The organism is Arthrobacter silvisoli (genome assembly GCF_003369445.1).
Taxonomy (GTDB): Bacteria; Actinomycetota; Actinomycetes; order Actinomycetales; family Micrococcaceae; genus Arthrobacter; species Arthrobacter silvisoli.
On sequence record NZ_QRCU01000023.1, the window covers coordinates 1 to 49,057 of the forward strand.

The following is a 49,057-nucleotide window of genomic DNA, read 5'->3' on the forward strand; positions in this document are numbered from 1 at the left end:
ATCCACGTCGTGGACCTCGCCGAGGGGCACGTCGCGGCCCTGGACCACATCACCGCCCGCCCCGGGGTGCACCGCTGGAACCTGGGCTCCGGCAAAGGTACCTCCGTGCTGGAAATGCTGCGCTCCTTCGAAAAAGCCGTCGGCCACCCCCTGCCGTACGAGATCACCACCCGCCGCGCCGGGGACCTGCCCGCCTTCTGGGCCGACGCCTCCTCCGCCCTGGCAGACCTGGGCTGGTCCACCACCAAAACCATCGACCAAATGACCGAAGACCACTGGCGCTGGCAAAAAAACAACCCCCACGGCTACAACGCCCCCTGATACCGGGAAAACCAGGCGCAACGAAAAGCGCACAACGAAAACGGCCGCCCACCAGGGCCCACAGCAGGCGCAACGAAAAGCGCACAACGAAAACGGCCGCCCACCAGGGCCCACAGCAGCGCGGGACCCGAAGCACGCGAAGCGTGTTTTGGGAGCTGCAGGGGGACAAAGGTGGGCGGCCGCCGTCGTACGGTGTAGGAGCTAGCCTTCGGCGATCCGCAGTTTCCCGACGCCTTCGGCCAGCACCCGGCGCGCTTCCTCGCCCAGCCCAGGGTCGGTGATCAGCTCGTCGGCGTCTTCCAGGCCCGCGATCGAGGCGATGCCCACGGTTCCCCACTTGCTGTTGTCGGCCAGGACCACCACGTTGCGGGCCGAAGCCATGAAGGCCTTGTTGGTCTCCGCTTCCTGCAGGTTCGGGGTGGTGAAGCCGGCCTGGGCGTCCATGCCGTGCACACCGAGGAACAGGGTGTCCAGGTGCAGCTGCTTGAGCGCCGACGTCGCGATCGGACCCACAAGCGCGTCCGACGGCGTGCGCTCTCCGCCCGTGACGATTACCGAGGTGCCGCGCCGGCCGGTGCCGGGATCGTGGTGGAACAACTCGGCGATCCTGATCGAATTGGTGACCACTGTGATCCGCGGGCCGTCCAGCAGGAGCTTGGCGAGCTCATAGGTGGTGGTTCCGGCGCTCAGGCCGATCGCGGAACCCTCCTTGACCAGCTTGGCTGCCTCGTGTGCGATGGCCTGCTTTTCCGTGATGGCCTGGGTGGACTTCTGTTCGAAGCCGGGCTCGTGGGTGCGGGCATCGCCCGGCAGCTTGGCGCCGCCGTGGATGCGCTCCACGAGCCCGGCCTCTTCAAGGCTTTCGATGTCCCGCCGGACGGTCATGGCGGAGACGCCAAGGGCCTGGGCCAGGTCCGTGACGCGCACGACCCGTTCGCGCTGGACGGCGTCGACAATGGCAGTGTGGCGTGCGGCCTGGAGCATCGGAGCCTTTCTGGACGGTTCGTGGCGGGCTAGCTGGAAGCTTCGACGACGGCGACGCCTCCGGCAGCAAGGTTCAGCGTACCCCCGGTGGGTGCCCCGGCCAGCAGATCGACGCCGTCGAGCGGCAGCGTGACGTCCTGCACGCCGTGGTTGATAACGAATGTCCAGTCCTTGGCGCCGTTGCTCCGGCGGACGATTTCCACATCTTCCGGGGGGCGGATGCCGAGCACCGGCTCCACGCCGGCGTCGGCGCAGAGCAGTTCGACCAGTTCGGACAATCCGTCACGGCCGAGGCTCGTGGCCACATAGTAGGCTGCGCCGCGGCCGGCAGATCCGGCGCGGCGCGTCACCGCGGGGGAGCCCCCGACGCCGGTGGGCGCGCCGCCGTCGAACGTTGCGAGGACTTCGGCGCCGGCCGCGGTGCCCAGCTCGCTCCACAGCGTCCCGGAACCGAAGCGGCTCAGCCCCACGGCAGCGCCGGAACGCAGGGGGAAGAATTCCTCGATGCTTACGCCCAGGAGCTCGGAGAACGCCCCGGGGTAGCCGCCGCCGTTCACCGGGTCCATCCGGATGTGGTCGCTTTCGTCCACGATGCCCGAGAAGTACGTGAGCACCAGGGTGCCGCCGCCCTCCACGAAGCGGTGGAGATTGGCCGCGCCCTCATCAGTGACGAGGTACAGCATCGGCGCGACCACCAGTTTGTAGCCTGAGAGCTCGTCCGTGCTTTGCCGGATGTCCGTGGTGATGCCGGCCCGGTAGAGGGCGTCGTGCCAGCGCCGCGTTTCGGGGAGGTTCCGTGCGTCCTCGCTGGGGTGCGAGTCCAGTTCGGTGCCCCAGCGCGCATCGGTGTCATGGATGATGCAGGCCTCGGCCTGGACCGTGGAGCCGGCCACTGCCGAGATGCTCTCCAGGACGCGCCCGAGCTCCACCACCTCGCGCCACACCTTGGTGTCGCGGCCCGCGTGCGGGACCAGCCCGGAGTGGTACTTTTCGGCCCCGGCCCGGGAGGCCCGCCACTGGAAGAACAGCACGCCATCGGTCCCGCGGGCCACGTGCTGCAGGGAGTTGCGCAGCATTTCCCCCGGCGCCTTGGCCACGTTGCGGGGTTGCCAGTTCACCGCCGAGGTGGAGTGTTCCATGAGCAACCACGGCTTCCCCTGCGCCCAACCGCGGGTGAGGTCCGCCGTCATGGCCAGGTCCTGGAAATTCCGTTCGTCGTCCGCGATCAGGTAGTGGTCATTGGACACCACGTCCATGTGCCCGGACCAGCGCCAGTAGTCCACGGGAGCGGCCAGGCCCATGCTGAAGCCCATGAAGTTCGTGGTGACGGGGTGCTTGGAGCGGGCCCGGATGATGTCGGCCTCGGCGCTGAAGCATTCGAGGAGCGCATCGGAGGAGAACCTCGCGAAGTCCAGTTGCTGGGTGGGGTTCACCCAGGTTCCGGAGCGGCGCGGCGGCAGGATCTCGGCCCAGTCGTAGTAGTGCTGCGACCAGAAGGCCGTGCCCCAGGCATCGTTGAGGGCGTCCAGGCTGCCGTACTTGCGCTGCAGCCACTCCTGGAAGCCGCGCTCGGCGTGCGGGCCGAAATCCGGCTGGTTGTGGCAGCCGTATTCGTTGTGGACGTGCCACATCACGACGGCGGGGTGCCCGGCGTAGCGTTCGACGATCGCCGTCGTCAGGGCTGCTGCCGCCCGGCGGTAGTCCGGCGAGCACGCGGCAAAGGCCTGCCGGGAACCATAGCTCTGCCGCACGCCGTCGGCGTTGACCGGGAGCGAATCGGGGTACCTGCGGCTGAACCACGGCGGGGGAGAGGCGCTCGCATTGGCGAGGTCCACGCTGATCCCGTTGGCGTGGAGCAGGTCCAGGACCTCATCCAGCCAGCCGAACTCGTAGCGGCCCTCCTCGGGCTCCAGCAGGGCCCAGCTGAAGATGCCGACGCTCACCAGGTTGACGCCGGCTTCCTTCATCAGGGCGACGTCGTGCTTCCAGACCTCCTTGGGCCACTGCTCGGGGTTGTAGTCCCCGCCGAAGGCGATCCGTCCGCCCAGTTGGTCGACGATGTAATCCATGGTCATGCGTTCTTATCCTTTGCTGGAACCGAGTGTGAGACCGGCCACGAATTGGCGCTGCAGCACGAGGTAGATGATCAGGGTGGGTATGACGGTAATGGTGGCGCCGGCCGCCAGCAGGTTGTAGTTGCTGAGGAACTGGCCCTGGAGGTTGTTGATGGCGGTGGTGACGGGCAGCCGGTCGCCGCTTTGGATGAAGAGCAGGGGCCAGAAGAAGTCGTTGTAGATGAAGATGACTTCCAGCGTGCCCAGGGCGGCGAGGGCAGGCCGGCACAGGGGAAGGATGATGTTCCAGTACTGCCGCCAGATCCCTGCACCGTCCACGAGTGCAGCCTCGGTCAGGTCCGAAGAGAGGGCCTTCATGTAGTTGGACAATACGAAGGTGCAGAAGCCGATCTGGAAGGCGGTGTCCACGGCGATGACCGAGATGTAGGTGTTGAGCAGGTTGCCCGAATCGCTGAACGAATACGGCAGCGTGAGGTGCTTGAACATTTCGAACAGCGGTGCGGCAAGGACCTGCGGTGGCAGCAGATTGCCGGCAGTGAACATGATCAACAGGGTGATGTTGAACTTCCAGCTCACCCGGGAGACCGCGAAGGCCATCATGGAGGCGAAGAACAGGGTCAGCACCACGGAGGGGACGGTGATGAGCAAGGAGTTCATGAAGTACTTCGAGAACCCGCCCTGCGTCCACGCCTGGATGAAGTTGTCGAAGTTGAAGGTGCCTCCGACGCTGAAGTAGCCGTATTTGTCAGTGTCCGCCTTGGGCCGCAGCGCCGTGAACAGGGCCCAGAGGAGGGGAACCAGCCACATGACAGCCATGACCGCCAGGAAAATGTGGGTGCCGTAGTGGCGCTTGCCGGCCTTGCGCGGGATCGCGCCGGGCGCGGTGGTGCGCGGTGCGGGGCTGGCGAGGGTGCTCATGCCTTGCTCTCCTTGCCGAAGGTGCGGATGAGGTAGAAGACGATCGGGATCAGCGAGATCACCAGGAGGATCACCGCGAGGGACGAACCGACGCCGATCACCTGGCCTTCGCCCACGAGGTTCTGGATGACCAAGGCGCTGATCAGTTCGAGTCCGTTGGTGCCGCGGTTGATGATGTAGACGATGTCAAAGGCCCGCAGCGACTCGATGATGGTGATCACCACGATCACGATGTTCACGGGCCGCATGGCGGGGAAGACCACGCGGAAGAAGGTCTGCACGGCGTTGGCCCCATCGATCGACGCGGCTTCGCGCAGCGACGGGTCCACGCCCTTGAGCCCGGCCAGGTAGAGGATCATGACGTAGCCGGCGTGGCGCCACGTGGCCGCGACCATCGCGGCCCAGATGTTGACGTTCGAGTCGCCGAACCAGTCCACGGCCGCGGGGGTGCCCGCGGTGCCCAGGAGGTAGTTCAGCAGTCCGCTGTCGCGGTTGTAGAACAGCTGCCAGATGATGCCGATGAGGGCCAGGGACAGCATGACCGGGGTGAAGAAGATGCTCTGGTAGATCTTGGTGCCGCGGATCTTCTGGTCGAGCACCACGGCCAGGAGCAGGCCGAGCGGGGTGGCGATGAGGGCCAGGAAGGCCAGCCACAGGATGTTGTGCTGCATGGCGGGCCAGAAGGGCGGGTAGTCCTCGACCACGAAGCGGTAGTTGTCGGTCCCGGCGGCTTTGATGTCCTTCAGGTCCAGTCCGTTCCAGCGGGTGAAGCTCAGCGCGATCGAGAAGAGGGTGGGCAGCCAGACCAGCAGCAGCTGGATCAGGGTGGGCACCCCGACCATGACCGCGAGGACCAGCTTGTCACGTCGCGTGAGCCGGCGGACCCGGCCTGCCCTGATGGTCCGCCGTCCGACGCCGCGGCGTCCCAATGCGGCCAGGGACGGGCCGGCAGTGCCGGGTTCCCTGTCCGGGACAGCCGGCTTTTCGGCGGTAGTGCTCATGGGGATTCCTTCGGTTTTCGGGAGGGGCCCGACGACGGCGGGCGGGATCCGCCGTCGTCGTACCTGTCCTGGGGATGCCGGTGCGCGGGGTGACCCGCGCGGTGGTGTGGCAGTTACTGGGCGGCGTAGAGGGCCTTGGCCTGCGCTTCGAGGTTCTTGACGTCCACGGTGCCGCCCTTGATGAAGGATTGGAGCGCGGGGATCATCACGTTGTTGGCCATGGCGGGGAGGGCGTCGCGGTCGAGGAACTGGCTGATGTACTTGGCGTTGGCGATGGTGTCCGCGCACTTCTTGTTCAGCGGGGTGAACTTGGAGGTATCGGCGCCCTTGGCGGTGGCGATGTTGGAAGTATCCACAGCGGCGTAGGCGTTCTGGCCCTCCGCGGTGCCCATGAATTCCAGGAAGTCGTGGGCTGCCTTGTTGTCGCCGCCCTTCTTGGACAGGAGCAGGCCGTCGATGGGGGCTTCGACGGCGTCGGTGCCTTCCACGGCGATCTCCGGGAACGGGAAGAAGTCGATGTCCGCGAGCACGGCGGGATCGGTGAACTGCTGCGTGACGAAGGAGCCCAGGAGGTACATGCCGGTCTTCTTGGCTTCGAGGGCCTTGGCGGCGTCCTGCCAGGTCTGGCCGAGGGCGGCGGGGTCCTGGAACGGCAGGAGCGCTTTCCAGGTGTCGAAGACGTCGCTGACCTTCTTCTGGTCCCAGCTTTCCTTGTGGGCGGTGAGGTCGACGTGGAACTGGTAGCCGTTCAGGCGCATGTTGATGTAGTCGAAGGTGCCCATGGCCGGCCAGCCGTCCTTGTCCGCGAAGCCGATCGGGATGATGCCGTCGGCCTTCATCTTGGCGGCCAGGGTCTTCAGCTCGTCGAAGGTCTTGGGAACCTCATAGCCCTTGGCGGTCCAGAGGCTCTTCCGGTAGAAGAAGCCCCAGGGGTAGTTGTAGTTGGGGACCAGGTACATCTTGCCGTCGGGGCCGGTGGAGGCCTTCTTCATGGCGTCCGAGAAGTTGCCGCCGATTTTCTCCCACACGTCGTCGACAGGGGCCAGCAGTCCCTTGCCCGCGTAGTACTGCATGCGGTACCCGGCGAACCAGGTGAACGCATCGTCCGGGCTGCCCTGGAGGTAGGAGTTGATCTTGTTCTGGAAGTCGTTGTGCGGGACGACGTTGGTGGCTACTGTGATGCCGGTCTTCTTGGTGAACGCATCGGTGACTGCCTTATAGGCATTCTTGGGTACCTCGTCCGAGGAGCCCGAGCCGAAGGTGAGGCTGTTCGAGGTGGCTCCGGGAGCCGGTCCGGAACCGCCGGTGCAGGCGGCAAGCAACGGAATTCCGGCCAGCCCGGCAGCACCGATACCGAGCGTTTTAAGGATGGTCCGCCGTCCGGGACCCGCATTGTGGGCCGCCTGGAACGGGTCAATGTTCGCTGCCATGTTCTCTCCCTTGAAAGCGTGGTGCTTGTGAGGTATCTCACTAGGCTTCGACTATATACGCTCAAAAGAGAACAGGAAAGAACTAAATATAACATTCTGGTTTGGGGCCCTTAATCGCGAAAGCGGCGGCTTCCTCCGTGGGGAAGCCGCCGCTTGGTGGCGCTGTTCAGGGTGCCGTTCTGCGCCGCTACTTCCGCAGGGATTCGGCGATCTGGGACATGATCGTCGGATCGGAGAGGGTGGTGGCGTCGCCGACCTCGCGGCCCTCGGCGACGTCCTTGAGAAGGCGGCGCATGATCTTGCCCGAGCGGGTCTTGGGCAGCTCGGGAACCACCAGGACGTGCTTCGGCTTGGCGATGGGGCCGATTTCCTTGCCCACGTGGTTTCGCAGTTCCTGTACCGTGGCGTCGCCGTTGTTGACCGCGTCGCCGCGGAGGATGACGAACGCCACGACGGCCTGGCCGGTGGTTTCGTCCGCGGCCCCGACGACGGCGGCCTCGGCCACGGCGGGATGGCTCACCAGCGCCGACTCGATTTCCGTCGTCGAGAGCCGGTGTCCGGAGACGTTCATGACGTCGTCCACGCGGCCGAGCAGCCAGATGTCGCCGTCCTCGTCCTTCTTGGCACCGTCGCCGGCAAAATAGGTGTTCTCGAAGCGGGACCAGTAGGTGTCCTTGAAGCGTTCCGGGTCGCCCCAGATGCCGCGCAGCATGGAGGGCCACGGTTCGCGGATCACGAGGTAGCCGCCGTGCCCGTCGGGTACGGATTCGCCGGTTTCGTCCACGACGTCGATCGCGATGCCGGGCAGCGGGACCTGCGCGGAGCCTGGCTTGGTGGCCGTGACCCCGGGCAGGGGCGCGATCATCTGGGCACCGGTCTCGGTCTGCCACCACGTGTCCACGATCGGGGCCGGGTTCTCTTTCTTCTCGCCGTTCTTGCCGGCGTTGGCGCCGATGACGTCCCGGTACCACATCCACGCTTCGGGGTTGATGGGTTCGCCCACGGAGCCGAGCACACGGATGGAGGACAAGTCGTACTTGGCCGGGATGTCCCGGCCCCACTTCATGAAGGTGCGGATGGCTGTGGGGGCGGTGTAGAGGATGGAGACCTTGTACTTCTCCACGATCTCCCACCAACGTCCCTGGTGCGGGGAATCCGGGGTGCCTTCGTACATGACCTGGGTGGCGGCGTTGATCAGCGGCGCGTAGGCGACGTAGGAGTGCCCGGTGATCCAGCCGACGTCGGCGGTGCACCAGAAGACGTCCGTCTCAGGGTGCAGGTCGAACACGGCCTTGTGGGTGTAGGCGGTCTGGGTGAGGTAGCCGCCGGTGGTGTGCAGGATGCCCTTGGGCTTTCCGGTGGTGCCGGAGGTGTAGAGGATGAACAACGGGTGTTCGGAATCGTGCCCGACGGCGGTGTGCTCCGCCGGGGCGGCATCGACCGTGTCAGCCCACCACCGGTCGCGGCCCTCCACCCAGTCCACGGGCTCGCCGTTGCGCTTGACCACCACGACGTTCTGGACGGTATGGCCCTCTTTGGCCAGGGCTTCGTCAACGGCCGGCTTGAGCGGGCTGGGCTTGCCGCGCCGGTAGGTGCCGTCCGCGGTGACCACGAGCTTGGCCTCGGCGTCATCGATCCTCGAGCGCAGGGCGTCGGCGGAGAAGCCGCCGAACACCACCGAGTGCACCGCGCCGATCCGGGCGCAGGCCAGCAGGGTGATCACGGCCTCCGGGATCATCGGCAGGTACACGGCCACGCGGTCGCCCTTGGCCACGCCCAGGGCTTCGAAAGCGTTCGCGGCTTTCTTGACCTCCTCGGTCAGTTCCGCGTACGTGATGGTGCGCGTGTCCCCGGGCTCGCCCTCGAAATGGATCGCCACCCGGTCCCCGAGCCCGTTCTCCACGTGGCGGTCCAGGGCGTTGTACGCTGCGTTGACTTCGCCGCCGACAAACCACTTCGCGAACGGCGGCTCTGACCAGTCCAGGGCCTGGCTGAAATCCTTGTGCCACGTCAGCAGCTCACGGGCCTGCTTCGCCCAGAAAGCCGGCCGGTCCGCGGCGGCTTCGGCGTACTCCCCGGCCCCGGCTACCGCGTTCGCGGCGAATTCCGCCGACGGCGCAAACTTCCGGTTCTCGTGCAACAGGTTTTCCAGGGCGTCACCGTTCCCGGCAACGGTGGCAGTGGCAGTGCCGCTCGCAGCGGGGGCAGCGGTGGCCGTTGATTCCTTGGCGTCCTGGGACATGTGGACCTCATCTTCGTCGATCTTTTCGCTGCGGGGAGGCTGCCGCCGGGACGCACGGCGGCAGATCACGTCGCTGTGTGTTCCCGCGGAAATTCCGCAGAATGCTTTCCGCCATACACATTATCGCTTCGGCTGCGCCGGGAGTGTGCCCGGTCACACTGTGGCCGTGAGCGGTGGGGATTTAGCGCTGAGCGGCTAGGGGCTGTCAGGGCCGTGGCATAGGCTGAAAGGGTTCCGGGGCGTGGACCGCCGGCTTCAGCCGCGCGTCCGGCCTGTGCCGCCGCAAGCGGACGGAACACTGCCGTACCCGCACAGCAGTGCAAAGGAGAACTTGTCATGACCCAGATGAACCCCGCCCCCGAAAACGGTGCGGCGAAGCAAGGGGCACCGACGCCAGGTGCCGGGCAGGCCTCCCCGGCCGGAGGCGCTCCCGCCTCCACGCAGACGGCCGGTCCCGTGCAGAGCGGCACCCCGGCGCAGGACGGTTCTTCGGGGGAGAACGGGACTCCCGCGCAGGGCGGTCCTTCGGTTCAGGGCGGATCGTCCGTGCAGGCCGCTCCCGCGCAGGATGCTCCTGTTCAGGCCGGCCGGCCGGCGGCCACGGCGGTGGCAGGTCCGTTCACGGCCCGCGACCTCCTGGTTTTCGGCTCCGCGCTGTTCCTGTTCGTGGCTTCCCTGCTTCCGATGTTCGGCCGCTACAACCTCTGGAACCTCGGCAACCTCTTCTTCCTGGGCCTTGGCATCATCCTGCCCGTGACCGTCACCGGGCTGTTCGTGGCCCGGCGCCTGCAGCCGCAGAATCCGCTGCGGATCGGTTCGCTGTCCGTCGATCAGTTCGCTTCCGTGGTGGCGTCCTTTTCCGTTGCCCTCTACTTCCTGAGCATGGCCGCCGACTTCAGCGGCTACCTGCTGCTGGGCTTCATCGGGTCGCTCGGCCTGTTGGCGGGCACCGTCCTCGCACCGCACATCCCGGTGCTGCGCGACGACTTCAAGGACCGCGCCGAGTCAACCGCCCACGTGGTGGCGCGTGACGCCGTCGTACCCTTCCGGAAGCCCGCCGCCCCCAAACCGGCTGCGCCGAAGCCCGCCAGGAAGACCGCCTTTCCGGTCCCGGCCGGCCCCGTTGCCGGTGCGCCCGCCTCGGGCGGCCCGTTCGCGGTGGTCCCGACGCCGGCCGGCTCAGCTGCGCTGCCGGCTCCCGTTACTGGCGGGGAAAACAGGACGGAAGCGCCCGAGGGCGGCACCCCTGCTGCCCCTGCACCTGCTGCCCCGGCACCTGCGGGTCCTGCACCTGCGGGCCCGGGCCAGGACATCCCGGCGACGATGGCCCACCCTGTGGTCGACCGTTCCCAGGACACTGCTGCCTTCCCCCAGGCGGCCCGCAAGGTTGAACCCATCGGCGCCACCGTTGATCCGGCCAGCCGTCCGGAGGAATCCCCGGAACAGGCCTACGAGGCGTTCTGGTTTGCCGTGCCCCAGTCGCGCGTTGCGGTGGACGAGCACAGCGGGGCCCCGGCCTTCACCATCGAACCCGGTGGCTGGGTGCTCGCGCTCCAAGACAGGGGCGGGGAGTTCCTCGTCCAGAACACCGACGGAAGGCTCGGAGTCCTGCGCGACCTCAGCCACATCGAACGCGGCTGAACAGGACCGCCGTGCCCGCCGCCGTCGAAACTCCGCTGGCCCTCAAGCGCCGCGCCCGCAGGATCAACAAGGAACTCGCGGAGAAGTATCCGTATGCCCATGCGGAACTGGATTTCCGCAACCCGTTCGAGCTGGTCATAGCCACGGTGCTTTCCGCGCAGACCACGGATGTCCTGGTCAACCAGGTCACCAAGATCCTGTTCGCCCGGTATCCGGATGCGCGGGCGATGTCTGAAGCGGACCCCGCCGAGCTGGAGGCGATCCTGCAGCCGACGGGCTTCTACCGGGCCAAGGCGAAGAACGTGCTGGCCTTGAGCACCCGCCTGGTGGACGAGTTCGACGGCGAAGTGCCGGGCAGGCTCGAGGACCTGGTGACACTTCCCGGCGTCGGGCGCAAGACGGCGAACGTGGTGCTGGGGAACGCCTTCGGCGTCCCCGGCATCACGGTGGACACCCATTTCGCCCGGCTCGCCCGCAGGTTCGGCTGGACGGACTCCGAGGACCCCGTGAAGATCGAGTCCGATGTCGCGGAACTGTTCGAACCCAAGGACTGGACTATGCTGTCGCACCGGGTCGTCTTCCACGGGCGCAGGATCTGCCATGCCCGGCGGCCCGCCTGCGGTGCCTGCCCGGTGGCGAACTGGTGTCCCAGTTATGGCACCGGCGAGACCGATCCGGCCAAGGCCGCCAAGTTGCTCAAGTACGAGCTCGCACCGGGCCAGGAAGCCCTGCTGGGAAAGTTGCGTGCCGAAACCTCCCGCGCCGCCGAGATCCGCATGGAGTCCCAGTTGGAGCTGAGGAAGGTGCGCAAGTGACGGCGCTTGGGGATCTGCTGTACCTCGTTTCCAGGATTGAGTCCGGGGACCACCCGACGCCGGATCCGCGCATAGCGGTCGGCGAGGTCGACGCGGATCTGGCCCGGAAGGCCGCGATCCTCATGCTGTTCGGGGTGCTCGACGACGTCCCGGCGAAGTCCACCCAGGACGTGGTGCCCGCTGACCTCGATGTCCTGCTCCTGGAACGCGCCCACACTCTCGGCGACCATCCCGGACAGGTGGCCTTCCCCGGCGGGGGCATCGATTCCGGGGACGAATCGGCGGTTGCCGCTGCCCTCCGGGAAGCTGTCGAGGAAACCGGCCTCGACGTCGGCGGGGTGCAGGTGCTCGGCGCCATGCCGGACGTCGGGCTGAGCCGCAGCAATTTTGTGGTGACGCCCGTGCTGGCGTGGTGGGCGTCGCCGTCGCCGGTCCGGGTGGTGGACTACGCGGAATCTGCGCAGGTCTTCCGGGTTCCGGTGCGGGATCTGTTGGACCCGGCCAACCGCTACATGGGCACCCTCAGCCGCGGCGGACGGACCTTCACCAGTCCGGTGTTCCTGGTTAACGGCGTGGTGGTGTGGGGTTTCACGGCGATGGTGCTCAACGGACTCTTCGAGGCACTGGGCTGGACTATCCCGTGGGACGAAGAGCGGCTGCACCGGATCCAGCTGTGAGTGGTTACTTCGTGCAGTCCACGATGAGCCCTGTCGCGGCGTTTTCGCGGACTGCGTTGATCCCTGCTACGACCGCGCTGAGCTGCTTGAATTGCGGAGACTCGGCCACCAGCGTGCCGTCAGCCGCAGTAAGCCTGAAACGGTACGAACCGTCGTTGCCCCTGAGAATTTCGAATCGTCCAGCCACGTTGCTGTCCCCCTTGCGTGGTTGATGAATGCCCCGCGGCCGGTTCCTGCGGTCCGCGTCCTTCGAGGCTAGCGAGTAAGAGGGGGCTCCGAAAGTTACTGTGACGTAGCCTACTCTCGGGGTCACGGGCCTGGTCTTAACCGGTCATTGACTGGCGTCCGCGGGCGGATGGGAGTTACGTTACGGGCTCTGCTTCCGGGGCCGCAGCGTGGAAGTTCAAGGCCCGCCGGGGCGCCGGAATGGGATATTCGACGGCCGCGCGGCGGAATTCCTCTTCCGCGCGCGCCTGCCGGCGCACCTCCACGTCCACCAGAAGGTGCAGGTCCCGCGCGTCGACCCCCGGCCCACCCTCCAATGAGGCGAGCCATTCGCCGGCGACGACGGCGTCGTGCTGTTCGCCGAGGAGCCGCTGCAAGGTAATTGCCGGTTGGATGATCGCCGACGCGTCGGGACCGAACACCTCGGTGACGGCTTCCGCGGCATATCTCAGCCGTTTGATGTCCTTGCGGGCCTCATGCAGGCCGGCATTGCGGACGGCCGGATCCGTGCCGGCGGCACCGCCGTCCAGCTGCTCGCGCATGCGGTCCCATTGACCCTGCAGGCGGGAGGCCAGCACCGGTTTCCGGACCCTGGGTGCCTGCCCGGCAGCCAGTGAAGCCCGGACCGCGTGCACCACACGGCGGGCCCGCTTCTTCCGGCCGAGCCTGGCGGCGGCCCGCCCGGCCGCGGTGTCCAGCCGCTCCACCGAGCCGTAGAGCGCGTCCGGGGCTTCCCAGGATTCCTGCGCACCGATGGACAGCCGCATCCTTTGCGCCAGTACGTGCGCATCACGGGCTTCGCCCAGCGAGGTTGCCAGCCACCGGACGTCCTTGCGGACGGGCTTGGGCAGCTTCGTGACCAGCCCGTGGTAGCAGGCGAGGACGGAACGGAGACGGCGGATTGCCAGCCGGCAGCGGTGGACCGCCTCATGGTCCGTCGAGGCAAGCAAGGGCAAGGCGTTGTCCAGCTCATTGAGCTGCGCCGCCGTGTAGGCCGCCAACGCCTTTCGGGCTTTCTTTCCCACGCGCCCATCGTCCTCCGGCCGCCCGGCCGGTACAAGGGGCCCGCCTACTTGGCCTGGTCGTAGGAATCGACGACGGCGACGCTCACCGGAAACTCCAAGGGAACCGTCCCGAAGAGCAGCTCCGTCGCGGCGGCTGCCGCTTCTTCCACCGCCCGGACGCACGCCGGAACGGCCGGCACAGGGGCGTGGACCATGACCTCGTCGTGCAGGAAGAAGACCAGCTCGCCCGTCGGCGATCCTTCCGCCTCCAAGGCCCGGAGCCGCCGTCGCAGTTCCGCAAGCCAGCAGGACGCCCAATCCGCGGCCGAACCTTGCACGACGAAGTTCCGCGTGAAACGGCCGCGGGAACGGGCGATCGTGTCGGCACGGCGCTGCTCTTCAGCCGTTGTCGAACGCTGGCTGCGCACCCAGCGCTCCGAGGGCGGCGGGCTGCTGCGCCCGAGGCGGGAAGTCACCGTCCGGCCGGCTTCGCCGTCGCGCGCTGCCTGCTCCACATAACCGACCGCCCGCGGGTAGGTGCGGGCGAGCTGGGGCATGAGCCGGCCGGATTCGCCAGTGGTGGCGCCGTACATTGCCCCGAGCATCGCGATCTTGGCCTTGGATCGGTCGCCGCCGAAACCCTGGGCAGCGATGCCGGCGTACAGGTCCTTGCCGCGCGCTGCTTCTGCCAGGCGCGGATCCTGTGCGAGGGCGGCGAGGACACGGGGTTCGAGCTGCGCGGCGTCGGCCACGATCAGCTTGTGCCCCGGGTCCGCATGCACCGCCCCACGGATCTGCTTCGGAATCTGCAGGGCTCCGCCGCCCCGGGAAGCCCAGCGCCCGGAAACCACCCCGCCCACCACGTACTCGGGCCGGAAACGGCCGCCGCTGACCCACGCGTCCAGCCAGGCCCAGCCGTTCGCCGTGAAGAGACGCGAAAGCTTCTTGTACTCCAGCAGTGGCCCGATCGCAGGATGCGTGGATTCCTTGAGTTCCCACTGCCTGGTCGAGCTGACTTCGATGCCGTTGCGGTGCAGGGCGCGGATCAGTTCCTGCGGGGAATCCGGGTTCAATCTAGGGGAGTTGAGGAGCCCGCGCAGCTCGGTGCACAGCGCTTCGAGGGCGGCCGGGCGGTGGCCGGGTGCGGGCCGCGGGCCGAGGTAGTGGCGCAGGATGTCCTCGTGCAGCGGTTCGCGCCAGGGCACGCCGCTATGCTGCATTTCCGCGGCGATCATCGCCCCGGCCGACTCGGCCGCGAGGAGCAGTTGGAGCCGCTGCCGCTGGCCGTCCGCTGCCTCCTTCACGGCCTGTTGCTGAGCGGCGAACTCGGTCCGGAGCTCGTCGAGTCCGGGTGCCCGGCTGCTGCTCTCCGCGGTGTCGAAAAGGGCTTCCTGGTTCGTCGGCGGCGGAGGTGGAGCAAAGGCCTTCACCACGCCGCTGTCCTCGTCGACGGCGGGCTGGGCGGCGGTCCGCGCGTAGTCGGTGTGGCCCGTGAACTCAGAGAAGGCGAGGATCGTGCGGCACAGTGTGAGGTCGTGGCAACGCTCCAGGCGTACCCCGGCGGTAAGCAGCGCCGGGTACCAGTCCTGTGTGCGGTTCCAGATCCAGCGCGGCCTGCCGGCTTCCATGCCGCGCACGACGGCGGGGAGTTCCGTTGTGGTGACAAGCCGCGCCGCGGAAAGCGCGGTTCCCGCGGCGCTGGTTTCCTGGATGGCTGCCCCCTGCGGGTCGGCGGCGAGCAGCAGATACATGATGACAATTTTGCCCTGCGTTCCGGGGCCTTCATGCGCATTCAGGACACATACCGTCCTGATCCGTCACTGTTCCTCCACAAGGCTGCGTCCGGGAGGTTGTCCACATAGGCGGATGCGGTCCTTCCGGGGTGGATTCATCCCGCGGACAGTGGGTCCATGAGCAGGCAGCACATTGAGGACGGGAACGGTTCCGGCGGGTATCCGGCTGACATTTTGCGGGCGGAATCCGGGCGGGCGGAATCCGGACTGCTTGCGGCCGGCCGGCCGGCCACGGAAGCCTCCGGCAGGCGCAGGGGCACGCGGTGGGATTCCCACGCCGACCGGGTTGAGCCGCCTTGGCTGCCAAGCGAGGGGACCGACGTCCTGCTGGTCACGGGAAACCCCAGGCTCCAAGCCGAAGCGGAAAGGATCGTTGCCGCCCTCGGGGTGGAGCTGCGGACGGCTGCCAGCGCCGAGGAGGCTTTGCCGCACTGGGACTCGGCCGGGACCGTCTTGCTCGGCAGCGACATCCGCGAACTCCCGCCCCGGCGTCGGGCTCCCGCCGTTCTGCTCGGGCTGGCCGCAGAAGGGGACCGCTTGTGGCAGTTGGCCGCAGGGCTTGGAGCGGAACGCGTCGCCGTCCTGCCTGAGGGGGCCGCTTGGCTCGCCGAGCACCTCAGCAGGTCGCAGGCCCCGGACCCCGGTGGACTTGTCCTCGGGCTCACGGGGGCGTGCGGCGGGGCCGGTGCCTCCACGGCGGCAATCTGGCTGGCCCAGGAAGCTGGCGCGCACGGCATCCGGACCCTCCTCATCGACGGCGACCCCCGGGGCGGCGGGCTGGAACTGAGCCTGGCCGCCGAGGACACCCCGGGCCTCCGCTGGCCGGACCTTGCTGACGCAAAGGGCAGCATCGACCCCGAGCAACTTGCCGGCTCCCTGCCCACTGCCGGCGGCTTTGCCTTCCTGTCCTGGCCGGGCACGCGGGACAGGGCAGCCCAGCCCGACGCGCTTGCCGTGGCCGCCGTCATGGATGCCGGGCGACGCGCTTTCGAACTGGTCGTCGTCGACATCGGCCGGGGAACCGAACCGCTGCGGGGCTTCGCGTGGGATTGCGACCGGATCCTCGTCGTTTCCCCGGCACAGCTGCGTGCGGCCGTCGCCGCGGCACGGCTCCTCCAGGACCTACCGCCGGTAGACGCGGCGCTGGTGGTGCGTGGCGGAAAGGGAAGCGCCTTGGACGCGGGCGTCATCGCGGAATCCCTGGGCCTCCGCCTGCATGCGCTGCTGCCCGAACTGCGGGGAACCGCGGCCGCCGCCGAGACGGGCCGGCTGCTGGACTTCGGCAAGCGCCGCGCGGTGCGCCGTTTCGCCGCCCCGGTTCTCGACCTCCTCGAGGACGGTGCGGAATGACCCCCGAACGCCGTGGCGAGCGACTCCGCCGGGACAGGCGGCTTGATGCCGCACTTCTTGAAAGCGTCCGGGAAACAGTGATGTCCGACGCCGGCCCGGTCACCCCGTCGCGGGTGGCAGCGGCGGTCCACGCCACCGGCAGGCTGCTCGGCACGGCCGGTGCCTTGGCCGCCGTCGACACGATCAGCGCCGAGCTCAACGGACTGGGCCCACTCCAGCAATTGGTCCGCGATCCCGCGGTCACTGACATCTTCGTGAACGGTCCTGACTCAGTGTGGTTCGATCGCGGGCACGGGCTGGAACCGTCCGTTGTCCGGTTCGACGGCGAGGAACAAGTCCGTGCCCTTGCCTCGCGCTTAGTCTCGGCGGGCGGGCGGCGGCTCGACGACGGTTCTCCCTGCGTGGATGTCCGGCTCAAGGGCGGGTACCGGGTGCATGCGGTGCTCCCGCCGATTTCCACGGCGGGAACCTTGCTCTCGGTGCGCATCAGGCGGGAAGAGGTCTTCACCATGGAGGAGCTGCGGGTCGGTGGCATGTTCGACGCCGGGACGCAGCGGATCCTCGAAGCAATCGTGCAGCGGCGGTTGAGTTTCCTGATCAGCGGTGCCACCGGATCCGGCAAAACGACGCTCCTTTCCACCTTGCTGGGTCTGTGTGCCGCCGGGGAGAGGCTTGTCCTCATCGAAGATGCCGCAGAGCTGAATCCTGTGCACCCGCACGTGGTTTCCTTGGAATCCCGGCACGGAAACCTCGAGGGCGGAGGCGTCCTGGACCTCGGCGAACTGGTCCGGCAGGCCCTGCGCATGCGGCCCGACCGCCTCATCGTCGGCGAATGTCGCGGCGCGGAGGTCAGGGAACTGCTGACCGCGCTCAATACAGGCCACACCGGAGGTGGCGGCACCATCCACGCCAATACTGCTTCCGCCGTTCCCGCCCGCATCGTTGCCCTCGGCGCCTTGGCCGGCCTGAGCCAGGAAGCCGTCAGGCTCCAGGTGGCCAGCGCGCTGGATGTCGTCGTCCACGTGGAGCGCACGCTGGCCGGCCGGAGCGTCAGCTGCATCGGGGTGCTGATGGAAACGGCCGGACGCCAGTCGGTGGTCCCTGCGCTGGAGATGAACAACGGCACAATGACGGCAGGGCCGGCCTGGCCGCACCTTTCCGGCCGGCTGGGGCTGTCGATCATGGAAACCGTGACCGGGAGCGGGGCGGGCGGGTTGGAGTCCGCGGCGACGGGGACGGGGCCGGTGCCGGGCTTGGAACCCGCTGCGGCCGTGGCGGAACCCGCAGCATGACAATCCTGCTGCTCATGGTGCTCGCCGCCGCGGTTTGGCTTGCCGTCGGCCATCTGCCAGGGCCGGGGCACCGGATGGACCGGGTGATGGGCAGGGAGAAGACGGGGAGAGCGAGGCGTTGGCACCGGCGCAGCAAGGAGGCGGAGCTCCCGTTGGCCGTGCTGGTTCAGCAATTGGCCGCCCTGCTGCGTGGAGGGCGTTCCGCGTCCCGGCTCTGGGAAGAGGCGTGGACCGTGCACGGTCGCGGCGTCGTGCCGGATGGCGTCAGTCCCGGCGGCGGGCAGGCTCTGTCGGACGGCTCCGTCGCTGTTCTCTCTGCGGCGCGTACCGCGACGATGCTCGGCGTTTCGGCTGCCGCGGCCATCCGGTCGGCCTCTGCGGCGTCCCGGCTCGGTGCGAAGGAGCAACGGATCTGGGGTGAGCTTGCGGACTGCCTGGACATCGCCGAAGCGAGCGGCTGCCCCCTTGCGGAAATATTCGCTCGTTATGCGGCGCACCTTGAAGCCGAGGACGACGCCGAGGCTGCCAGGCAGACTGCACTTGCCGGGCCGAAAGCCACCGTGCGCCTGCTGAGCTGGCTCCCCGTGTTCGGGCTCGTCCTCGGCACCGTGCTGGGCGTCGACCCGCTCGGCATACTCCTTGGAAATCCATTCGGCATGGCTGCGCTCGGGGCAGGACTCATACTGACGGTTGCCGGTCGGATGTGGTCGGTGCGGCTGGTCCGGGCGGCAACGGGGGAACACGACGCACTGCGTGGGAGAAGCTGATGGGCGAGCTGCTGCCCGCTGCCATAGTCGCCGCCGTCCTGTTCATGGCGGCAGTCCTGGCCTTTCCCGGTTCGGGAAGGACCCGGCGTCGGGCCGTCATCCGCCGGCTGCGAAGCCCGGTGGCGGGAGCAAGTCCGAGCAGCTTCACAGGCTCCGGCCCGGATTACGGACCGGGCCCGGATTTCAGCCCTGGGTCCCGCGCGCTGGATGCCGGACATTTGGGCCGCGGCGTGCCGGGCCAGCACCTTTTCGCCCGGTTCGCCCGGTTCGCCTGGTTCAGGCCGGGCGGAACCGGCAGCGGAGTCCGCAGATACGCGGGGTTGGAAAGCACCGCGATCATGCTCGAACTCGCAGCAGCAGCCCTCGACTCCGGTGCCGGGCTCGGCCGGGCGCTGGACCTGATTGCTTCATGTTCCGCTCCCGCGGTCCGGGATTCCCTGCGGCCGGTGGTGGCCGCATTGGCCATCGGGGCCGATTGGGAGACGGCCTGGCGAAGCTCCGCCGTCCAGAACCAGGGGGCCCTTCGGCTGCGGGATTCGCTTGCCTTCGCTGCCCGTACCGGGGCGCCTTCGTCCGCGGTCCTCTACGCACAGGCTGCCCGTCTGCGGCGGGAGGACTTCCGGTCGGCCGAACGCCGGGCCGCGGCCCTGGGCGTGAAGCTTGTGGTGCCCCTGGGCCTGTGCTCGCTCCCAGCCTTCATCTGCCTAGGCGTGGTTCCGGTGCTCCTCGCCATGCTCCCATCGGGCAGCTGAAACCTCCGCCAGTTTCCCTCCACAAGGGAAAGTCGAAGGAGTTTTCCACTTACGGAAGCCCCCTTCTTACCGCAGAAAGTCATACAGGGAAGAGTCGGAATCAGCCGGCAACACCGCCTGGCACAGAGAAAGGAAGCACCATGAAAGCCCAAACTGTCACCCGCACTGCTCCACTCCCGGACGGTCGCCCGGGCAGCGAAAGAGGCGGCCGCGATGGCGATTGGATGGCCCCGGCCGGCGCCGTACGGGCGGAGATCCGGACCGGCCAGTCCGCGGCCGAAAAACGCGGCCGCGCCGGCGTCGTCGAGCTGTTCCCCGGCTCGTCGCGTCCTACCGGCGATTCCCCCACGTCCAAGCGCCGGGTCGGCGCCATGGCATCGGAACTGGGGATGGCCACTGCAGAGTACGCGATCGCAACGCTGGCCGCCGTCGGTTTTGCCGGCGTCCTGGTCGTCCTCCTCCGGAGCGAGGAAGTCAGGAGTTTCCTGCTGAACCTTATCCGCACGGCACTCGCCCTGCCATGAGCCCGCGCCCCGGCCACGTACAGGCGGGCCAGCAGTTTCCCTGGGTGGCGGCCAATGCCCGTCGGCCAAGGAAACAGCGGCGCTCCGGCCCGGTGAAGGACCGAGGGGCTGTCACGGCCGAGTTCGCGGTTGCCCTTCCCGCAGTACTCCTCCTTCTCGCCTTGCTGCTGGCCGGGGCCGCGGCGGGGATCACCCAACTCCGGATCGAGGAAGCCGCCAGGGCGGGTGCGCGGGCCTTGGCCCGCGGCGAAGGAACCGCAACCGTGGAAGGCATTGCCAAGCGCCTGGCCGGGGACACGGCCACTGCGGCCGTTTCGACGCAAGGGGAGTGGCTGGACGTGACAGTGTCAGCCCGGGTCGGCGGGCCGTTTGGGGCCGTGATTCCGTGGACACTCACGGCGAGGGCCTCGGCCCGGACCGAGTTGCCCGACCGGGCGGCAGCTTCGCGCCCGCGCATCCCCGGTCCGGAGGGAAGCGTGGATTTCCTCGTCCTCGGTGGGGACCTGCGAGGCAAGGACTTGCGGGGCGGCGGGCTGCGGGGCGACGACGGGCGGCAGTGGGACGGCGATCCCACGCAGCTGCGTTTCGGCGGGGCCGTGGCATGACGGGCGGGGCACCTGGCACGGGGTGCGGGTACCTTGGCCAGAACACAAGCCGGAACACAAGCCGGCACACAGACCGGCACGCCGACGCCTGCTTCCCGGAGCGCGGTTCGGGGACCATCCTCGCCGCTGGCTTGGGTCTCCTTGTCATCAGCCTCATGATCGCTGCAGTCCTTCTGGCCCAGGCCGGGGTGCATGCTCAAAGGGCCGCGGCGGCTGCGGACATGGCTGCGCTCGCAGCGGCGGATGCAGCGCGCGGGCTCAAGCCAGGCGACCCCTGCACAGTGGCCGCGGAGACGGCCCGGCAAAACAATGCCTCGCTGACCTCCTGCCTGCTTGCCGGAGGAGGCATCGTAGAGGTCCGCACACGGCTGATGCAGGGGTCGTTCCTCGGGAGCGCCACCGGCCATTCGCGGGCGGGCCCTCCACCATGAGCCGGCGGCCTGGTGCCACCCAAGGCCCCTATTTCAGGGAACCGCAGCTCTTGGTACGCCTAAACCGCGTCCTTGAGCAGTACGTCGAGGAGGGTCACAGCGGCGTCCTTGTCCAGAGGGTTGTTCTTGTTCCCGCATTTGGGCGACTGGACACAGGAGGGGCAGCCGCTCTCGCATTCGCAGGCCTTGATCGCATCGCGCGTAGCGGTCAGCCAGACGCGGGCTTTCTCGTAGCCGCGTTCGGCGAAACCGGCCCCGCCAGGATGGCCGTCGTACACAAAGATGGTCGGCACTCCGGTGTCGGCATGGAGCGCGGTGGAGACGCCGCCGATATCCCAGCGGTCGCTGGACGCTACAAGGGGAAGGAGCCCGATTGCGGCGTGTTCTGCGGCATGGAGCGCTCCGGGGAACTGGGCCTCGATCAGGCCTGCGTTCCGGAGCGTGCGGCCGTGCACCACAAACCAGACCGCCTTGGTGAAAAGGTCCCGGGCGCCCAGATCCAGCGGTTCCTCGCCCAGCACCTCATTGGAAACCAAGGCTTTTCGTTGGAAGGAGACTACTTGGGTCGTCACTTTCACTTCACCGAAGTAGACCGAGATGTCGCCCCAGTCCACTGTTCGCAACGTTTGCAGCACTTCAATCTGGGTTACGTCCCGGGCAGTGGTGTAGTAATCGGGATTCGTCCGCCGCACCACCACACAGTGGTCCTGCTCGTTCAGTTCCTCCACCAGGTAGCTGTCGCCTTGGTGGACATAGATCGCCCCGGTGTGCGCCTGGTAGTGGGTCTGGGGCGAATCCATGGTTCCCAGGAGGGTTCCCGCTTCCGCGTCCACAATGCTTACCGGTCCGCCGCCGTCGCTGCGCAGGTTCACCATCCCGGCGGCGCTTTCGGGATGTGTCCAGAACCAGCCGGCAGCTCGCCTCCGGAGGTAGCCCTGGGCGACGAGCTGGCCAAGCAGACCCTCGGCCGTTGGGCCGAACAGGCCGTGTTCCGAGCTTCCGATGGGCAACTCCGCCGCGGCGGCGCAGAGATGGGGTCCCAGCACATAGGGATTGCCGGGGTCGAACACCGTAGCCTCAACCGGGACGTCGAAGATCGCCTCGGGGTGGTTGACCAGATACGTATCCAGGGGATCGTCGCTGGCCACGAAGGCTGCGATGGCGTCCTGGCCGGCACGCCCGGCCCGGCCGATCTGTTGGAACAGTGAGGCACGGGTTCCTGGCCAGCCGGCGACGAGCACGGCGTCCAGCCCGGAAATGTCGATCCCAAGCTCAAGGGCTGAGGTGCTGGACACTCCCAGGAGTTCTCCGCTGCGCAGCGCCTTCTCGAGGGCACGGCGTTCCTCGGGGAGGTAGCCGGAGCGGTACGCGGCCACGCGGCGGGGAAGGCTCGGGTCCACCTCGTCAAGCAGCCTCTTGGTGATGGACGAGATGCTTTCGGCTCCGCGGCGGGACTTGATGAAGGCGATGGTCCGGACCCTCGAGGACACCAGGTTTGCCATGATGTCAGCGGTTTCCGCCACAGCCGTCCGCCGGGTCCGGGCCCCGTTTTCGCCCTTTAGTTCGGTCAGGGCAGGTTCCCACAGAGCCACGGTAGTGGCGCCGTGCGGGGAACTGTCGTGGGACACCTCGCGGACAGGAGCCCCTATGAGGCGGGAGAAGGAGGTGCCCGGGTCCGACGCGGTGGCCGATGCAGCGATGAAGACGGGTTCAGGGAAGGAGGTGCCCGCCCCGTAGTAGGCGCAGATGCGTCGGAGCCGGCGCATCAGGTTGGCTACATGGGAACCGAACACGCCGCGGTAGCTGTGGGCCTCGTCCACGATCACGTAGCGCAGGCGGCGGAAGAAGCGTGCCCACCATTGATGGTTCGGAAGGATGCCGAAGTGCAGCATGTCGGGGTTGGCCAGGATGAAATTCGCGTGGTCCCGGATCCAGCGCCGGGCTGAAACGTCGGTGTCACCGTCGTAGCTTTCGGCCCGGACCGTGGCCAGGCCGAGGGCACGCAGGGCCGAGAGCTGGTCGGCGGCCAGAGCCTTGGTGGGGGCGAGGTAGAGAGCCACCGCGCCGTCGTCGTGGATCCGGCCGGGCTCCGACAGGACCCGGAGTTCCGACCGGTGGATCGCATCCAATGCGGGCAGTTGGTAGGCGAGGGACTTGCCGGACGCCGTGCCCGTGGCGATCACTACGTGTTCGCCGGCGTGGGCGAGATCAGCGGCTTCGATCTGGTGCCGGTACGGTTCTTGGATTCCCAGCGAACCGTAGGCTTCGACGATGTCGGGGTGCACCCACCCCGGCCAGGGTTCGTGGACGGCTTTGCGGGCCGGAATAGTGTGGACATGGCGGAGCTGCTCCGGGTCCGGGCTGCGGCCCAGCAGGGAGATCAGCGATTCGGCGTTATCCACCAGAACATTCTGTCACCGGCGCCAAGGGGGTGGATCACGGAACGCGCAGTCCAAGGAACGGGAAGGAGTCAGTCCACCGAGAGGTCGCCGTCCTGGTCGGACGACGTGGACAGCATCAGGACCCCACTGATGCTCCGCCAGCCGAGGTGCGAGTAGAGCTTTTGGCCGTCCAGGGATGCCAGGAGGAGCCCGTTCTCGACGTCGTGCTCGAACGCCTGGGCCGCGAGGGCCTTCATGATGAAGCTGCCGAGGCCGCGGCGCTGGAATGCCGGCTCGGTGACAATCTTGTCGAAGACGGCAGTGGTGCCCACTACGCACACGCGTCCGCTGGCGGCCAGGTCCTCACCGGAACGGACTTCGGCGTAGTGGACGCCCCCGCTCTTGGAGGTCGAGAGCTTCAGGGATTCATCGGAGAGCCAGGGGTCCTCGGCGTCCTGGGTCTCCATGTCCACGATCATCATGGTCTGGGATGCGGAGGTGATGTGCAGGCGGTGCTCGTTGGCGAGGAAGGTGTAACGGGCGAGGTCGTTGCTGAGGATGGTCAGGATGCGGGTCGGAGCCTCTGAAGTCTTTGCTGCCAGTTCGGCGAATTCCGCATCCGAGGGGTTGTGGGCGAAGTATTCCCAGTCCCCGGTTTTGTCGGCACGCAGCACCGCGGGGAACCGGCCTTCCTTGCGCGTTTCGTAGCCCCGGCAGCCGGCCCAACCGGCCACCCAGACCTCCAGCAGATGCGTGATGTCTTCAACCAAGGCGTCTGGACTCATGTAGAGAGACTATTCCCAGGGGGCAGGGGAGCAACAGGGGGAGGCAGTAACAGCTGGGTTAACACTCCGGGCCGCAGGTCAAGGGGCGGAAACCCCCGGAGGGCGGGGACCCCCGGAGCGCCTGGTTTGCCGCGGCCCGGTACCCTTAAATCCGTGGCTTTAAACAAGATTGTGCTCTTCTATGGCTTTACCCCGATCACGGATCCGGAGGCCGTGCGCCTGTGGCAGCGTGCCCTCTGCGAGAAGCTCGGGCTGACCGGGCGCATCCTGATCTCGAAAGACGGAATCAACGCCACGGTCGGCGGCGAGATCGGCAACGTCAAGCAGTACGTGAAGACCACCCGGGAGTACAAAGGCTTTCGTGACATCGACTTCAAGTGGTCCGAGGGCGGCGCGGACGACTTTCCGCGCCTCAGCGTCAAAGTCCGCGACGAAATCGTCTCCTTCGGGGCACCCGGCGAGCTGAAGGTCGACGCGAACGGTGTTGTTGGGGGAGGTGTCCACCTCAAGCCAGAGGAACTGCACGCCATGCTGGAGGAGAAGAAGGCCGCCGGCCAGGACGTGAAGTTCTTCGATGGCCGCAACGCTTTCGAGGCGCAGATCGGAAAGTTCAAGGACGCGATCGTTCCCGACGTGGCAACCACCCACGACTTCATCAAGGAACTCGAGTCAGGAAAATACGACGGGCTCAAGGACCAGCCTGTCGTCACGTATTGCACCGGCGGGATCCGCTGCGAGGTCCTCTCCAGCCTCATGGTGAACCGTGGCTTCAAAGAGGTGTACCAGCTGGACGGCGGCATCGTCCGCTACGGAGAAAAGTACAAGGACCAAGGGCTTTGGGAAGGGTCGCTCTACGTTTTCGACAAGCGGATGCATGTGGAATTCAGCGAGGACGCCAAGACCATCGGACAATGCGTCCGTTGCGAAGCCCCGACCAACAAGTTCGAAAACTGTTCCAACCCCAGCTGCCGCAACCTCACTCTCTACTGCGCCGAGTGCGCAGCCAGCCCGGAAACACTGCGCTGCCCGCAAGGTTGCGCGGCCTAGGCAGCCTCGGAAGACGGCTGAACCAGCTCAGATCCTGGTCACCCGGTAGGCGAAATTTGCCCGCCTGACGGCCTCGATAGTGACGTCGAGCACCGTGGACTTGGGCAGCTCGACGACGTTGATGCGGGTCTCACCGCAATCCATCGTGAGTTCGATGATCGCGTCTTTGCCGTCCCGGACGGAGTAGGACGCCTGGCGGGCGCCCCGGCACGCCAAAGCGACCGAATACGTTCCGGCCGGTAGCTGGACTGTCCGTTCCGTGCGCGATTCACCGGAACCAAGGAAGCCGTAACTGGTGAAGAAAGCCTGCCCGATGTTGGCCGGCAGCGCCTGTTGCGCCCACGCAGCCAGGACCTCGCCGGTAACGGTGCGGTCCAGTCCCGGATCCCGCGGCAGCACCGGGTCGGTAATCACCGGAGCGGGGCGCACAGGCAGCGGGCCGCGGCCGTCGTCGTAGCTGTATTCGCAGGCGGCCAGCCCGGCGGCCGCCAGGCCGCAACAGAGCACGACGGCGGCAACAACCCGCCGTTTCCGGGGCACCTTGAGGCCTCGCCACCGGCCCATATTCCGACTTTACGCCCGCACGCGGGCTGTCGTGAGAGTGGCGCCCTACGGTTTACCAGGCACCTTCAGGACGTGTACGCCTCCAGCGGACCCGGTACCGGGCGTCTTCCCCCGGAGCCTGATGGTGACTGGTCCCTGCGCGAGTTTGTAGTCGGTTTCATCGATTTCGCCGCAGCGGATCGTGCGGGGTGCAACCGGGTCTCCTTCGTGAACGACGATGAGGAAGGCCTCTTGATCCCCGAGGCAAGTTGTCCTGAACAGGTATTTGCCAGCATCGACCCGTGAACTCGCTGCCATCCCGCCGTATTGCGAAGCAGGATCAATGCCCGAAGGGGCGATGCCACCAACCGATTTCGTCACGGTTGCCGGAGATACCTTGCCCAAGGAAGAGCTGACCCGGTCTAAGTCCCTTTGCGCCCGTTTCAAAGTTTCGGGATCCGGGGCGGCCCCCGAAAGAAGCACGTCCGGCTGCACCGTCGAAGGGGAACCTGGCCTCGCGCTGGGCGGCGGCTCGCCTTCTTCCGTGTATTCACACGCCGCCAGGGCAGCCAGCAATGCCACTACCGCGATTGCCCGTCCCCACACAGCCATGGGGAAAGCCTAACCGACGGCGTGCTACCTGGCCGCGGCCAGCTGGTAGGCGTAAATGAGGGGTACGTCCACGCTGCTCGCGGTGACCTCCACCGTCCCGCCGGACGGCAGGTCCACCCGCGCGGTCTCGTAGCTTCCGTTGCAGGCCGCGCCGGCTTCGGTAATCTCCCGCCCGTCGGCGGACACGGTGAAGAAGGCCTTGCCGCCGCCGTCGCAGGCAACGGTCAGGGTGTAGTCGCCGGCGGGAACGGCCGTCGACTTGACCAGGGGTTCGCGCTTGAGGATCTTCCCTGAATCCTCCAGGACAACGCTGGAAGCGGACGGCAGCACCTTGGCCTTCCAGGCCGGGACGTCGGCGTCCTCCACGGAAGGAGCTGCGGAACAGGATGCCAGTGCCAATGCGGCCATGAGGCCCGGCGCCGCGCAACGCAAGACGGCACGGGCTGTGGAGGGAAGGAAAGCCATGTTTCCACGCTACCCGCTCCCCGCTGTGCCATTTTCCACATAACAGACCAGCTTTCCACATAGCAGACCAGCGGTCGGCCCGGGCATGTAACCTCCCTCTAAACTTTCAAGGTGACCGATTCCGCAACGCATTTCACCGCTGGCAATACTCCTGACGCGCCCCGGAGCGACCTCCCGGAACTGCTCACTTCCCTTGCCGGGGATCTGCGTGCTGCGGGGTTCACCCTGGACGGCGTGGCGGAGCTCCTTGGAAGCTCCGCCCACGACGCCCTCGGCCGGGACCAGCTCGTCCCGGCGCTGCTCGCCACCGAGCCGGCTGCGCTGGAAGGCAAGCCGCGGGCGGCTGCTGCGCTCGCCGTCGTCGTGCGGTTGTGGCTGCTTGCCGTTCCGCAGTCCGCGGAAGACGTCGACGCCGCGCTGCCGGGAACCGGTACTGCCGGGCTTCTGGAGCTCGGCCTTGCCGAGATGCTCGACGGCGGTGCGGTCGCCGCCAAGGTGGACCTGCGTCCCTACGGTTGGGAAGCCGGCGACGGCCGGACGATTGAACTGTGGGTCTCCAGCGACCTCGCCGCGCACCAGCGGCCGGGGGTCCTGCGGCATGACCACGTGCTCGGGATCGGGCAGGCATCCACCACCCTGGTCCAGAGCACCATCCGCCGCCCGGCGGCCCGCGCGCTGGACCTCGGCACGGGATGCGGCATCCAGACCTTCCATCTCCTGGAGCATTGCGGGCATGTCACGGCCACCGACATTTCGGAACGGGCGCTCGCCTTCACCCGTTTCAACCTGCTCCTCAACGCAGCGGCCCTGGGCCTGGACCCGGACCGGCCGGAAGAGCGTGTCAGCCTGCGCCACGGTTCGCTGCTTGACCCTGTGGCCGGTGAGCAGTTCGACCTGGTGGTGTCGAACCCGCCCTTCGTCATTACGCCGCGCAGCAGCGGCGAGGAAGCGTCAGAACAGTTCACCTACCGCGACGGCGGCCTGCCGGGGGACCAGATCGTCTCCGTCCTCGTCCGCGCCCTTCCGGAGGTTCTTGTTCCCGGTGGAACAGCCCAGATGCTCGGCAACTGGGAAATCACCACAGGCTCGGGCTGGAGCGAAGGGCCCGCCGCCTGGCTGGAGGGAACGGACACCGAGGCCTGGTTCATCCAGCGGGAGCAGGTGGGGCCGGAGGTGTACGCCGAAACCTGGCTGCAGGACGCGTCCGAAGGCCGGGACAAGGCCCTGTACCGCGGGACATACGCCGCATACCTGGCGGACTTTGCCTCGCGGGACGTCGCGGCCGTGGGCTTCGGCATGATCTGGCTGCGCCGCCCCGCCGGGAACCCGGCCGCAGAACCGTCCGCGCCCGTGACAGCAAACGGGACTGCGGAAGACGCGCCCGCTGGAACCGCACCGGTGCCGGACGGACGCCGGCGCTTCGAGGAAATCACCTACCCCATCGAGCAACCGGTCGGGCCTCACCTGGGCGCCGCCGTCGAACGCGATGACTGGCTCGCCGGGCACGCGCTGGAGGACGCGCACCTGCTGGTTGCCGAGGACGTCACGGAGGAACGCCACCAGCGGCCCGGGGCAGAGCACCCCGGTGTCATCCTGCTGCGGCAGGGCGCGGGCCTGCGCCGGACCAACCTGTTGAGCACGGAGCTGGCCGGTTTCGTCTCGGCCTGCGATGGGGACCTTTCGGTCCGGCAGCTGGTCGGAGCCCTTTCTGCGTTGCTCGGCGGCGGGGAAGGCTTCGACGAAGACGCATTCCGCGCCGGCCTTCTGTCCGACGTCGGAAACCTGGTCCGGGACGGCTTCCTGCTGCCGGCCGATCAGGCGGATCCGTCGGGCGGGGCGCAGGACTCTACGGGACGGTCCCATGGGTGAGGGACCGGAGGCAAAGCAGCTCCCGCTACACTGATCCGGTGAATGCAGAGAACGGGGCCAACGCGGAACAGGTCCCCACGAAACGCCGGCGCCGGCCGGAAAAAACGGTCGAAATCACCGACCCCAAGGCCATCCGCGCCCTCGCGCACGCCGCCAGGCTCGAAGTGATTTCCGAGCTGTACGAATCGCAGCTCAGCCGCACCGCCACCGAGCTCGCGGCCCAGACCGGGCTCACGCCGAGCGCCATGAGCTACCACCTGCGCGCCCTGCAGAAGTGGGGAATCGTCGTGCCCGCCGAGACTACCGGGGACGCCCGGGAGCGCCGCTGGAAAGCGGCGGGAACCGACTTCAACATCGTCTCCGGCAGCAGCGTCGCCAGCCCGGAGCTCGCCGTCGTCGATCTTGAACTCGACGTGTTCCGCCGCAGGGCGCTGGCCTATTCGCGCACCAGGAACGAACAGCGGGCCAAGGGGGAGGCATCGGACTCCTCGGCGGCGATGATCCTGGCAAGCAAGCTCCTGTACCTGACCATGGAGCAACGGGTCGAACTGAACAGCAGGATTGATGAGATCCTGCGTGAATACGAGCTTGAGGACCCGGCCAGCATTCCCAGCGGCGCCGAGCGCATGGCCACCATGTGGTCCCTGATCCCGGACGACCGGAGCCCGGGTTTGTCGGCCTAGCAAAGGCAGGATTCTGCATTTTGTGGTGAACTAGGCCAAGATGGGCACCAGCCCCCAGCCATTCTTTTCGTAGGAGAACCGTGCCCAGCAAGGCAAAAACCGGCAAGAAACTCGTGATCGTGGAGTCTCCGGCCAAAAGCAAGACCATCGCCAAGTACCTTGGCGAAGGCTTTGTTGTCGAGGCTTCGATCGGCCACATCCGGGATCTCCCGCAGCCTTCGGACCTGCCTGCTGAACTGAAGAAGACCTCGGTGGGCAAGTTCGCCGTCGATATCGAGAACGACTTCAAGCCGTACTACGTGGTGTCCCCGGACAAGAAGAAGAAGGTTGCCGAGCTCAAGGCCCAGCTGAAAGACGCCGACGCGCTCTACCTCGCAACCGATGGGGACCGCGAGGGTGAAGCCATCGCGTGGCACCTGCTTGAAGTGCTCAAGCCCAAGGTCCCGGTCTACCGCATGACCTTCGGCGAAATCACCAAGGAAGCCATCCACCGCGCCATGGACAACCTGCGCGACGTGGACACCGCCTTGGTGGACGCACAGGAAACCCGCCGCATCCTGGACAGGCTCTACGGCTACGAGATCTCTCCGGTGCTATGGCGCAAGGTGGCCCGCGGCCTCTCCGCCGGCCGCGTGCAGTCCGTGGTGACCCGCATGGTGGTGGACCGCGAACGCGAACGCATGGCGTTCAAGGCCGCTTCCTACTGGGACCTCACCGGCCAGTTCGGCGCGGAAAGCGGCTCCTTCAAGGCCAAGCTTGCCGCGGTGGACGGCGCCAAGGTAGCCAGTGGCCGTGACTTCAACGACGACGGCGTCCTGACTTCCGCGAATGCGGTGCACCTTGACGAGCAGCTCGCCGCGTCCCTGGCCGCCGGGCTGGAGAAGGCGGACTTCAGGGTCCGCTCCGTCGACACCAAGCCGTACACCCGCCGTCCGGCCGCGCCGTTCACCACGTCAACGCTGCAGCAGGAAGCCGGCCGCAAGCTGCGCTTCTCCTCCAAGAGCACCATGCAGATTGCCCAGCGCCTGTATGAAAACGGCTACATCACGTATATGCGTACCGACTCCTCGGCGCTGAGCGACGAAGCCGTCACTGCGGCCCGCCGCCAGGCCTCTGAGCTGTACGGCCCCGAGTATGTCCCCCAGGGTGCCCGGGTCTACGCGAACAAGGCCGCCAACGCGCAGGAAGCCCACGAGGCCATCCGTCCCGCCGGTGACTCCTTCCGCACTCCTGCCCAGGTTGCCGGACAGCTCAGCGGGGACGAATTCCGCCTCTACGAGCTGATCTGGAAGCGCACCGTAGCTTCCCAGATGGCCGACGCCAAGGGATCCACCGCCACGATCCGCCTCGGCGCGGTGTCCGCCGATGGGCGGGACGCTGAGTTCTCGGCGTCCGGTACCGTCATCACCTTCCCCGGGTTCCTCGCCGCCTACGAGGAAGGCAAAGATGAAAGCCGCGGCGACGACGACTCGGACGAAGGCCGCCGCCTGCCGAACGTCGCGAAGGGCGACGCCCTGAAGGCTTCGGAGATCGTCGCCGTCGGGCACGAAACCTCCCCTCCGCCGCGGTACACGGAAGCTTCGCTCACCGCCGAACTGGAAAAGCGCGGGATCGGCCGCCCCTCCACTTACGCCTCCACGATTTCCACCATCCAGGACCGTGGCTATGTCCGGAAGCAGGGTTCGGCCCTGGTGCCGAGCTGGATTGCCTTCTCGGTGATCCGCCTGCTCGAACGGCATTTCACCGACTACGTGGACTATGAATTCACCGCCGACATGGAAGGCGACCTGGACAAGATCGCCAACGGCGAGGCCGTGGGTGCCGCCTGGCTCAAGCACTTCTACTACGGCGAGGACAGCGATCCCGGCCTGCTGAGCATCGTGAACAACCTGGGCGAGATCGACGCGCGGGACATCAACTCCGTGCCGATCGCCGACGGCATCACCCTGCGAGTGGGCAAGTTCGGGCCGTACCTTGAAAGCTCCGTTCCCACGGTGGACGCCAAGACCGGCGAGATCGTGGAATCCGCCAGGGCCAACGTCCCCGAGGACCTCGCCCCGGACGAGCTCACCCCGGCCAAGGCCGTGGAGCTCATGGAAACCTCCGCCCCGGAGGAACGCGTGCTCGGCGTGGACCCGCACACGGGCCACACCGTGGTTGCCAAGAACGGCCGCTACGGCGCCTACGTCACCGAAATCATTCCGGAAATGACGGACGAACAGCTGGCCGCACTGCCGGTGGAGTATTACAAGAACGGCAAGCCGAAACCGCCGAAGAAGCCCGTGAAGGCCAAGCCGCGCACGGGGTCCCTGTTCAAGTCCATGACTGTGGAAACTGTCACCCTGGACGACGCGCTGGCCCTGATGAGTCTGCCCCGGGTCCTGGGCGCCGACGCCGAGGGCACCCCGATCACGGTTCAGAACGGCCGCTTCGGGCCGTATCTGAAGAAAGGCACAGACTCCCGCTCGATCGGCAGCGAAGAGGAGATCTTCACGATCACCTTGGACCAGGCGCTGGAGATCTACTCCCAGCCCAAGCAGCGCGGTGCCCGCGCCGCCGTGCCGCCGCTGGCCGAGTTCGGACCGGACCCCGTGTCCGAGAAGAACATCGTGGTGAAGGAAGGCCGTTTTGGCCCGTACATCACCGACGGCGTCACGAACATCACCGTGCCGCGCGCCACCCCGCTCGAGGAACTGACCCGCGAAAAGGCCATCGAGCTGCTCGCCGAGAAGCGCGCCAAGGGACCCGTCAAGCGCACCACCACGCGCAAGGCGCCAGCCAAGAAGGCCACCGCCAAGAAGTAGTTTGAGGGCTGGACGATTCGCCGAAATCGCCGGAACGCCGCGGACTCGCCGGAACCTTCCGGCGACCTGGCAGTGTTCCGGCGATTTCGTGCTCTGGGAACCCGGCGGGACCTTGAACCTGCGAGCCTTCGGGAACGCGCGAGCAAGTGGGGTCCGCCGCGAATTTCGACAGCGGGGGCCCGGATGTGATCCGCTAGGTACATGAGCGAGCAGCCGGAAACCACTGACAACAGCCCCCTGAACGAGCTTGAGGAGAACCTCGCGAAGGCCGGGCAGCCCGATGCCAACCCCGTCGAGGTCATCCTGTCCTTCCTCAACAACGAGGTCTACATCCTCAGCACTGACGCCCTGGACACGCCCGACGCCGCCGTGGAGCCCCTTGTCCTGGCCAACGTGGACGGACAGCCCGTGCTCGCGGTCTTCAGCCACCCCAGCCGCGTGGACTCCCACTTCCTCGAAGCCGCGCCGAACGTCCTGGCCACCCACGGTTCGGCCATCCTCGACAGCATCGGCGACGAGATCGGCCTGGTCATCAACCCGGGCAGCGAGCACGGCTTTGAAATGGGCCCCGAAGGCATCGCCAACGTCCGCCGCGATTTCAAGCGCGCCGGAGAGTAGTGCCCCGCCGCAGGCCGTCGCAGTTGCTTCACACAGTTCCAAACGCGGAATAATGTCAGCATGCGTCTTGGCGTCCTAGACATCGGTTCGAACACTGTCCATTTGCTTCTGGTGGATGCCCATCCGGGCGCACGGCCCGTGGCGTTCGCGTCACACAAGCGGCCGCTGTCCCTCGTCCAGTTCCTGGATCCGGAGGGGAACATCAATGAGGCCGGGCAGCACGAACTGATCGAGTTCGTCCTCGAAGCATGGGAGTTCGCGGCCAAGCACAAGGCCGAGGACCTGCTGGCTTTCTGTACCTCCGCCATCCGCGAGGCCACCAACGGTCCTGAGGTGCTGGCCAGGGTCAAGCACGAAACCACGGTCACACTCCAGGAACTCACCGGCGACGAAGAAGCCTCCATGACCTTCTTCGCCGTCCGCCGCTGGTATGGCTGGGGAGCCGGACCCATCCTGGACCTTGACATCGGAGGCGGTTCCTTCGAAATGGCCTTCGGCCAGGACGAGCTCCCGGAGCTGGCCATGTCCGTGCCGCTGGGTGCCAGCCGCCTCACTCGCGACTGGCTCCACGACGACCCGCCCACGGCCAAGAGCGTCAAGGAGTTGCGGCGCTACATCCGCTCCACCCTGAAACCGGTGGTGCGGGAATTCAAGGAACTCGGCCGGGCCAACCTCGTGGCCGGCACTTCGAAGACCTTCCGCTCCCTGGCCCGCATCGCAGGTGCCGCCCCCAGCGGTGCAGGCCCGTACGTCAAACGCGAGCTGCACGCCACGGACCTCGGCCTGTGGGCGCAGCGGATCTCGGCCATGACCGTCGCGGACCGGCTGTACCTGCCCGGCGTCTCGGAGGCCCGTGCCCGGCAGATCCTGGCCGGCGCGCTGGTGGCCGAGACCGCCTTGGAACTCTTCGAGTTCCCCAGTATGGAGATCTGCCCGTGGGCCCTGCGCGAAGGGCTGATCCTGCGCCGGCTCGACCAGCTGGTCTTCGACGGTCCGCTGCAGCCGGCGCCGCACGTCGGCGCCGCATCCGTTTCCAAGAAGAAAAAGGCAGCGGACGACGGCGGCCCGGCCGTCCCCGTCCCGGCCACCGCCGCAGCCAGGCAGGCCGGCTGACATGACTAACGGCGTCGGGCAGCTGAGGGAAGCGGACCAGAGCGGGGAATCGAAGATCCCGGTGGCGCTCTCCAGCGCCTCCGTGTACCCCCTGAGCGTGCACGACGCCTTCGCCGTGGCACAGGACCTGGGCTACGACGGCGTCGAGGTCATGGTCACCAACAATGCCACCAGCCAGAACCCCGCAGCGCTCGAGCAGCTCAGCCAGCGCTACGATCAGCCGGTCGTTTCCATCCACGCGCCCACGCTGCTGCTGACCCAGCAGGTCTGGGGGGCGGCGTGGAACAAGATCGAAATGTCCTGCAGGATGGCCCGGGACCTGGGCTGCAGCACCGTGGTGGTCCATCCGCCGTTCCGCTGGCAGTCGAACTACGCGGAGAATTTCGCCGCGGGTGTCCGGGAGATGGCGGCGCTCTACCAGGTGCACATCGCAGTCGAGAACATGTACCCGTGGCGGGTCCGCGGGAGGGAAGCGCTGGCGTACCTGCCGCATTGGGACCCGGTGGGGCAGGATTACGACGACGTCACCTGGGACTTCTCGCACGCCGCCACTGCGGGGGCCAGCAGCCTGGACGCCGTCCGGGAACTCGGAAGCAAACTGCGACACGTCCACTTGACCGATGGCTCCGGGTCCGGGAAGGACGAGCACCTCATCCCGGGCCGCGGCACCCAGCAATGCGCCGAAGTGCTGCAGCATTTGGCCGGCACCGGGTTCACCGGCAGCATCGTGGCCGAGATCTCCACCCGCAGGGCCAAGGTGGCGGGAGAACGCGAAGAATGGCTTGCCGAGACCCTGCGGTTTGCCCGCCAGCACCTGGGCGCGCCTCTCGTGGGAGCCTTCGAGCTCTGAGCCGCCCCAGGCGGTTGGGAGACGGCCGGGCAGCGGTCCGTGCCGAAATGCCGCCTCAACGAGAAAGCACCGGTGGCTGATCGGGAAAATGGGGGGAAACCCGTTCAAACCACCGGTGCTCCTTGGCGGACATCCCCATGCCCGCCTCATCACTCGCACCCTCAATGAGGTAGTTACTACGATACGAAGCAACGTTGGGCGCAAGCTGCAATAACCTTGGGAGTTGGCTGGGAATCGCGGCGTCGCCCCCGGCGGGCACCTGACGGGCACCAGGCGGCTTCGGTGGCGAAACCGCGAACTGGCATGATGGAGCCATGACTCGAATCGCATTCCTTGGCTGTGGATCCATGAACGAGGCCATCCTGGGCGGCCTGCTCGCTGCGGGGACCGACCCTTCCGACGTTGTCGCCACCGTGCGCCGGGCCGAACGGGCCGACGAACTGGCCCACCGCCACGGCATCATGGCGATCGCCGGCGCCGAAGATCCCGACAACAACAAACTCGCCGCCAAGGGCGCCGGCGTGGTCATCCTGGGCGTCAAGCCGGTGGGCATCACCGACCTTGCCCGCGAGATCTCCCCGGTCCTGGCCCCCAATACCATCGTTGTGAGCGTTGCCGCCGCCGTCTCCATCGCCCAGCTGGAAGCCGCCCTTCCCCCGGGCCAGCCCGTGATCCGCACCATGCCGAACACCCCGGCGAAGCTCGGCCGCGGAGTGATCTCCGTGTCGGCCGGCAGCAGCGTCACGCCGGAACAGCTGCAGCTAGTTACTGAACTGCTGTCCGCCGCAGGCACCGTGGTGGAAATCCCGGAAGAACAGGTGGATGCGCTCTCGGCCATCAGCGGCTCGGGCCCGGCGTACGCCTTCTACCTTGCCGAAGCCATGGCCGCCGCCGGTGTCGAGCTCGGACTGGATCCGGAGCTCTCCCTACGGATTGCCCGTGAAACCGTGGCAGGGGCCGGCTACATGCTCGCCGAGCCCGGTGCGGACCCCACAGCCCTGCGCGTGGCCGTGACCAGCCCCAACGGCACCACCGAACGCGCCATCGCGGCGTTCAACGAGGGTGGGATTCCCGCGATCATCGCCGACGGCGCCCGGGCGGCGGCTGCCCGTGCCGCCGAAATCACGCAGCAGCTCGGCTGACGCCGCCGGTGAGTGCTCAGTCGTGACGGGGTTTTCCGCGCGGAAGCCACCACAACCGAGCCTTCATCGGACGCAACGGGGAAACCCTACGGCCGGGCCGCGAAGCGTTCCAGCAGGTCCACGTGTCCGGAGACGATGAGCATGTCCCGCCCGGACACCTTCGTCTCCGGCCTGGCGTAGGTGAAGTCCTCTCCCGGTGACTTCACGCCCACAATGGTCACGCCGTACTTGGAGCGGACCTTGGATTCGTCCAGGGTGAAGCCCACGGTTTCCTTCGGCGGGTACATCTTCACGATCGCGAAGTCGTCGTCGAACTCGATGAAGTCCAGCATGCGGCCGGAGACCAGGTGTGCTGCGCGAACGCCGGCGTCCGCCTCGGGATAGATCACGTGGTTGGCGCCGATGCGGCTCAGGATCTTGCCGTGCGAGGGCGTAATGGCCTTGACCCAGAGGTGCTCAATGCCCAGGTCCACGAGGTTCACGGTGATAAGCACCGAGGATTCGATCGAGGTGCCCACACCGACCACGGCGGAGCTGAATTCCTGGGCGCCGAGCTGGCGGAGGGCGTCGATGTTGGTGGCGTCGGCCTCCACCACGTGGGTGAGGACGGGCGCCCACTTCTGCACGAGGGTGCGGTCCCGTTCGATCGCCAGGACTTCACGGCCTTGCTTGACCAGCTGCTCGGCGGTGGCCGAGCCGAAGCGGCCCAGGCCGATGACCAGCACGGGGGCATTGTGCGCCGGACGGTTGGGGGCGCCTGAGGTGTTAGCCAATGATCGGCCTTTCTTCGGGATAGTGGTAGAGCTGGCTGCGCTGGCGCAGGGCCAGTGCGGCGGCGAGGGTGACGGTGCCGACGCGCCCCATGAACATGAGCGCGGTCAGGACATAGACGCCGGCTGGCGGCAGTTCGGCACTGAGGTTCGTGCTGAGACCCACCGTGGCGAAGGCGGAGATCGTCTCGAAGAGCACCCGGTCAAGGGTTGCCCCGCTGATCTGCAGGAGCAGGAAGGACGAGACCGACACCAGGGTGGCGCCTGCCACGATCACCGAGATCGCGACCCGCATGGTGCCCTGCGGGATGGTGCGGCCGTAGACCCTCACGTCGGCGTCGCCGCGGGCCTCGGCAGCGATGGCGAGGAACATGACGGCGATGGTGGTCACCTTGATGCCGCCCGCCGTCGACGCCGAACCGCCGCCGGCGAACATCAAGGCGTCGGTGAGCAGCATGGTGGTGGATTCCATGTGGTTCTGGTCAACGAGGTTGAAACCGCCGGACCGGGTCATGACCGAGGCGAAGAGCGAGTGGGTGATCTTGTCGCCCAGGGTCATGTTGGCGATGGTCCGGGCGTTGTCCCACTCCATCAGGGCCCAGAGGAACGTGCCGGCCATCAGCAGGATGAAGGAGACCTGGATGGTCAGCTTCGTGTGCAGGTTCCATTTGCGCCAGTTGAGCCCGTTCTGCTGGAGCACCATCACCACGGGGAAGCCGAGGCTGCCGAGGAAGACGCCAAGCATCAGCGGGATGAGGATCCAGAGATCCGTCTCATAGGGGACGATGCCGTCCGAGTGCGGGGTGAATCCGGCGTTGTTGAAGGCCGAAATCGAGTAGAACACCCCGTGCCACACCGACTGCCCGAAGTCCTCCCCCAGGATCATGAAGCGGGGGATCATCGCCAACGCCAGGGCGCCTTCGATGACCACGGAGGTGGTGATGACGATCCGCAGCAAGGTACCAACCTCGCCGAGCCGGCCGGCGTTGTTCATGGCTTCCTGTGCGATGAGCTTTCCGCGCACGCCCAGCCGCTTGCTGACCATGAGCGCGAGCAGCGAGGCCAGCGTCAGCGTTCCCAAGCCACCGACGAAGATGCCCACCAGGATCACCAGCTGGCCGAAGAACGTCCAGTGGGCCGCCGTCGAGACCACCGTGAGTCCGGTAACGCAGACCGCCGAGGCGGCCGTGAACATCGCGTCATGGAGGGGCGTTACGACGCCTTCCGCAGAAGCAGCGGGCAGCGACAGCAAGCCGGTAAAGAGCAGGATCACCACGGAGAACGCCGTCAAGGCGAGCCGGGCCGGCGAGGTGTTGGCGATGTTGTCGATGAAGTCCCGGAGGCCGGTGAAGATCCACAGGCCTTCGCGCTCAGGCTGGTCGGGGTGCCAGCCGGCCAGGTGTGGAGACCTCGACTGGCTCTGGGTCATGGCAGTGCTTTTCGCTTCTTGTTGACGGATCGGCTGTCTTCAGTAGTAAACCACTAATCGCCCGCGGCGGCCGGGCGAACAGGCTAGCCTGTCTTTGATGACTTCCCGGCCCGGCCTCCGTCCGTCCGCGCTGCCAACGACGGTGGCGTGGAGTCCCGCCATGACCGCCTATGATTTCGGTCCCGGCCACCCTATGGCGCCGCAGCGCCTCGAACTCACGGCACGGCTGGCGGGCTCCCTGGGGCTGTTCGAGCTGCCGCACGTCTCGCTGCGGGTGCCGGAAGTCGCGTCCGACGTCGAACTCCAGCGGGTGCACAGCGCGGACTACATTGCCGCGGTGCGGCGCGCCAGCGAGGACCCGACGGCGTCCGACCCGGAACGCGGGCTGGGAACCGACGACGATCCCGCCTTCGCCGGGATGCATGAGGCCAGCGCCCGGCTGGCCGCCGCCTCGCTGCTCTGCGCCGAAAAGGTCCTCTCTGGCGAGGCCGTGCGTGCCGTGAACTTCGGCGGCGGCCTGCACCACGCCTCCCGGGAACGCGCCAGCGGCTTCTGCATCTACAACGACGCGGCGCTGGCCATCCAGCGATTGCTCGACGGCGGTGTGGCAAAGATCGCGTACATCGACGTCGACGCCCATCACGGAGACGGGACCCAGAGCATCTTCTGGGATGACCCGCGTGTCCTCACCATGTCACTGCACGAGTCGGGGCTGACCCTGTTTCCCGGCACGGGCTTCGCCAACGAGATCGGCGGGCCGCACGCCCTGGGGACCGCCGTCAACGTCGCCTTGCCGGCCCACACGGGCGATGCCGGCTGGCTGCGGGCGTTCCACGCGGTGGTGCCGCAGCTGGTGGGTGCGTTCGAGCCCGAGGTGATCGTCAGCCAGCACGGCTGCGACTCGCACGCCAACGATCCGCTCACGAACCTCAACCTCAGCGTCGACGGCCAGCGCGAGGCCGCCACCGCCGTCGCCGGCCTCGCCGCACGGTACTGCGGCAACCGCTGGATCGCCACCGGGGGAGGAGGGTACGACATCACCGGGGTGGTCCCGCGGACCTGGTCCCACCTGATCGGCATTGTTGCTCAGAATCCGATTCCGTTGACCACCCGCGTCCCCGAGGACTGGCTCGAATACGTCCGGGAAGAGTTCGGCCGCAACGCCCCGGAGCGGATGGGGGACGAGGCGGACATCTGGTGGCGTTCGTGGGAGGTCGGCTACGACCCGGGCGACGCCGTGGACCGCAGCATCATTGCCACCCGCAAGGAAATCTTCCCGCTGCACGGGCTGGATCCCTGGTTCGACTGAGTCCCCTGGGTAGGCCCTTTGCTTCGGCTGGATCTCAGGCCGCCGGTTTCTCCGTCTGGAACACGACGCCCGCGGCCCCCACCAGCCAGCCGAGCAGGGACAGCGCGAAAGCGCCGATGAGGTCCGTGGATGCCGGTCCCTTGACCAGCCAGACGACGAGGACGAGCAGGCCCATCACCATGTAGACCATGATCGCGGCAACGATCCTGCCGGACAGCTTCGCGGCGACTTCCGCGGGGAAGGAACCCCCGGGGGAGCCTGCCGGTGCCTCGGACTGCTCGCGTTTGACCTCGGAGATGGTGAAACCCAGTGCCGACGCCGTCAGGGAGCCCAGGGAGGTGGCCATCACGCCCGCGGCCGTCACCAGGGCGCCGTTCAAGGCCGGGGCGGTGAGTCCGGCGACCGGTACCCACGTGCCCACCCGCAGCAGGACCGCGAGCCACACGGCCACGAAGAGGATCAGGAACACCGCGGCAATGATGTTGAACATCTGCCGCCGGAAGAACTCAGCCATGGCCACGCACCCCGCCCCGCTCTGGCCGCAGCCTGATGGCCGCCTGGACCGTGTGATCGTTCTACCATCGGGGGTGGGGCCGGTCAACGATCCGGAGACCCCTGCAGCCCAAGCAGTTGGGAGATAGCTCCAGCACCGCGAAATAGTTGATGCCTTTTGACGTATATGTCGCTAGGGTGGGAGGCATGGTGACTGACGACGTATTTGCCGTCATTGCTGAGGCGACCCGGCGTGACATCCTGGTTTCCCTCCGCTCTGGGGACAAAGCTGTGGGGGAACTGGTCCAGGAGCTCGACGCCAGCCAACCCACCATTTCCAAGCATCTGAAAGTGCTCCGCGAGGCGGACCTCGTCAGCATGCGCGCCCAGGGGCAGAAGCGCTATTACGCCCTGAACCCGAAGCCCCTCGAAGGGATTGCCAGCTGGCTGGAGACGTTCGACGTCGGACCCGCCGCGGCTGCCTCCACCGCCGCACCCAAGCAGCGCCGGGAGGGCACCGCCCCCGGCGCTTCCCAGGCCGCCCAGCCGGCCGCCGTCGGGACGTCCCAGGCCCCGGCAGGAACCGCACCGACCGCTAACGAAGGACAGCCGGCACAGGACGCTGTTCCCGTACCGGCTCCGGTGGATGACACCGTTCCCCAGCAGATCGGCCGCACGGTGGGCCGTGCCGCCACGAGGGCCGCGGACCTGCTCGCGAAGCTGCCTGACCTGCCCAACCTGCCGAAGTTCGGCCGGAAGAAGTAACACGCCCCGCAACCCAACTGACTCGCAGTTAGGCCGTTCTCAGCCGCGAAAACGACAACAACTGCGAGCTGGTTGGGCAGAACGCCGGGAGCGTCAGACCCGGAGCAGCCTCACGTGCTCCGGGTTCAGTTCGGAGATCTTCGTGGCGCCGAGCAGTGCCATGGTCCGGGCCATGTCCTTCTCCAGGATCCCGATGGTCCGGTCCACGCCGGCCCGTCCGCCGGCCATGAGCCCGTAGAGGTAGGCCCGGCCGATCAGGGTGAAGTCCGCGCCCAGGGCCAGTGCCGCAATGATGTCCGCGCCGCCCATGATGCCGGTGTCCAGGATGACCGCGGCCTCCGGGTTGAGGCTCTTGACGGCGGCGGAAACGTCCGGGAGCAGGTGCAGCGGGATGGGTGCGCGGTCCAGCTGGCGGCCGCCGTGGTTGGAGACCACCACGCCGTCGGCGCCGTGGTCCACTACCTTGGCGGCGTCTTCCACGGTCTGGATGCCCTTGACCACCAGCTTGCCCTTCCAGGTCTCCCGCAGCCAGTCCAGGTCTTCGAAGGTCAGGGTGGGGTCGAACATGGAGTTGATCAGTTCGGCCACGGTTCCCGTGTAGCGGGAGAGCGAGGCGAAGGTCAGCGGTTCGTGGGTGAGGAAGTTGAACCACCAGGCCGGATGGTAGGACGCGTCGAGCACGGTCTTCAACGTCAGTGCCGGGGGGATGGTCATGCCGTTGCGGACGTCCCGCAGGCGAGCTCCGGCAACGGCGGTGTCCACCGTGACCATGAGGGTGTCGTTGCCTGCGGCCGCGGCGCGTTCAATCAGTTCGAGCGAACGCTCCCGGTCCGTCCACAGGTAGAGCTGGAACCAGTTGCGTCCGCCCGGTGCGGCCGCAGCGACGTCCTCGATCGAAGCGGTGCCCATCGTGGAAAGGGTGTACGGGATGCCGGCTGCCTCGGCTGCCTGGGATCCGGCGTATTCGCCCTCGGACTGCATCATCCGGGTGAAGCCGGTGGGCGCGATGCCGAAGGGGAGGCGGGAGGGCTTGCCGAGGATGTCGGTGCTGAGGTCGATGCTGGAAACGTCGCGCAGGATTCCGGGCCGGAACTCGACGTCCTGGAAGGCCTGCCGCGCCCGGCGCAGGGTGATTTCGGCTTCTGCGGCGCCGTCCGTGTAGTCGAACGGTGCCTGCGGGGTGCGGCGCTTGGCGATGTCCCGCAGCTCCCAGACGGTGGAGGCCCGCTTGAGGCGGGCGGCGTTGCTGAACTCCGGCTTCTTGAACTTCATCAGCGGGGCAAGGTCCGAATACTTGGGAATCCGGCGCTTGAGTGCCGGCGGAATCACGACGGCGGTACTGGTGTTCGCTGCGGCGGTGCCGCTGGCTGGCTGGACGGTCTGCGTCATGGTGGTCTCCGGACTCTGCTGTGTGGTTGGACCACACTCTAATCCATGTGGTCGGACCACATCAAGTAGAATTCCCGCATGCGAACCCACGAACTCGTGCTCGGCTGGATCGAAAAGCAGTTCTCCGACGGCAAGCTGCTGCTCGGCGGCCGCCTGCCTGCCGAGCGTGCCCTTGCCGAACAGCTCCAGGTTTCCCGGACTTCGGTGCGGGAAGCGATCCGGATCCTGGAAGCGATGGGTGTGGTCCGGGCCGGCGTCGGCTCCGGGAAGGACGCAGGGACTGTGGTCATCGCGGAACCCGCCACGGCCCTCGGCGCCGCATTGCGCTTGCATGCGGCTACCCGGCACCTTCCCGTGGCCGACATCGTGGAAACCCGCGTGCTCCTGGAATCGTGGGCCGTTTCGAGAGCGCGGCCCGAGTCGCCGGCCCTCGCCGAGGCTGCCGTGCTTCTCGACGAAATGGATGCCGGTCCGGGCACCGAAGAGTTCCTGGCCCTGGACGTCCGCTTCCACCTCGCCCTCGCCGCGGCTGCCGGCAACGTAGTGGTGAGCGCCATGATGGCGTCCCTGCGCGAAGCGATCGAAGGCTACGCTGCCGAACTGACCAAGAACCTCCCGGACTGGGACGCGACCGCCGGCCGCCTTCGGGCCGAACATCGCGCGATCCTCGATGCGGTCAACACCGGCGACGGCGGCCGGGCGGCAAGGCTTGTCGCCGCCCATATCGAGGGCTACTACCGCGAAGCAGGACTCCCCGCCTCCGAATGAGGATCCGCCGGGACGGATCAGGCCTTGGGCGGCGCGGTGCTGCCGCGGATTTCCAAATGCGGCTCGAAATGGTCGATGGGGGACTCAGCATTGGCCTGGGTGATGTGTTCGCGCATCCGGCGCCAGGCAAGGCTGCCCAGCTGGGTGATCGGGACGGCCGCGGTGGTGAGGCCCGGCATGGTGTAGCGGGCGAAGGGCATGTCGTCGTAGCCGGTGATCGAGAGGTCTTCGGGCACGCGGATTCCGCGTTCGCTCAATCCGTGCAGCAGGCCCATGGCCGCAACGTCGTTGAACACCAGGATTCCCGTGGCCCCGCAGGAGGCGACGGCGTCGCTCGCTTCGTTGCCGGCGTCGTAGGTGTTTCCCCCGGGGATGAATTGCAGCTCGACCTCGGGGTAGTCCTCGACGAATTTCTCCAGCCCGCGCAAACGCTGCACGTTCGAGGCGCTGCGCTTCGGGCCGGTCAGGTAGGCGATCCTGCGGTGTCCCAATTCCACCAGGTGCGCGCCCAGCTGCTGGATGCCGTGCCCGTAGTCCACCACCAGGCTGGGGGTGGAGGAGAGCTCCGTGGTCCGGTTGATCAGTACCAGCGGATGCAGGGTGGGTGCGAGTTCTTCGAGTTCCTCCTGGCTCATGCGGGGGGCGCAAAGCACGACGCCGTCACAGCGCCGGCGTGCCTCACCGGCCAGGATTGCTTCTTCGCTGGAAACTTCGGAGGAGTCCGCGATCAACACGCGGTAGCCGTCGCGCGCTGCGGCGATACTGACATCCCTGAGGATGGATTGGAAGGTGGGATTCGACAGGTCCGGCACCACGATGCCGATGGTTTCGGTCTTGCCCAAGGCCAGGCTGCGTCCGGCCGGATTGGGCTTGTATTTCAGCTCGGCGGCGGCAGCCTGGACCCGTGCGGCGATGGCTGAGTTCACCGTGGTGTTGCCGTTCATGACACGCGAAACGGTGGCGTGCGAAACTCCGGCCCGTGCAGCCACGTCTCCGATTCCGACGCGGCGCCGTGCGCTCCGATCTGCCATGGCTTCCTTCTTGGTGCTGCCTGTCCCCATGCTGCCGGTCGCAGCCGGTCAGTTCTCCTGGCGCTGAGTCTAGCGACTTTTGGGAAACGTTTTCTCTCAATGTCCTTCCATGTCGCGGGCGTTCTTCCGGCCGTGGGAAGGGTGACTGTTACGGAATGAGGCCGCCCCCGGTTTTGCAGCGCGGCTGCCTTGGTGGCTATGGTGTGTCCATGACTAAGCGTTGGTATGCGTATTTTTCGTTGGCTCTGGAGGGGCCCGCGTCTAACTGACACGCATCCAACTAACCTTCAGAGCCAACAGGGCAGAGATGATTCTCTGCCCTTCGCCATATCCGGCGGGTTCTGATAAGGGCCCGCTCCGCCCCGGAACAGGACCCGAAAATGACCAGCATTGCCGAAAACCCCACCGCACTCGATTCCAGCCAGGAGTCCCGCTCCAGCGCCGACACGCCTGCAGGCCGCTCCACGTCGAACCTGCGGGTCAGCCGTTTCGAACCGCTGCCCGCCCCGCAGGAAGTCATCGCGGAACTGCCGCTCAGTGCGAAGGCCGCGGCCGTCGTCGAACGCGGACGTGACGAAATCCGTGCGGTCATGGACGGCGTCGACGACCGCCTGCTGGTGATCGTCGGCCCCTGCTCCATCCACGACCCCAAGGCCGGCCTCGAATACGCCCGCCGCTTGGTCAGCCAGGCCGAAAAGCATAAGGAAGACCTCCTGGTGGTCATGCGGGCCTACTTCGAGAAGCCGCGCACGACGGTGGGCTGGAAGGGCCTCATCAACGATCCGCACCTGGACGGCAGCCACGACATCGCCTCGGGCCTGCGCACCGCCCGCGGCTTCCTCCATCAAGTCACCGAGCTCGGCCTGCCCACGGCCACGGAATTCCTCGAGCCGATCAGCCCGCAGTACATGGCGGACCTGGTCGCCTGGGGCGCCATCGGCGCCCGCACCACGGAAAGCCAGATCCACCGCCAGCTCGCCTCGGGCCTTTCCATGCCGATCGGCTTCAAGAACGGCACCGACGGCGACCTCCAGGTGGCCATCGACGCCTGCGGTGCAGCCGCCGCCCAGCAGGCGTTCCTCGGCATTGACGGTGATGGCCGCGCCGCCCTCGTGGCGACCGCCGGGAACCCGGACACGCACGTGATCCTGCGCGGCGGACGCAAGGGCCCCAACTACTCGGCGGACGACGTTGCTGCGGCCTCGGAGAAGCTGTCCACCAAAGGCCTGAACCCGCGCCTGATCGTCGATGCCAGCCACGCCAACAGCGGCAAGAGCCATCACCGCCAGGCCGAGGTCGCCCTGGAAATCGGCGCCCAGTTGGAGGCCGAACCCGCCTCGCCGATCGCCGGCGTCATGCTGGAAAGTTTCCTCGTGGGCGGTGCCCAGAACCTCGACGTTGCGCTTCAGCTGGCAGGGGAGCAGGAGCTGGTCTACGGCCAGAGTGTCACCGACGCCTGCATGGAATGGGACGTCACCGTGTCCGTGCTCGAACAGCTCGCGGCATCCTCCCGCAAGCGCCGCGAGGCTGCCGCCATGTGAGCACGAATGTAGCGTCCGGGACTTTCACATTGGCCTCAGCAGCCTCTAAAGTATCTAGCACATGGTTGTGATGGCTCAGCATCGGAACGCCGCAGTCATGCGCGCTGGGGTTGTCCTTGTCAGCTGAGAGCAAAGGAATATGGAGAATGTCCGCAGAGACCAACTTCTCGAATGCGCGATTCATGACCGTGGCCGAAGTGGCCGAGGTTCTCCGGGTTTCCAAAATGACCGTGTACCGCCTGGTCCACTCCGGCGAAATGCCGGCCGTCCGTTTCGGCCGGTCATTCCGGGTGCCCGAGGAAGCTGTTGCCCAGTACCTTAAGGGTGCCGTGGTGGATGGCCGCTCGGAGAGTGCCTAGCCTTTTCCGGCCAAGGGTCCTGCCGGGTCCACGGTCATTGGGTGCCCCTGTGAGGCGGTACCCTGTTAAGGAACGTTTTACGTCACTGTAAGAATCCGTCTGTTGCGGGGCCTTCACCGGCTCCGTCCGGCAGGCGGGAACTTCACTTATTTGTAAGGAACTTTCGTGGGTTCAGTTATCAAGAAGCGCCGCAAGCGTATGGCCAAGAAGAAGCACCGCAAGTTGCTTCGTAAGACCCGCCACCAGCGTCGCAACAAGAAGTAGAAATACTTCGCAGTGCGTGAATGCCCGTTGCCTTTCGAGGTGGCGGGCATTTTTGCGCCCGGAAGGGATCCCGAAAGGGGTGTGCCAATCCGGGATCGCCGGCGCGCTACGCCGGTCTGATCGCCGGCGCCGGTTCGGGGAATTTCAGACCCGGGGGCCGCGGAACTTGCTGAAACCGCGCCACAGGCCATAGATCGCGCCGCCGACAGTGGCGGCTTTCAGGCCAAGGGTGGCCGCACGGCGGCCCGAGCGGAAGTCGTACACAGGCCAGTTGTTTTCGCGGGCGTGGCGGCGCAGGGCGGCGTCGGGGTTGATGCACACCGGATGGCCTACCAGGGTGAGCAGCGGAATGTCATTGTGGGAATCGCTGTACGCCCAGCAACGCTGCAGGTCCAGGCCTTCCTCGTCTGCCACCTGCTGGACGGCGACGGCCTTCGCCGGTCCGTGCAGGATGTCACCCACGAGGCGGCCCGTGTAGGCACCGTCTTCGATTTCGCCCACCGTGCCCAGTGCGCCGGTCAGGCCCAGCCGGGTAGCAATCACCTTTGCCACCTCGACCGGCGTCGCGGTCACCAGCCAGACCTTGCGGCCGACCCTCAGGTGTTGTTCGGCCAGCGCCTTGGTGCCGGGCCAGATCCGCGACTCGATCATCTCGTCGTAGACCTCTTCGCCCAGGTCCTGGACCTCGGAGACCATGATCCCGGCCGCGAGCGTCAGGGCAGAATCCCGAACGGCGTGCACGTCGTCCATGTTCTCGCCGCGGAGGACGAACTTGAACTGCTTCCACGCGAAGCCCGCAGCCTGGGACAAGGTAAAGGCCTTGCGCTCGTACATTTTCCGGGCCACATGGAAGAGGCTCGCGCCCCGCATCAGGGTGTTGTCGACGTCGAAGAATGCGGCTTCGCCGTGTTGCTGTTTCACAGCCGGCGCGGTGGCCACAGCGGCGGTCTTCTCGTCGGGCATGCCTCGAGTCTAGTCAATTGCTCCGCCCGGCGCCGTGCCGCGCCCCGAGCATGAACCCGCGCCGTGCGCGCTTCGACGCCGCCCGCGGCTCGGGCTACCGTTGGAACATGCCGATTCCCGACGTTGTCCTCCTCACCAAACCTGACTGCCACCTCTGCGCCGCGGCGCGGGACGCCGTCGAACGTGTTGCTTCCGGACTGGGGCTGCCTTGGCGGGAGACGTCCATCGAGGGCGATCCCGAACTGCGCGAGCGTTACGCCGAGGAGATCCCGGTGGTGCTGGTGGACGGCATCCAGCGGGATTTCTGGAAGATCGACGAGGCGCGGCTTGCCAGGGTGCTGCAGAAGGCACTTGCATCCTGAGTGCGACCCCGGCGGCTTTGTTGACTCCGGGAAGCCCGCAATAGAGTGGGACAACAAAGCAACACAATGGAGACGACCGTGACTGCGCTGGAACCATCCGCCGAGCCCGCACCGGGCGAGCAGGATTCTGCCGCCAAGCAGATCCCGCCCGCAGCGGTGGCCCGGATGACGCTTTACCTGCGCGCCCTCAATTCCCTCCTCGGCGAAGGGGTGGAGCGGGTCTCCTCCGAAGCCCTGGCCGAGGCCTCGGGGGTCAGTTCGTCCACCTTGCGCAAGGACCTGTCCTATGTCGGCTCCTACGGTACGCGGGGCGTTGGCTATGAGGTCCAGTACCTGAGCCGGCATATTGCCGCCGCCCTGGGCCTCACTCACGATTGGAAAGTGGCCATTGTGGGCGCCGGTAACCTCGGCAAGGCCCTGGCCAGGTACGGCGGATTCCAGTCGCGTGGCTTCGACGTGGTGGCCATCCTCGACGCCGATCCCATGGTGGTCGGCAATGAAGTCGGCTGGCTGCGGGTCAGCGACGCCGCGAACCTCGAGCAGGTGCTGCAGCGCACCGGCACCAACATGGTGGTACTGGCCTTGCCGGCCGCCGTGGCACAGGATGTATGCGACCGCGTGATCAAAGCCGGGATCCGCAGCATCCTCAGCTTCGCGCCGGTGCTTTTGCAGGTCCCGCCGCACGTCAACCTGCGGAAGGTGGACATGGCCACCGAGCTGCAGATCCTCGCCTACCATGCACAACGGGCGCAGACCCCGGGCCAAGCCGTCTGATAACTGCCCGACGGCGGCCGGGACTGCGCCCGTTTGTTGCGGTCTGTTTCCCCGCAGCAGAGCTAGCGGCCGTACGGACTCTGGCCGTAGGGGTTCGCGAAAGGCTGCGACTTGCGGAAGTACGGGGCGGAACCCGGCAGGTAGAGCAGCACGATCGCGCCGACTCCGAGCAGGATGGAAATCGTGCCAAGGCCAATCTGGGTCAAACCCAGCAGCGAGATCGCGGCGAAGATGGTTCCGAGGATCCGGGCCCAGTTCTTCCCCCTGCGGATGTTGAACGCCACCAGGGCATAGAGGCCCGCGAAGATCACCGAAAAGACAACCAAGGTGGTGGCCACTATTCCGCGGAAGCTCTCCAGGTCGATGCCGGGGTTATTGCGGCCCTGGGCCCGCATCGCCTCTTCCACCACATTGCCGAACTCGGGCGAATTGACCGCGGCAAGTGCAAGCGGGATGCCGATCAAGGTCAACACACCGGCGGCAAGGATGAGCCAGAACGAGATGTTGACCAGCGTAGGAACGCCCGACGTTGTGGCCGGCTGCTGGCTGGGCCAGGCGCCCTGTCCGTAAGGGGACTGGCCATATGGCGACTGTCCGTAGGGGGATTGGCCATACGGCGGCTGGCCGAACTGCTGGCCGCCCTGGTTGTACTGGCCGCCCTGGCCGCCGTACTGCGGGGCGGACGGCTGCTGTCCGTACTGCCCGCCCTGGCCGTATTGTGCACCTTCGCCGTACTGCGCGGCCTGGCCGTATTGCGGCGGTGCCGGCTGGCCGAATTGGGGTGCTTCTTGCCCGTACTGCGGCGCTGAAGGCTGCCCGTACTGCGGCTCTGCCGGCTGTCCGTATTTCGGCGGCTCGGGGGTACCCTGCTGGGAATCGCCGTTTTCGCCGGAGTTGGCGGGCGGGTATGGAGGGTTGCTCATGGCATTCCTTTGCATGTTCGACTGCGGGTTCGGCTGCCGGGCCAGCAAATACCCCTGCCCCCAGCTTTGCTATGTCCACCGTACCCCGGCCCCGGGCCGCGAAGCCCGATTGCCGGCGGATTTCCGGCGACGGAAAGGCCGCGGCGTCCGGCGGACGCC

General features: G+C 67.0%; 47 protein-coding genes and 1 pseudogene. 27 read left to right on the forward strand and 21 right to left on the reverse strand.

The features are described 5' to 3' along the window. Positions 1-321 (forward strand): annotated as a pseudogene (locus tag DWV11_RS04990) (UDP-glucose 4-epimerase GalE); the annotation flags it as partial. A 201-nt stretch (positions 322-522) separates the two neighbouring features. Here DWV11_RS04990 and DWV11_RS04995 read toward each other — a convergent pair. The 6 genes from DWV11_RS04995 to acs all read right to left on the reverse strand — a co-directional run bounded on the left by DWV11_RS04995 (position 523) and on the right by acs (position 8,971). Next, positions 523-1,305: a DeoR/GlpR family DNA-binding transcription regulator gene (locus tag DWV11_RS04995; RefSeq protein ID WP_115787790.1), complete on the reverse strand. Its 783-nt coding sequence runs from the start codon at positions 1,303-1,305 to the stop codon at positions 523-525. A gap of 29 nt (positions 1,306-1,334) precedes the next feature. Continuing rightward, the gene (locus tag DWV11_RS05000) at positions 1,335-3,380 is read right to left on the reverse strand and encodes a beta-galactosidase (protein ID WP_115787791.1); all 2,046 of its coding nucleotides are present in this window, start codon (positions 3,378-3,380) and stop codon (positions 1,335-1,337) included. Between the two features lie 6 nt (positions 3,381-3,386). Continuing rightward, complete coding sequence (locus DWV11_RS05005; RefSeq protein ID WP_115787792.1) at positions 3,387-4,298, reverse strand: carbohydrate ABC transporter permease; 912 nt, start codon at positions 4,296-4,298, stop codon at positions 3,387-3,389. Beyond that, a complete protein-coding gene (locus DWV11_RS05010; RefSeq protein ID WP_115787793.1) occupies positions 4,295-5,299 on the reverse strand; it encodes a carbohydrate ABC transporter permease in 1,005 nt (334 codons plus the stop codon). The genes DWV11_RS05005 and DWV11_RS05010 overlap by 4 nt, the downstream gene beginning before the upstream one ends. Positions 5,300-5,412: 113 nt before the next feature. Then, a complete protein-coding gene (locus DWV11_RS05015) occupies positions 5,413-6,729 on the reverse strand; it encodes an ABC transporter substrate-binding protein (RefSeq protein WP_115787794.1) in 1,317 nt (438 codons plus the stop codon). 187 nt (positions 6,730-6,916) lie between these two features. Further along, positions 6,917-8,971, reverse strand: a complete 2,055-nt coding sequence (gene acs, locus DWV11_RS05020; RefSeq protein ID WP_115787827.1) for an acetate--CoA ligase — start codon at positions 8,969-8,971, stop codon at positions 6,917-6,919. Positions 8,972-9,307: 336 nt separating this feature from the next. On the opposite strand from acs, the gene DWV11_RS05025 reads away from it, so the two are divergent. From DWV11_RS05025 to DWV11_RS05035, 3 genes are read left to right on the forward strand one after another with little or no spacing between them, the layout of a single operon-like run. Next, positions 9,308-10,612 (forward strand): hypothetical protein, encoded by a 1,305-nt coding sequence (locus DWV11_RS05025; RefSeq protein ID WP_210725669.1) that lies wholly within the window; start codon positions 9,308-9,310, stop codon positions 10,610-10,612. An 11-nt stretch (positions 10,613-10,623) separates the two neighbouring features. Next, positions 10,624-11,427 (forward strand): endonuclease III, encoded by an 804-nt coding sequence (nth, locus tag DWV11_RS05030; RefSeq protein ID WP_115787795.1) that lies wholly within the window; start codon positions 10,624-10,626, stop codon positions 11,425-11,427. Beyond that, entirely contained in the window at positions 11,424-12,104 is a 681-nt protein-coding gene (locus DWV11_RS05035; protein ID WP_115787796.1) for an NUDIX hydrolase, read from the forward strand. The genes nth and DWV11_RS05035 overlap by 4 nt, the downstream gene beginning before the upstream one ends. A gap of 4 nt (positions 12,105-12,108) precedes the next feature. On the opposite strand, the gene DWV11_RS05040 is transcribed toward DWV11_RS05035, so the two are convergent. The 3 genes from DWV11_RS05040 to DWV11_RS05050 all read right to left on the reverse strand — a co-directional run bounded on the left by DWV11_RS05040 (position 12,109) and on the right by DWV11_RS05050 (position 15,084). After that, positions 12,109-12,291 (reverse strand): YegP family protein, encoded by a 183-nt coding sequence (locus DWV11_RS05040; protein WP_115787797.1) that lies wholly within the window; start codon positions 12,289-12,291, stop codon positions 12,109-12,111. 175 nt (positions 12,292-12,466) lie between these two features. Next, positions 12,467-13,354, reverse strand: a complete 888-nt coding sequence (locus DWV11_RS05045) for a CHAD domain-containing protein (protein WP_168404580.1) — start codon at positions 13,352-13,354, stop codon at positions 12,467-12,469. A 44-nt stretch (positions 13,355-13,398) separates the two neighbouring features. Then, positions 13,399-15,084, reverse strand: coding sequence for a bifunctional 3'-5' exonuclease/DNA polymerase (locus DWV11_RS05050; RefSeq protein WP_115787799.1), 1,686 nt, complete (start codon positions 15,082-15,084; stop codon positions 13,399-13,401). Between the two features lie 159 nt (positions 15,085-15,243). On the opposite strand from DWV11_RS05050, the gene ssd reads away from it, so the two are divergent. The 7 genes from ssd (at position 15,244) to DWV11_RS20470 (ending at position 20,847) form a co-directional block, all read left to right on the forward strand. Continuing rightward, positions 15,244-16,476, forward strand: coding sequence for a septum site-determining protein Ssd (gene ssd, locus DWV11_RS05055; RefSeq protein ID WP_115787800.1), 1,233 nt, complete (start codon positions 15,244-15,246; stop codon positions 16,474-16,476). Continuing rightward, positions 16,473-17,768 carry a TadA family conjugal transfer-associated ATPase gene (locus DWV11_RS05060; protein ID WP_115787801.1) on the forward strand — a complete coding sequence of 432 codons (1,296 nt, stop codon included), beginning with the start codon at positions 16,473-16,475 and terminating at the stop codon, positions 17,766-17,768. Before ssd ends, DWV11_RS05060 begins: the two co-directional genes overlap by 4 nt. Beyond that, positions 17,765-18,535: a type II secretion system F family protein gene (locus DWV11_RS05065; protein ID WP_115787802.1), complete on the forward strand. Its 771-nt coding sequence runs from the start codon at positions 17,765-17,767 to the stop codon at positions 18,533-18,535. Before DWV11_RS05060 ends, DWV11_RS05065 begins: the two co-directional genes overlap by 4 nt. Next, positions 18,535-19,287, forward strand: coding sequence for a type II secretion system F family protein (locus DWV11_RS05070; protein ID WP_245953442.1), 753 nt, complete (start codon positions 18,535-18,537; stop codon positions 19,285-19,287). The genes DWV11_RS05065 and DWV11_RS05070 overlap by 1 nt, the downstream gene beginning before the upstream one ends. Before the next feature lie 140 nt (positions 19,288-19,427). Continuing rightward, on the forward strand, positions 19,428-19,811 hold the full coding sequence (locus DWV11_RS05075) for a DUF4244 domain-containing protein (RefSeq protein ID WP_342767714.1): 384 nt from the start codon (positions 19,428-19,430) through the stop codon (positions 19,809-19,811). Further along, positions 19,808-20,416 carry a TadE family type IV pilus minor pilin gene (locus DWV11_RS05080; RefSeq protein ID WP_115787804.1) on the forward strand — a complete coding sequence of 203 codons (609 nt, stop codon included), beginning with the start codon at positions 19,808-19,810 and terminating at the stop codon, positions 20,414-20,416. The genes DWV11_RS05075 and DWV11_RS05080 overlap by 4 nt, the downstream gene beginning before the upstream one ends. Then, entirely contained in the window at positions 20,413-20,847 is a 435-nt protein-coding gene (locus DWV11_RS20470; RefSeq protein ID WP_115787805.1) for an Rv3654c family TadE-like protein, read from the forward strand. Before DWV11_RS05080 ends, DWV11_RS20470 begins: the two co-directional genes overlap by 4 nt. 59 nt (positions 20,848-20,906) lie before the next feature. Here the strand turns inward: DWV11_RS20470 and DWV11_RS05090 are convergent, their stop codons facing one another. Then, entirely contained in the window at positions 20,907-23,249 is a 2,343-nt protein-coding gene (locus tag DWV11_RS05090) for a DEAD/DEAH box helicase (RefSeq protein WP_115787806.1), read from the reverse strand. A gap of 68 nt (positions 23,250-23,317) precedes the next feature. Beyond that, the gene (locus tag DWV11_RS05095; RefSeq protein ID WP_115787807.1) at positions 23,318-24,013 is read right to left on the reverse strand and encodes a GNAT family N-acetyltransferase; all 696 of its coding nucleotides are present in this window, start codon (positions 24,011-24,013) and stop codon (positions 23,318-23,320) included. Positions 24,014-24,166: 153 nt separating this feature from the next. Between DWV11_RS05095 and trhO the strand changes: the two genes are divergently transcribed. Then, complete coding sequence (trhO, locus tag DWV11_RS05100; protein ID WP_115787808.1) at positions 24,167-25,060, forward strand: oxygen-dependent tRNA uridine(34) hydroxylase TrhO; 894 nt, start codon at positions 24,167-24,169, stop codon at positions 25,058-25,060. Between the two features lie 27 nt (positions 25,061-25,087). Here the strand turns inward: trhO and DWV11_RS05105 are convergent, their stop codons facing one another. The 3 genes from DWV11_RS05105 to DWV11_RS05110 are packed head-to-tail and all read right to left on the reverse strand — an operon-like array spanning position 25,088 to position 26,680. Then, complete coding sequence (locus DWV11_RS05105; RefSeq protein ID WP_115787809.1) at positions 25,088-25,624, reverse strand: hypothetical protein; 537 nt, start codon at positions 25,622-25,624, stop codon at positions 25,088-25,090. A gap of 45 nt (positions 25,625-25,669) precedes the next feature. Next, positions 25,670-26,215 carry a hypothetical protein gene (locus tag DWV11_RS19920; RefSeq protein ID WP_136017881.1) on the reverse strand — a complete coding sequence of 182 codons (546 nt, stop codon included), beginning with the start codon at positions 26,213-26,215 and terminating at the stop codon, positions 25,670-25,672. A 24-nt stretch (positions 26,216-26,239) separates the two neighbouring features. After that, positions 26,240-26,680, reverse strand: a complete 441-nt coding sequence (locus DWV11_RS05110; protein WP_115787810.1) for a hypothetical protein — start codon at positions 26,678-26,680, stop codon at positions 26,240-26,242. Between the two features lie 111 nt (positions 26,681-26,791). Here DWV11_RS05110 and DWV11_RS05115 point away from each other — a divergent pair, with 111 nt between their 5' ends. The 7 genes from DWV11_RS05115 to proC all read left to right on the forward strand — a co-directional run bounded on the left by DWV11_RS05115 (position 26,792) and on the right by proC (position 35,759). Beyond that, complete coding sequence (locus tag DWV11_RS05115; protein WP_115787811.1) at positions 26,792-28,549, forward strand: DUF7059 domain-containing protein; 1,758 nt, start codon at positions 26,792-26,794, stop codon at positions 28,547-28,549. Positions 28,550-28,587: 38 nt separating this feature from the next. Then, positions 28,588-29,232, forward strand: coding sequence for an ArsR/SmtB family transcription factor (locus tag DWV11_RS05120; RefSeq protein ID WP_245953444.1), 645 nt, complete (start codon positions 28,588-28,590; stop codon positions 29,230-29,232). 80 nt (positions 29,233-29,312) lie between these two features. Next, positions 29,313-32,036, forward strand: coding sequence for a type I DNA topoisomerase (topA, locus tag DWV11_RS05125; protein ID WP_115787813.1), 2,724 nt, complete (start codon positions 29,313-29,315; stop codon positions 32,034-32,036). A 201-nt stretch (positions 32,037-32,237) separates the two neighbouring features. Then, the gene (locus DWV11_RS05130) at positions 32,238-32,654 is read left to right on the forward strand and encodes an SseB family protein (RefSeq protein WP_115787814.1); all 417 of its coding nucleotides are present in this window, start codon (positions 32,238-32,240) and stop codon (positions 32,652-32,654) included. Positions 32,655-32,714: 60 nt separating this feature from the next. Beyond that, positions 32,715-33,767: a Ppx/GppA phosphatase family protein gene (locus DWV11_RS05135; RefSeq protein ID WP_245953445.1), complete on the forward strand. Its 1,053-nt coding sequence runs from the start codon at positions 32,715-32,717 to the stop codon at positions 33,765-33,767. 1 nt (position 33,768) lies between these two features. Next, positions 33,769-34,617 (forward strand): sugar phosphate isomerase/epimerase family protein, encoded by an 849-nt coding sequence (locus DWV11_RS05140; RefSeq protein ID WP_115787815.1) that lies wholly within the window; start codon positions 33,769-33,771, stop codon positions 34,615-34,617. 314 nt (positions 34,618-34,931) lie between these two features. After that, positions 34,932-35,759, forward strand: coding sequence for a pyrroline-5-carboxylate reductase (gene proC, locus DWV11_RS05145; RefSeq protein ID WP_115787816.1), 828 nt, complete (start codon positions 34,932-34,934; stop codon positions 35,757-35,759). 86 nt (positions 35,760-35,845) lie between these two features. On the opposite strand, the gene DWV11_RS05150 is transcribed toward proC, so the two are convergent. Together DWV11_RS05150 and DWV11_RS05155 are read right to left on the reverse strand one after the other, a co-directional pair. Beyond that, complete coding sequence (locus DWV11_RS05150; RefSeq protein WP_425452042.1) at positions 35,846-36,484, reverse strand: potassium channel family protein; 639 nt, start codon at positions 36,482-36,484, stop codon at positions 35,846-35,848. 40 nt (positions 36,485-36,524) lie between these two features. Then, the gene (locus DWV11_RS05155) at positions 36,525-37,958 is read right to left on the reverse strand and encodes a TrkH family potassium uptake protein (RefSeq protein WP_115787818.1); all 1,434 of its coding nucleotides are present in this window, start codon (positions 37,956-37,958) and stop codon (positions 36,525-36,527) included. 97 nt (positions 37,959-38,055) lie between these two features. Between DWV11_RS05155 and DWV11_RS05160 the strand changes: the two genes are divergently transcribed. Next, positions 38,056-39,267: an acetoin utilization protein AcuC gene (locus DWV11_RS05160; protein WP_115787819.1), complete on the forward strand. Its 1,212-nt coding sequence runs from the start codon at positions 38,056-38,058 to the stop codon at positions 39,265-39,267. A 34-nt stretch (positions 39,268-39,301) separates the two neighbouring features. Here the strand turns inward: DWV11_RS05160 and DWV11_RS05165 are convergent, their stop codons facing one another. Then, positions 39,302-39,781, reverse strand: a complete 480-nt coding sequence (locus DWV11_RS05165) for a hypothetical protein (RefSeq protein WP_115787820.1) — start codon at positions 39,779-39,781, stop codon at positions 39,302-39,304. 185 nt (positions 39,782-39,966) lie between these two features. On the opposite strand from DWV11_RS05165, the gene DWV11_RS05170 reads away from it, so the two are divergent. Continuing rightward, positions 39,967-40,524 (forward strand): ArsR/SmtB family transcription factor, encoded by a 558-nt coding sequence (locus DWV11_RS05170; protein WP_115787821.1) that lies wholly within the window; start codon positions 39,967-39,969, stop codon positions 40,522-40,524. A 93-nt stretch (positions 40,525-40,617) separates the two neighbouring features. Here DWV11_RS05170 and DWV11_RS05175 read toward each other — a convergent pair whose 3' ends face one another. Further along, positions 40,618-41,913, reverse strand: a complete 1,296-nt coding sequence (locus DWV11_RS05175; RefSeq protein ID WP_281269599.1) for an alpha-hydroxy acid oxidase — start codon at positions 41,911-41,913, stop codon at positions 40,618-40,620. A 78-nt stretch (positions 41,914-41,991) separates the two neighbouring features. On the opposite strand from DWV11_RS05175, the gene DWV11_RS05180 reads away from it, so the two are divergent. Beyond that, positions 41,992-42,681 carry a FadR/GntR family transcriptional regulator gene (locus tag DWV11_RS05180; protein WP_115787822.1) on the forward strand — a complete coding sequence of 230 codons (690 nt, stop codon included), beginning with the start codon at positions 41,992-41,994 and terminating at the stop codon, positions 42,679-42,681. A gap of 17 nt (positions 42,682-42,698) precedes the next feature. On the opposite strand, the gene DWV11_RS05185 is transcribed toward DWV11_RS05180, so the two are convergent. After that, a complete protein-coding gene (locus DWV11_RS05185; protein ID WP_115787830.1) occupies positions 42,699-43,712 on the reverse strand; it encodes a LacI family DNA-binding transcriptional regulator in 1,014 nt (337 codons plus the stop codon). 380 nt (positions 43,713-44,092) lie between these two features. Between DWV11_RS05185 and DWV11_RS05190 the strand changes: the two genes are divergently transcribed. From DWV11_RS05190 to DWV11_RS05200, 3 genes are all read left to right on the forward strand, one after another. Then, positions 44,093-45,253 (forward strand): 3-deoxy-7-phosphoheptulonate synthase, encoded by a 1,161-nt coding sequence (locus DWV11_RS05190; RefSeq protein WP_115787823.1) that lies wholly within the window; start codon positions 44,093-44,095, stop codon positions 45,251-45,253. A 146-nt stretch (positions 45,254-45,399) separates the two neighbouring features. Continuing rightward, on the forward strand, positions 45,400-45,612 hold the full coding sequence (locus tag DWV11_RS05195) for a helix-turn-helix domain-containing protein (protein ID WP_074586973.1): 213 nt from the start codon (positions 45,400-45,402) through the stop codon (positions 45,610-45,612). 165 nt (positions 45,613-45,777) lie between these two features. Then, positions 45,778-45,876, forward strand: coding sequence for a 30S ribosomal protein bS22 (locus DWV11_RS05200; RefSeq protein WP_003792170.1), 99 nt, complete (start codon positions 45,778-45,780; stop codon positions 45,874-45,876). A gap of 144 nt (positions 45,877-46,020) precedes the next feature. On the opposite strand, the gene DWV11_RS05205 is transcribed toward DWV11_RS05200, so the two are convergent. After that, entirely contained in the window at positions 46,021-46,839 is an 819-nt protein-coding gene (locus DWV11_RS05205; RefSeq protein WP_115787824.1) for an HAD family hydrolase, read from the reverse strand. 107 nt (positions 46,840-46,946) lie between these two features. Between DWV11_RS05205 and DWV11_RS05210 the strand changes: the two genes are divergently transcribed. Next, entirely contained in the window at positions 46,947-47,201 is a 255-nt protein-coding gene (locus tag DWV11_RS05210; RefSeq protein WP_115787831.1) for a glutaredoxin family protein, read from the forward strand. 66 nt (positions 47,202-47,267) lie between these two features. Then, positions 47,268-47,975 (forward strand): redox-sensing transcriptional repressor Rex, encoded by a 708-nt coding sequence (locus tag DWV11_RS05215; protein WP_115787825.1) that lies wholly within the window; start codon positions 47,268-47,270, stop codon positions 47,973-47,975. A 62-nt stretch (positions 47,976-48,037) separates the two neighbouring features. Here DWV11_RS05215 and DWV11_RS05220 read toward each other — a convergent pair whose 3' ends face one another. Further along, positions 48,038-48,898, reverse strand: coding sequence for a hypothetical protein (locus DWV11_RS05220; protein WP_115787826.1), 861 nt, complete (start codon positions 48,896-48,898; stop codon positions 48,038-48,040). Between the last annotated feature and the right edge of the window lie 159 nt (positions 48,899-49,057).

Excerpts from the sequence above, each read along its gene's own strand:
- DWV11_RS04995 (WP_115787790.1), bottom strand. The coding sequence starts at position 1,305 with ATGCTCCAGGCCGCACGCCACACTGCCATTGTCGACGCCGTCCAGCGC.
- DWV11_RS05000 (WP_115787791.1), bottom strand. The coding sequence starts at position 3,380 with ATGACCATGGATTACATCGTCGACCAACTGGGCGGACGGATCGCCTTC.
- DWV11_RS05005 (WP_115787792.1), bottom strand. The coding sequence starts at position 4,298 with ATGAGCACCCTCGCCAGCCCCGCACCGCGCACCACCGCGCCCGGCGCG.
- DWV11_RS05010 (WP_115787793.1), bottom strand. The coding sequence starts at position 5,299 with ATGAGCACTACCGCCGAAAAGCCGGCTGTCCCGGACAGGGAACCCGGC.
- DWV11_RS05015 (WP_115787794.1), bottom strand. The coding sequence starts at position 6,729 with ATGGCAGCGAACATTGACCCGTTCCAGGCGGCCCACAATGCGGGTCCC.
- acs (WP_115787827.1), bottom strand. The coding sequence starts at position 8,971 with ATGTCCCAGGACGCCAAGGAATCAACGGCCACCGCTGCCCCCGCTGCG.
- DWV11_RS05025 (WP_210725669.1), top strand. The coding sequence starts at position 9,308 with ATGACCCAGATGAACCCCGCCCCCGAAAACGGTGCGGCGAAGCAAGGG.
- DWV11_RS05050 (WP_115787799.1), bottom strand. The coding sequence starts at position 15,084 with ATGTATCTGCTGCTCGCCGCCGACCCGCAGGGGGCAGCCATCCAGGAA.
- ssd (WP_115787800.1), top strand. The coding sequence starts at position 15,244 with ATGAGCAGGCAGCACATTGAGGACGGGAACGGTTCCGGCGGGTATCCG.
- DWV11_RS05060 (WP_115787801.1), top strand. The coding sequence starts at position 16,473 with ATGACCCCCGAACGCCGTGGCGAGCGACTCCGCCGGGACAGGCGGCTT.
- DWV11_RS05065 (WP_115787802.1), top strand. The coding sequence starts at position 17,765 with ATGACAATCCTGCTGCTCATGGTGCTCGCCGCCGCGGTTTGGCTTGCC.
- DWV11_RS05070 (WP_245953442.1), top strand. The coding sequence starts at position 18,535 with ATGGGCGAGCTGCTGCCCGCTGCCATAGTCGCCGCCGTCCTGTTCATG.
- DWV11_RS05075 (WP_342767714.1), top strand. The coding sequence starts at position 19,428 with ATGAAAGCCCAAACTGTCACCCGCACTGCTCCACTCCCGGACGGTCGC.
- DWV11_RS05080 (WP_115787804.1), top strand. The coding sequence starts at position 19,808 with ATGAGCCCGCGCCCCGGCCACGTACAGGCGGGCCAGCAGTTTCCCTGG.
- DWV11_RS20470 (WP_115787805.1), top strand. The coding sequence starts at position 20,413 with ATGACGGGCGGGGCACCTGGCACGGGGTGCGGGTACCTTGGCCAGAAC.
- DWV11_RS05095 (WP_115787807.1), bottom strand. The coding sequence starts at position 24,013 with ATGAGTCCAGACGCCTTGGTTGAAGACATCACGCATCTGCTGGAGGTC.
- DWV11_RS05105 (WP_115787809.1), bottom strand. The coding sequence starts at position 25,624 with ATGGGCCGGTGGCGAGGCCTCAAGGTGCCCCGGAAACGGCGGGTTGTT.
- DWV11_RS19920 (WP_136017881.1), bottom strand. The coding sequence starts at position 26,215 with ATGGCTGTGTGGGGACGGGCAATCGCGGTAGTGGCATTGCTGGCTGCC.
- DWV11_RS05110 (WP_115787810.1), bottom strand. The coding sequence starts at position 26,680 with ATGGCTTTCCTTCCCTCCACAGCCCGTGCCGTCTTGCGTTGCGCGGCG.
- DWV11_RS05130 (WP_115787814.1), top strand. The coding sequence starts at position 32,238 with ATGAGCGAGCAGCCGGAAACCACTGACAACAGCCCCCTGAACGAGCTT.
- DWV11_RS05135 (WP_245953445.1), top strand. The coding sequence starts at position 32,715 with ATGCGTCTTGGCGTCCTAGACATCGGTTCGAACACTGTCCATTTGCTT.
- DWV11_RS05140 (WP_115787815.1), top strand. The coding sequence starts at position 33,769 with ATGACTAACGGCGTCGGGCAGCTGAGGGAAGCGGACCAGAGCGGGGAA.
- proC (WP_115787816.1), top strand. The coding sequence starts at position 34,932 with ATGACTCGAATCGCATTCCTTGGCTGTGGATCCATGAACGAGGCCATC.
- DWV11_RS05155 (WP_115787818.1), bottom strand. The coding sequence starts at position 37,958 with ATGACCCAGAGCCAGTCGAGGTCTCCACACCTGGCCGGCTGGCACCCC.
- DWV11_RS05160 (WP_115787819.1), top strand. The coding sequence starts at position 38,056 with ATGACTTCCCGGCCCGGCCTCCGTCCGTCCGCGCTGCCAACGACGGTG.
- DWV11_RS05165 (WP_115787820.1), bottom strand. The coding sequence starts at position 39,781 with ATGGCTGAGTTCTTCCGGCGGCAGATGTTCAACATCATTGCCGCGGTG.
- DWV11_RS05170 (WP_115787821.1), top strand. The coding sequence starts at position 39,967 with ATGGTGACTGACGACGTATTTGCCGTCATTGCTGAGGCGACCCGGCGT.
- DWV11_RS05175 (WP_281269599.1), bottom strand. The coding sequence starts at position 41,913 with ATGACGCAGACCGTCCAGCCAGCCAGCGGCACCGCCGCAGCGAACACC.
- DWV11_RS05180 (WP_115787822.1), top strand. The coding sequence starts at position 41,992 with ATGCGAACCCACGAACTCGTGCTCGGCTGGATCGAAAAGCAGTTCTCC.
- DWV11_RS05185 (WP_115787830.1), bottom strand. The coding sequence starts at position 43,712 with ATGGCAGATCGGAGCGCACGGCGCCGCGTCGGAATCGGAGACGTGGCT.
- DWV11_RS05190 (WP_115787823.1), top strand. The coding sequence starts at position 44,093 with ATGACCAGCATTGCCGAAAACCCCACCGCACTCGATTCCAGCCAGGAG.
- DWV11_RS05195 (WP_074586973.1), top strand. The coding sequence starts at position 45,400 with ATGTCCGCAGAGACCAACTTCTCGAATGCGCGATTCATGACCGTGGCC.
- DWV11_RS05205 (WP_115787824.1), bottom strand. The coding sequence starts at position 46,839 with ATGCCCGACGAGAAGACCGCCGCTGTGGCCACCGCGCCGGCTGTGAAA.
- DWV11_RS05210 (WP_115787831.1), top strand. The coding sequence starts at position 46,947 with ATGCCGATTCCCGACGTTGTCCTCCTCACCAAACCTGACTGCCACCTC.
- DWV11_RS05215 (WP_115787825.1), top strand. The coding sequence starts at position 47,268 with ATGGAGACGACCGTGACTGCGCTGGAACCATCCGCCGAGCCCGCACCG.
- DWV11_RS05220 (WP_115787826.1), bottom strand. The coding sequence starts at position 48,898 with ATGAGCAACCCTCCATACCCGCCCGCCAACTCCGGCGAAAACGGCGAT.